The organism is Pedobacter alpinus, assembly GCF_042684645.1.
Taxonomy (GTDB): domain Bacteria; phylum Bacteroidota; class Bacteroidia; order Sphingobacteriales; family Sphingobacteriaceae; genus Pseudopedobacter; species Pseudopedobacter alpinus.
The window spans coordinates 56,417-102,702 of the sequence record NZ_JBHULV010000050.1; the positions used below are offsets into that span (position 1 = coordinate 56,417).

Annotated in this window: 32 protein-coding genes and 1 pseudogene (1 of these 33 cut by a window edge); 16 read left to right on the top strand and 17 right to left on the bottom strand. The window is 33.2% G+C overall.

Features of this window, described 5'->3' with window-relative positions; genetic code table 11:
* The 3 genes from dcd to ACFSSE_RS14790 all read left to right on the top strand — a co-directional run.
* Positions 1 to 369, top strand: the 3' portion of a protein-coding gene (gene dcd, locus ACFSSE_RS14780) for a dCTP deaminase (RefSeq protein WP_379048027.1). 168 nt of this gene lie to the left of the window's left edge; only the last 369 of its 537 coding nucleotides appear in the window; its start codon lies beyond the left edge, outside the window; it ends in the stop codon at positions 367 to 369.
* 73 nt (positions 370 to 442) lie between these two features.
* Positions 443 to 3,142: a carboxypeptidase-like regulatory domain-containing protein gene (locus ACFSSE_RS14785; RefSeq protein ID WP_379048030.1), complete on the top strand. Its 2,700-nt coding sequence runs from the start codon at positions 443 to 445 to the stop codon at positions 3,140 to 3,142.
* A 10-nt stretch (positions 3,143 to 3,152) separates the two neighbouring features.
* Positions 3,153 to 3,923 (top strand): enoyl-CoA hydratase/isomerase family protein, encoded by a 771-nt coding sequence (locus tag ACFSSE_RS14790; RefSeq protein WP_379048033.1) that lies wholly within the window; start codon positions 3,153 to 3,155, stop codon positions 3,921 to 3,923.
* Between the two features lie 156 nt (positions 3,924 to 4,079).
* Here the strand turns inward: ACFSSE_RS14790 and ACFSSE_RS14795 are convergent, their stop codons facing one another.
* The 4 genes from ACFSSE_RS14795 to ACFSSE_RS14810 all read right to left on the bottom strand — a co-directional run bounded on the left by ACFSSE_RS14795 (position 4,080) and on the right by ACFSSE_RS14810 (position 13,625).
* Positions 4,080 to 6,188 carry a site-specific DNA-methyltransferase gene (locus ACFSSE_RS14795; protein ID WP_379048035.1) on the bottom strand — a complete coding sequence of 703 codons (2,109 nt, stop codon included), beginning with the start codon at positions 6,186 to 6,188 and terminating at the stop codon, positions 4,080 to 4,082.
* A gap of 291 nt (positions 6,189 to 6,479) precedes the next feature.
* Entirely contained in the window at positions 6,480 to 7,943 is a 1,464-nt protein-coding gene (locus ACFSSE_RS14800) for an ATP-binding protein (protein WP_379048037.1), read from the bottom strand.
* Entirely contained in the window at positions 7,940 to 10,600 is a 2,661-nt protein-coding gene (locus tag ACFSSE_RS14805) for a DEAD/DEAH box helicase (RefSeq protein ID WP_379048040.1), read from the bottom strand. Before ACFSSE_RS14805 ends, ACFSSE_RS14800 begins: the two co-directional genes overlap by 4 nt.
* Positions 10,601 to 10,730: 130 nt before the next feature.
* On the bottom strand, positions 10,731 to 13,625 hold the full coding sequence (locus ACFSSE_RS14810; protein ID WP_379048043.1) for a DEAD/DEAH box helicase: 2,895 nt from the start codon (positions 13,623 to 13,625) through the stop codon (positions 10,731 to 10,733).
* 268 nt (positions 13,626 to 13,893) lie between these two features.
* On the opposite strand from ACFSSE_RS14810, the gene ACFSSE_RS14815 reads away from it, so the two are divergent.
* Positions 13,894 to 16,452, top strand: coding sequence for a M14 metallopeptidase family protein (locus ACFSSE_RS14815; protein WP_379048046.1), 2,559 nt, complete (start codon positions 13,894 to 13,896; stop codon positions 16,450 to 16,452).
* A gap of 35 nt (positions 16,453 to 16,487) precedes the next feature.
* Here the strand turns inward: ACFSSE_RS14815 and ACFSSE_RS14820 are convergent, their stop codons facing one another.
* The 3 genes from ACFSSE_RS14820 to ACFSSE_RS14830 form a co-directional block, all read right to left on the bottom strand.
* Positions 16,488 to 17,063, bottom strand: coding sequence for an HPP family protein (locus ACFSSE_RS14820; protein WP_379048048.1), 576 nt, complete (start codon positions 17,061 to 17,063; stop codon positions 16,488 to 16,490).
* Entirely contained in the window at positions 17,047 to 18,753 is a 1,707-nt protein-coding gene (locus tag ACFSSE_RS14825) for a sodium:solute symporter (protein ID WP_379048051.1), read from the bottom strand. The genes ACFSSE_RS14820 and ACFSSE_RS14825 overlap by 17 nt, the downstream gene beginning before the upstream one ends.
* Before the next feature lie 108 nt (positions 18,754 to 18,861).
* Complete coding sequence (locus tag ACFSSE_RS14830; RefSeq protein WP_379048054.1) at positions 18,862 to 19,041, bottom strand: hypothetical protein; 180 nt, start codon at positions 19,039 to 19,041, stop codon at positions 18,862 to 18,864.
* A gap of 214 nt (positions 19,042 to 19,255) precedes the next feature.
* Between ACFSSE_RS14830 and ACFSSE_RS14835 the strand changes: the two genes are divergently transcribed.
* Together ACFSSE_RS14835 and ACFSSE_RS14840 are read left to right on the top strand one after the other, a co-directional pair.
* Positions 19,256 to 20,317 carry a hypothetical protein gene (locus tag ACFSSE_RS14835; protein ID WP_379048057.1) on the top strand — a complete coding sequence of 354 codons (1,062 nt, stop codon included), beginning with the start codon at positions 19,256 to 19,258 and terminating at the stop codon, positions 20,315 to 20,317.
* 326 nt (positions 20,318 to 20,643) lie between these two features.
* The gene (locus tag ACFSSE_RS14840) at positions 20,644 to 21,753 is read left to right on the top strand and encodes a DUF4407 domain-containing protein (RefSeq protein ID WP_379048060.1); all 1,110 of its coding nucleotides are present in this window, start codon (positions 20,644 to 20,646) and stop codon (positions 21,751 to 21,753) included.
* Between the two features lie 210 nt (positions 21,754 to 21,963).
* Here the strand turns inward: ACFSSE_RS14840 and rnc are convergent, their stop codons facing one another.
* Genes rnc through ACFSSE_RS14855 form a run of 3 tightly spaced genes read right to left on the bottom strand, consistent with a single transcriptional unit; the run spans position 21,964 to position 24,259 of the window.
* Entirely contained in the window at positions 21,964 to 22,692 is a 729-nt protein-coding gene (gene rnc / locus ACFSSE_RS14845; protein WP_379048063.1) for a ribonuclease III, read from the bottom strand.
* 57 nt (positions 22,693 to 22,749) lie between these two features.
* Positions 22,750 to 24,003, bottom strand: coding sequence for a beta-ketoacyl-ACP synthase II (fabF, locus tag ACFSSE_RS14850; protein ID WP_379048066.1), 1,254 nt, complete (start codon positions 24,001 to 24,003; stop codon positions 22,750 to 22,752).
* A gap of 19 nt (positions 24,004 to 24,022) precedes the next feature.
* The gene (locus ACFSSE_RS14855) at positions 24,023 to 24,259 is read right to left on the bottom strand and encodes an acyl carrier protein (protein WP_379048069.1); all 237 of its coding nucleotides are present in this window, start codon (positions 24,257 to 24,259) and stop codon (positions 24,023 to 24,025) included.
* A gap of 144 nt (positions 24,260 to 24,403) precedes the next feature.
* On the opposite strand from ACFSSE_RS14855, the gene ACFSSE_RS14860 reads away from it, so the two are divergent.
* Positions 24,404 to 24,820 (top strand): IPExxxVDY family protein, encoded by a 417-nt coding sequence (locus tag ACFSSE_RS14860; protein ID WP_379048072.1) that lies wholly within the window; start codon positions 24,404 to 24,406, stop codon positions 24,818 to 24,820.
* A gap of 94 nt (positions 24,821 to 24,914) precedes the next feature.
* Entirely contained in the window at positions 24,915 to 26,345 is a 1,431-nt protein-coding gene (gene pyk, locus ACFSSE_RS14865; RefSeq protein WP_379048075.1) for a pyruvate kinase, read from the top strand.
* Positions 26,346 to 26,445: 100 nt separating this feature from the next.
* Here the strand turns inward: pyk and ACFSSE_RS14870 are convergent, their stop codons facing one another.
* Together ACFSSE_RS14870 and nadA are read right to left on the bottom strand one after the other, a co-directional pair.
* Entirely contained in the window at positions 26,446 to 27,513 is a 1,068-nt protein-coding gene (locus ACFSSE_RS14870) for a branched-chain amino acid aminotransferase (protein ID WP_379048077.1), read from the bottom strand.
* Between the two features lie 239 nt (positions 27,514 to 27,752).
* Positions 27,753 to 28,745, bottom strand: a complete 993-nt coding sequence (gene nadA / locus ACFSSE_RS14875) for a quinolinate synthase NadA (RefSeq protein WP_379048080.1) — start codon at positions 28,743 to 28,745, stop codon at positions 27,753 to 27,755.
* A gap of 446 nt (positions 28,746 to 29,191) precedes the next feature.
* Here nadA and nadB point away from each other — a divergent pair, with 446 nt between their 5' ends.
* From nadB to ACFSSE_RS14890, 3 genes and pseudogenes are all read left to right on the top strand, one after another.
* Positions 29,192 to 30,781, top strand: a complete 1,590-nt coding sequence (gene nadB, locus ACFSSE_RS14880) for an L-aspartate oxidase (RefSeq protein WP_379048083.1) — start codon at positions 29,192 to 29,194, stop codon at positions 30,779 to 30,781.
* 1 nt (position 30,782) lies between these two features.
* Positions 30,783 to 31,292: a gamma carbonic anhydrase family protein gene (locus ACFSSE_RS14885; RefSeq protein WP_379048086.1), complete on the top strand. Its 510-nt coding sequence runs from the start codon at positions 30,783 to 30,785 to the stop codon at positions 31,290 to 31,292.
* Positions 31,293 to 31,497: 205 nt separating this feature from the next.
* Positions 31,498 to 32,613 (top strand): annotated as a pseudogene (locus ACFSSE_RS14890) (DUF389 domain-containing protein).
* Between the two features lie 23 nt (positions 32,614 to 32,636).
* Here ACFSSE_RS14890 and ACFSSE_RS14895 read toward each other — a convergent pair.
* The 5 genes from ACFSSE_RS14895 to ACFSSE_RS14915 all read right to left on the bottom strand — a co-directional run bounded on the left by ACFSSE_RS14895 (position 32,637) and on the right by ACFSSE_RS14915 (position 39,038).
* Positions 32,637 to 34,244 (bottom strand): Ig-like domain-containing domain, encoded by a 1,608-nt coding sequence (locus ACFSSE_RS14895; RefSeq protein WP_379048089.1) that lies wholly within the window; start codon positions 34,242 to 34,244, stop codon positions 32,637 to 32,639.
* Positions 34,245 to 34,374: 130 nt separating this feature from the next.
* Complete coding sequence (gene mnmG, locus ACFSSE_RS14900) at positions 34,375 to 36,237, bottom strand: tRNA uridine-5-carboxymethylaminomethyl(34) synthesis enzyme MnmG (protein WP_379048092.1); 1,863 nt, start codon at positions 36,235 to 36,237, stop codon at positions 34,375 to 34,377.
* Positions 36,238 to 36,280: 43 nt separating this feature from the next.
* On the bottom strand, positions 36,281 to 36,529 hold the full coding sequence (locus ACFSSE_RS14905) for a CBU_0592 family membrane protein (RefSeq protein ID WP_379048095.1): 249 nt from the start codon (positions 36,527 to 36,529) through the stop codon (positions 36,281 to 36,283).
* Positions 36,529 to 38,385: an ABC-F family ATP-binding cassette domain-containing protein gene (locus tag ACFSSE_RS14910; RefSeq protein WP_379048098.1), complete on the bottom strand. Its 1,857-nt coding sequence runs from the start codon at positions 38,383 to 38,385 to the stop codon at positions 36,529 to 36,531. Before ACFSSE_RS14910 ends, ACFSSE_RS14905 begins: the two co-directional genes overlap by 1 nt.
* Positions 38,382 to 39,038, bottom strand: a complete 657-nt coding sequence (locus ACFSSE_RS14915) for a nucleoside-diphosphate sugar epimerase (protein ID WP_379048101.1) — start codon at positions 39,036 to 39,038, stop codon at positions 38,382 to 38,384. The genes ACFSSE_RS14910 and ACFSSE_RS14915 overlap by 4 nt, the downstream gene beginning before the upstream one ends.
* Before the next feature lie 91 nt (positions 39,039 to 39,129).
* Here ACFSSE_RS14915 and ACFSSE_RS14920 point away from each other — a divergent pair, with 91 nt between their 5' ends.
* The 5 genes from ACFSSE_RS14920 to ACFSSE_RS14940 all read left to right on the top strand — a co-directional run bounded on the left by ACFSSE_RS14920 (position 39,130) and on the right by ACFSSE_RS14940 (position 45,754).
* Positions 39,130 to 39,840 carry a pirin family protein gene (locus tag ACFSSE_RS14920; RefSeq protein ID WP_379048104.1) on the top strand — a complete coding sequence of 237 codons (711 nt, stop codon included), beginning with the start codon at positions 39,130 to 39,132 and terminating at the stop codon, positions 39,838 to 39,840.
* Between the two features lie 176 nt (positions 39,841 to 40,016).
* Positions 40,017 to 40,892 carry an SDR family oxidoreductase gene (locus tag ACFSSE_RS14925; RefSeq protein ID WP_379048107.1) on the top strand — a complete coding sequence of 292 codons (876 nt, stop codon included), beginning with the start codon at positions 40,017 to 40,019 and terminating at the stop codon, positions 40,890 to 40,892.
* Between the two features lie 795 nt (positions 40,893 to 41,687).
* A complete protein-coding gene (locus ACFSSE_RS14930) occupies positions 41,688 to 44,783 on the top strand; it encodes a PAS domain S-box protein (RefSeq protein WP_379048110.1) in 3,096 nt (1,031 codons plus the stop codon).
* A gap of 3 nt (positions 44,784 to 44,786) precedes the next feature.
* Entirely contained in the window at positions 44,787 to 45,182 is a 396-nt protein-coding gene (locus ACFSSE_RS14935; RefSeq protein ID WP_379048113.1) for a response regulator, read from the top strand.
* A gap of 176 nt (positions 45,183 to 45,358) precedes the next feature.
* On the top strand, positions 45,359 to 45,754 hold the full coding sequence (locus tag ACFSSE_RS14940) for a hypothetical protein (RefSeq protein WP_379048116.1): 396 nt from the start codon (positions 45,359 to 45,361) through the stop codon (positions 45,752 to 45,754).
* Positions 45,755 to 46,286 lie beyond the last annotated feature (532 nt).

Here is a 46,286-nt window from a genome sequence, read left to right on the forward strand (position 1 = left end):
GAACATTTTGAAATTCCGAAAGACGGTTTTGTACTGCAACCCAATACTTTATACCTAGGTGTAACGTTAGAATACACAGAAACCCATAAACATGTTCCTTTTTTAGAAGGAAAATCTAGCACTGGGCGTTTAGGTATTGATATACATGCCACTGCCGGCAAAGGTGATGTTGGTTTTTGTAACACTTGGACTTTAGAAATATCGGCCACACAGCCTGTAAGAATTTATGCAGGTATGCCAATTGGGCAGCTCATTTATTTTGTTGTTGAAGGAGAAATAGAAACTATGTACAACACAAAAAACAATGCCAAGTACAACAACAAAACCACTAAACCTGTTGAAAGTATGATGTGGAAAAATCAGTTTTAAAATATTTAATGAAGCCTCAAATTAACGAGGCTTTATTTTTTAAACCTTTCTTGTGAAAAACAATCAAAACAAAATGAAATCAAAAATCTACCTTATTCTTGCATTATCACTATCAACTTTTGGCTTATTTAGTTTTACAGCTGATGATGATTCTTTAAAAAGTTTTTTAGAAAAAATACAGACTTACTTTAGGGCAAACGTTCAAGAAAAAGTTTATTTACACACGGATAAGCCTTTTTACGCTGTTGGAGATGACATTTGGTTTAAAGCTTATGTAGTAAATGCAGAAAATTTAACGCCTACGCCGAACAGTAATATTTTATATGTTGATTTAATAGATGGTAAAAATGCTATTAAAAAAACCATAAGATTACCCTTGGTTGCAGGTTTTGGTTGGGGTAATTTTGAATTGAAAGATTCTTTACAAGAAGGAAATTATAGGTTAAGAGCTTACACCACATGGATGCGTAATTTTGATCAAGACTTTTTTTACGATAAAACATTTAAAATTGGAAACGCTTGGACAAACCAACTGATAACAAAAGCAAATTATAGCTTTACTACTGATGGTGCTAAGGAAAATGTGAGTAGCACCATTAACTTTAGTAATATGGATGCTTTCCCGTATGCTAATAAAAATGTTAATTACAGTGTTATTTTAAATGATAAAGTAATTGAAAAAGGGAAAACTAAAACTAACGTAAAAGGCGACATTACTTTTGGCTTTAGCAATGACAAAGCTTTTTTAGGGCAAGACGGGATAATTGAAGCTAATATTGAAGTTACGGAAGGCACCATCATTACAAAAACAATTCCTATTAAAAGTACCTCTAATAATGTTGATGTTCAGTTTTTTCCAGAAAGTGGCAACTTAGTTAGCGAAGTAAGAACTAAAATAGCTTTTAAAGCTGTTGGCGCCGATGGTTTAGGTAAAAAAATTGAAGGTTATGTAAAAGATAATGAAGGACTTAAAGTAGCAATTATAACTACCAAACATTTAGGGATGGGTTTTTTTAACTTAATGTGTTCTCCAAATAAAACTTACGAAGCTGTTGTAAAATTTGAAGATGGTTCCGAAAAAACTTTTAAACTCCCAACTGCTCAAACAGAAGGTATAAATTTGTCTGTTTATAACATTAGTAATGATAGCTTATCACTTAAGGTTGCTAACAACAAATCCTTTTTAGATAAAAATGCGGATAAAGAATACACCGTAATTGCACAAAACCACGGAACGGTGTTTTACACAGCTAAATCAAAAATCAAAAGTTTAGCCTTTGCTGCAAAATTAGATAAATCGAGGTTTTTACCTGGTATAAACCAAATCACTTTGTTTAATGAAAACATGTTGCCGGTTGCGGAAAGACTGGTATTTATTGCCCCTAAAGATACTTTAGCTGTAAACATTAAGTCGGATAAAAGCACTTACACTACTAGGGGAAAAGTTAATTTAAACATTAACGCATTAGCGCCAAACGGTAAACCTGTAATTGGCTCTTTTTCTATTGCTGTTACAGATAATGATAAGGTAAAAATAGATAGTGATGAGGAAGAAAACATTTACACCAACCTATTGCTCACTTCTGATATTAAAGGTTTTGTAGAAAACCCCAACTATTACCTTACTAATATTAATGAAGAAAAAGAAATTGCTGCAGATGTGTTGATGCTTACCCAAGCTTGGCGCAGATTTAATTGGAAAAACTTAAGTACTCCTACAAATTATGTATTTAAACCAGAAAGAACTTTATCAATTAGCGGCCGCATAACCCAAGGAAAAGACAAACCAATTGAAGGAGGAACGGTAACCATATTTTCATCTGGCGGCAAATCTTTTTTATTACAAGCAAAAACAGATGCTCTGGGCGAGTTTAAAGTGGATAGTTTGTACTTTCCGGATAGCACAAAATTTGTAATACAAGCCAGAGGAAGCAATGGTAAAAAAAATGTGGAAATTGAAGTTTATAACAGCACTTTTCCATTGGTTACCAAAAACATCAATCAACCTAATTTAACGGTAAACATAAATGAGTCTATGATGGCTTATTTAAAAAACAGTAAAAGCCAATATGAAGAGTGGCTAAGAAGTGGTGCCGTAAATCGTTCTATTTTATTAGGCGAAGTTGTTGTTGTAGAAAAAAAGGCTGTGATAGAAAGTTCATCTAACCTTAACGGAGCCGGAAATGCTGATAGGGTTTTAACAGAAAAAGATTTAGAAAATTCTTTTTCTATTGAGCAAGCATTGCAAGGTAGGGTGGCTGGTTTAACTGTTATTAATGGGATTGCAACTATCAGAAATCAGCAGGCTCAAATTATTATGGATGGTATTTTTGTTGAACCTGATTTTCTAAATAGCATTCCAATTCAAGATGTGGAAAGTATTGAGATATTAAAAAACATAGGTTATACTGCAATTTACGGCAGCAGAGGGGGGGGCGGTGTTATCATTATTAACACAAAAAGAGGTAAGCCAGGTTATGTAAGTAATACTTGGGCACCTGGTATTTTAACTCATAACCCTTTAGGAATATTTAATCCAAAAGAATTTTATGTGCCAAACTATGAAGACCCTAAAATTAATACCTCTACTGCAGATTTAAGAACCACCATTTACTGGAACCCTAATATTATTACAGATTCTTTAGGCAACGCAAACGTAAGTTTCTTTAATGCTGATAATGTAGGAAATTATAAAGTTACGCTTGAAGGAATGGATTTAAATGGGCATATTGCTAAAAAAGTAATCAACTATAAAGTTACACCCCGTAATTAAAACTTAATATATGAACACCATCAAAGTAACCATACAAGATAAAATTGCAATTATTGCATTAGACAGAGGAAAATCTAATGCAATGAATGAAGTGATGATAGATGAGTTAAAAAAAATGTTTTCTAGTATAGCTCAGGATGATAACATTGGTGGTGTTGTACTTACAGGTAAAGAAGGTTTTTTTACTGCCGGTTTAGATTTAATTGAGCTTTACGATTATGACGAAAGTCAAATGAAAATATTTTGGACTAAGTTTTTAGACCTTGTTAAAACTATTACCAGTTTTAAAAAACCTTTAGTTGCTGCAATAAGCGGGCATAGCCCTGCTGGTGGTTGTGTTTTAGCAATTTGTGCAGATTATAGAATAATGGCCGAAGGCAAATTTATTATAGGCTTAAATGAAGTACCCGTTGGCATAATTGTACCAGACAGTATTTTTGAGCTTTATGCTTTCTGGATTGGCAAAGCTAACGCTTACCGTAATTTATTAGAAGGAAAGTTAATGGGTACAGAAGAAGCAAAAACCATTGGGTTAATTGATGCAACAGCCCCAATAGAATCTTTAATGACTGCTGCACTTAAACGAGTAAACTTATACATGCAGTTTGAACAAAATACTTGGCAACAAAGTAAACTTAACTTAAGAAAAGCCTTAATAGCAAAAGTTAGTGAAGACCAAACAGCTACTTTAGATACCATGTTAAAACAATGGTGGTCGCCAAGTACACGCTCTATTTTAAAAACTATTATAGAGAATTTGCAGGGGAAAAAGGTTTCCTAAATCTTAATTGTATTTTTATTCTTGTTTATTTTTTTTAGATAAATTTAAAGTAGCAATATTAATTAAATTGGAAAAAGAGATTTTGTCCCCTACGGGAAACGAAAACTAAAGTTTGAACAAGCAGATATTAATTAACATCCCAATACTAAGTTTCAACTATTCAATATTTACTTCTATTATTTTACTGGTATCAATACCTAAAATATCAACCACTTTAACCATCACTTTATATTTTCCTGCTGCTTTATATTGGTGAGCTACGCTTGTAAAATCAATTGATGGATTTTTTTTGGTGCGGAAACTTTGCCACTCGTTTTCAAACAGATAATTTCCTGTCCATTTTTCCTCTACAGAACCATCTTCGTTCTTAGTTTTAATAATTTCTTTACGGCTCAGGTAATCAAAATCAATTGCCCAATAATCTACCCAGTCAAACCAGTCTTTTGTAAGCACAGTGCGGGTGATGATTCCGTTTTTGTCTTTCTCTAATTTAAAAATTTGACCGTCTTCTATTACTACTTTACTGCCAGCCCTCATGCTTTGTTGTAATTCTTCAATATCGTCTTGGGTGTAATGCGTAACAAAGTCGGTAAGTTCAATAGTAATAGATTTGTCTTTTATCTTTTCGCGAGTATTTAAATAAGCAACGTCAAAAAATTTCACTTGTCCTTTTTCTACTGCTCGTTTATCAAAAACATCTTTAGGAATGTACTTTAAAGCAACAGAAACGCCTTTTTCTTTTAGTTCTTGAATAAACTGGGGTGTTAAACCCATTTCAAATTCAAAGCCTAATACATCAACTTGTGTATAAAGTTTGGTGCGGCATTCTTCAAAAATATCCATTAAAAGGCTTTGCGTTACGGGCACATCTAATGGGCCAACATTTACAAAACGCCCTGCTTTGCTACCGTGTAAAGTAGCATGATTGTCAATTCGCTTTGCCTTATAGGCTTCTAAAATTAAATCAACATATAAATCTTCTTTGGCTTTACGTTTTCCGTTTGTAAGGTCGTCCATAAAGAACTGTCGTTCGTATTTCCCGAGGTTGAGTAATTCAAATGCCCTAAAATCTTTTCCGCTTTCTTGTAACTCTCTTTGCACTCCAATTAAACGCTTTCTCGCTGTGTGAACAGAAAACCTTCCCAAATCTGTGGTTATCCATTTACGAGATAACTTTTCAGCAGCTGCTGCTGTAGTTCCACTTCCACAAAAAAAGTCAGCAATTAAATCCCCTTTATTGCTACTTGCTTTTATAATTCTTTCTAATAATTCTTCAGGCTTTTGTGTTTCATAGCCGACCCTTTCTGGGTGGTTACCTCTTAAAAATTGAATATCATCCCAAACATCATTCAAAGCACCGCCTTTATCAACGTATTCGTCTAGGTATTTTTTATAGGGTTCTATTCCATTTGCTTGACCTCTTGTCTCCCAAAACCACTCTTTACCATATTCATCTTTGTGTATTTTTCTACGAAGCATCTTAACTCTCTCTTCCTTATCCCATTTCTTAGTTACTGCGTTAAGTTTGGATTTAGATGATTTACCGAAATAATAAATTGTATCGTGTTTCGATTGAAACTTATTTTCAGAAATTCTTTCTCGACCAGGATAGAACCATATTATCTCGTTTCTGAAATTGTCTATACCAAAAATATCGTCTAACATCAATCTTAGGTAGTAGCTTACTCTCCAATCGCAATGAACATAAATGCTGCCATCTTCTGCTAAAAGTTTGTGCATTAGTTTTAATCGTTCATACATCATTGTTAAGTATGATGAAATCCCCTTTCCCCAAGTATCACGATATGCAATTTCTTCAATAATACTCTGCCTTTTTTCTGCTGTTTCACCTCCAATTTCAATTTCAAAGCCAAAATCAGAGCCCACTGCAAAGGGTGGGTCAATATAAATCAATTTAAGACCACCCTCTTTTTCAATTTCCTCTCTCATTGGGCCGTTTGCCAAAGATGAAAGAATGAGTTTATTATCGCCCCAGATGAGTTTGTTTGTCCAACCTTTTAATTGCCGGCCTCTAAAGTCGGTTTCAAACATACTGGTTTGTGCTTTGTCTTTTTCTTTACGCGGCTCATCAATATGTTCTATGCTATGGAAGGGCAAAGCAATATTGGTTATATCTTCTTTTCTGCCGTTCCAAAAAAGAAATACATCTTCTTCATCTGCAAAAAGTTTATAGATATATTCTTTGGGCAGTTTTTCGCCTGCTTTTATTAATTCAATAATTCTGTTTTTATCGGTATCGTTCATTTGTTTCTTTGTTAATTTCAATTTCCGAAAGCCAATCAAGCAAAAAACAACTGATTATCAGTATTTTATGTGTTTTTTCCGAAACTCAGTCAAGCAAAAATTCTAGTTTTTAAGTGGTGCTAACATTTGCCTCAAATTTATTAAATTGTTGGAATTTTTAATGCTTGTTAAAAACACCTATATCATTTTCCGAAAGCCAGTCAAGCAAAAAACAACTGATTATCAGTGTTTTATGTGTTTTTTCCGAAACTCAGTCAAGCAAGATTAAATTCTATTTTCGGTATTTCTAGCTTAAGCCCAATAAGGTACGTATTCATTAAACTTTGTTGATGTATTATCGGGGTCTTTATACTTAATGCGTCCAAAATCTAAAGCCTGTTTAATCAACCTTGATATTTGAGAGCTTTGCTTGTCATGCATTCCAAATCTTTGCCTTAAAGATGCGTTGGTTAAGCCCGTACTGCCAAAATATTGGATAACAGAATGTTGATAGGCGGCTTCTAATCTTTCTTTCTCAGTCATATCGGCAAAAGACCGAGGCGCATACATGGTTACTTTAAAAGAACTTTCTGTTTCTTGAAACCTAAGCGGCGGCAAGCCATAAAGTTCTATGGCGGTTAATGCTTTTTCAAAGCCCGAGCCTCGTTCTTCACAAATATTATATCTTCTAAAAGAGGCCGCTAAAAGTTCGTTTCTAGATTCGGGAGTGGTTCTTACCAGTCTATCTATATTTTTATTGGGTAATAGTTTACCTGGGTTAGAAATTTCTATTCTATCGCTAAATATTTCTATCATTGGGCCAGAACCTCGAATAGTAAAATCTTGATGAACAAGGGCGTTGGCTACCAATTCGCGTAAAGCAATTTCTGGATAAATAACAGTTTCTCTACGTAGGGCGTTTTTTATTACTTCGCTTCCTGGTAAAATACTTTTTATAAACTGTATCAACCCTTCAAAGCCAATACCATAACCTTTGGTGCCAGGAAATTCTTTACTCGCACCTACTTTGGTATTACCTTCGTATTTTATTAATCTAATTGCTTTACGGGCCAAACCATCAAAATCATTCAAATTATTTGCCGCAGCCAAAGCACCTAAATTGGTAACATAAAAACCGTCGTCTTCTATTTGCACTACCATTTTTTCTTCTTGCAGCCATTGGGTAATTTCGGTAATTTGCGTGGGCACAGGTTTATTTAACAATTTATAAATGGTGGCGTAATCTAAAGTGGTAATTAACTCTAAAGTAGTTTTTAATTTAGAGGCATGTAATTCTTCAAAAACGGGAGTCTTACTGTTTAGCATTAAACCACCAATTTCTTGCCTAGAGGCCTTACGTGTAGAACAGCCACTTCTTAGGTAACTTTCTTCTATAGTTTTACCAGCAATATAAACGGGTTTAACAGCACTTTCTTTGATATGAATAAGTAACAAATTTTTATCTTGAAAAAGCACAGTAGTATGGTCTATAATTACAACTGGTTCTACATTGTTTCTGGCAAGGTTTGCTAACTTTTCAATAATTTTAGAAACATCTGTTGCGTTAATTCCTAAAGGTTTACCTGTTTTATCATCAACGCCAAAAACCAAATAGCCACCGCCCGGTTGGTTTGCAAATGCACTTAAATGCCTTATAATTTTATCGTTATTAGGTGATAAAGATTCTTTCCAATCTAACTCGTTTAACTCTTGCGGGATATGCCCACCAAGGCTATGTTCTAAATATTGTTTTGCTTTATTAATCCAAGGCTTCATTTTACTTCAAATATAGCACATACATCAATAAATGATTTTATATCTTTTTTCACATCATCCCATTTTTCTTGTTTAATATACACTGGTTTGTAAGTGTATTCTTTTTGTACAGTGTTTATGTCTTTGCACCAAGTAGCAAGGCGTTGTATTTTGCGTATATCGTCTAAATCTTCACGCCCTTTTGTTTCTATAATAAAAAATGTGTTAGATGATGTTTTAACAAAAAAATCAGGAAAAAACGAAGCTATATTTCCATTTTCTTTTTGATATTCAATGCTAAAGTTTACGCCACCTTCGCCAAAGGTGTTTTTAGCAAATGAAACTACATCATTAAACCTGCTTTCGCAAAAACCGGCAAATTCCAATTCAAAAGGATTATCGCCAATAATTATATTGAAAACAGATTTTTTTGGAACAAGGTAAGATTGGTTTTCTGCCACCTTTGGTTTGGTAAGTTTCAATGAAGTAAAGTTTTTCATTTCGGCAGTTCCTTTGTCGGAAATGGTTAATTCATCAATGGCTTTTTTGAAAGTTGTTTTCAGAATTTCTTTTAGATTAATTTCTGAAAGATTTCTCATTGTTTGTGGGTCGCTTAGTTCCACTTCCCCAGTAAAGAGTTGGTATTTGATAAAGCTTTCCACTTTTGGGTAAAGGATATTGAAGCCACTTACCAAACGGCTATCTTTTAAAATGGCAGATGTAAAAAAGCCAATAACATTTCTGTAATCTGGTTTTGTGTCTTTGAAAACTGTTTTGTGCGAAAAATCTCCGTCAATGTTATTAAAAACAATTTCCTTCAATTCATCGCTGTTGAACTTTTTCTGTATTACTTTTTCGTTTTTGAATGTGCTAACATCAATTAACTCCAAGTTTTTAAACTCTCTGTAAATTCTTGGGCTCATTTGCGGTATTGGAATATCTAAAGCATCTAAATCTTTGTTTGGATTTTCTTTATCTACTTCTACAATTACCGGCGATTTGCCTTTAGAACCTTTACCCATTGGGCTGTATTGAAATTCTACTCCCTCTGTTTTAAGGCTTTCTACAAATTCTAAAAATGCTGGAGTACCAACCACAACCAATTTTTCGGGCATATCTAGTGAAAACATTTTTCGTAAACCTCTACCGATGGTTTGTTCTGGAAGTATTTTAGAATCAGCACCAAATGGACGTAACCCAACTATGGTGGTTACATTTCTAACATCCCACCCTTCTCGCAACATTAAAACCGAAACAACTGCTTTATATGGCGAATGGTCTTTGTCTATTTCATCTGCTGCTTTTCTTAATAGCTCCAATGCTTCTTTATCCTTTTTGCTTGATGTTGCTTCTTTTATTTCGCCCGAATTGTTGGTGTGAATGGTTAGCACTGAATTTTTCATTGAAGGATAATTGCTTTCCAAAAACGCAGCCGCTTGGTCTGCTTCTTTGGTGCTCATTGTCATAATAAATAGAATAGGTGTTTTATGATTTTTAAGTTCTTCATATTGCTGTTCCCATTCTAAATAGCCCAAATGGATGTAATCTCGGTAGCGTTCTACAAAGTCAGAAGAATCTTTTTCTTGAATTTTTTGTCTTGATGCTTCGTCTGGCAATACTGGCGACTTTACAACATTTTGCTTGATAGCTTCAACCAAAGGATAATCGCAAATTGTTTGAACGAAAATAGCACCGTTGTTATGTTTAGGCGTAGCGGAATAGTCTGCTTGCAGACTTATTCCGTTACCGTTTTTCAATTTTAATTTGTTGCTAATGTCCTCAATGTTTTTAAACCAAGCCAAAGAACTATCGTGTATATGATGAGCCTCGTCGTTCAATATAACTAAATCTTTAATCTTGTCGCTTCGCATTACTTTACCAACGTCTAATCCTTTTGAAGTGTCTGCATTGGGTTTGGGTTTAACACCTAAAAATGTTGTCTCAAAATTTTGCTCAGGCTCTTCATTAAAAAAAACACGGTGTATGTTAGTTAAGAAAATATTTCCAGATTCTGTTATTGGTTTTAAGTCGTCTTGAATATGAAGTGTTAATTGAAAATCGTTTTTCCAGTCTCTGTCGTCATAGCCATTGTCAGGAAAAAATGGTTCATCAAAAAACATTTTCAGCCCGTCAAAATCCTTGCGCAAACGGTTTAATACAATGATGTTAGGAGCAATTACTAAAAAGTCTTTCGAAAGTGTACTGTCTGCCTCGTAGAGTTTATGAAAGTAAGACCAAACCAAAGTTAAACCCATTACTTTAGTTTTACCCGCACCAGTCGCCATTTTAATTACATAACGAGTCCAGTTTTCGTAAAACATACCAGTGCTTACCCGTTGCGAAGAGTCAAACCGCATCAATTCATATTTGTCTTTTGCCTTTGCTACTTCATACAAGTAAATAATTGATTCAATGGCTTCACGTTGCGAAAAAAAAAAGCTGAACTTTGCTTGCCCGATAAGGTGTTCCTGATTAAACCAAAAATTCAATAATGATGTTGAAGTTTCAGAAGCACCTTGATAGTCTTCGTCTCTCCATTTGGCAACAGCAAGCCTAATTTTATAAACCAAAGGTGGCAACAACTTGTCATAAGCATTTTGAAATGCGTCCATTTGACTTTGTGACGGTGCCCACCTTTCATTTGGTGATAATATTTTAAACGGGTCTGAAAAGTTCATTTAATTATTTTCTTTCGATTCAAAATTAAAATTTATGTAGTTGCATTATAATATATACCCCAGTACAGTCTGTTCTGCAATGATCAAAACAATCTATTTTATATCTAATATCAGTTAATAATTGAGCTTATTAAGCCAAAATCTCTTTAATATCAGCTTCAGACAAAGATTTTATAAAACTATCTTCCGTAGTAATTAAGCTTTTGGCTACACGCATTTTTTTGTTTTGTAATGCTAAAATTTTCTCTTCAACACTGTCTTTTGTGATAAACTTATAGATAAAAACATTTTTAGTTTGCCCAATACGGTGGGTTCTATCAATGGCTTGTTGCTCTACTGCGGGATTCCACCAGGGGTCTAAAATAAAAACATAGTCAGCTTCGGTAAGGTTTAAACCAACACCACCGGCTTTTAAAGAGATCAAGAAAATTTGAATATGGTCTTCGCTTTTAAACTCTTCAACAACCTGTCCGCGGTTTTGGGTGCTGCCGTCTAAGTAAGAATAGTTAATGTTGTTTTTATCAAAATGCTTCCGGTAAATATCTAATTGTTTTACAAACTGAGAAAAAATTAAAACCTTATGCCCAGCCTCAACCACGCTATTTAATTTGTGAATTACATCTTCAAATTTGCCAGAATCACCAGTATAATCTGTATCAACCATATAAGGATGGTTGGCAATTTGTCTTAATTTGGTTAAACCTTGCAACATCTGTATCGGCGATTTACGGTAATCTCCCGTTTCAATAGATTTTAGCAGTTCGTTACGATATTCGGATTTTGTTTTTTCGTAAATATCTAACTGCTCCTCGCTCATTTCGCAATAAACCAAGTTTTCTGTTTTTGGCGGAAGTTCTGTTGCTACTTGTTCTTTGGTTCGGCGCATTACAAATGGCTTAATTAAAACCTGCAATTTGTGCGCTATGTCTTCGTCCTTTTTCTTTTCTATGGGTTGTACAAAATCTTTTTGAAAAAAAGTTTGACTGCCCAATAAACCAGGATTTATGAAAGACATTTGCGTCCATAAATCGTTAACTGTGTTTTCTACAGGTGTACCAGAAAGTATTAATTTGTGCTTAGATTTTAAGGCTTTAACCGCTTTAAAAGATTTTGAAGATGGGTTTTTAATGTTTTGACTTTCATCTAAAATAATATAATGAAAAAACATTTGGCTCATTAAGTCAGTATCAACACGGGTGATGCCGTAAGTTGTAATTACTACATCGTACTTACTAAAAATTGCAATATTCTTATCTCTAAAAGTACCGGTATGTGTATAAATTTTTAGTTTTGGTGTAAACTTTTTTGCCTCATTAATCCAATTATAAATCAAAGAAGTAGGCATTACAATTAAAGAAGTAGTGTGTATGCCTTGTTCTTCCTGCTCTTCTTTGCATTTTTGTAATAATGCCAATGTTTGTATGGTTTTGCCCAAACCCATATCATCTGCCAAACAACCGCCAAAACTGTATTTCTGTAAAAAGTGAAACCAATCATAACCAGCTTTTTGGTAAGGGCGTAAAAGTCCTTTAAAATGAATAGGAGCAGCAACTTCATCAATATGTGCAAAGTCCGAAAGTTTTTGCAGCTTTCTATCCATAGTAATGGTTGCCAAATCGCTATTTGCAAAATCGTAAACTAATCCAACATGCAGCTTTTTAAGCCTTAATTGGTCATCACCTTCAGAAAAACTGAGCAAATTGCCGTATTGCGAAAACCATTTTTCGGGAATAATTGCAATCTCACCGTTAGGCAAAGTAAACTCTCTTTTTTTATTTAGGATATGATTTTTAAGCTGTATAAAAGGAATTTTGAATTGCCCAAATTGTACAATGGCTTCAATATCAAACCAGTCGTTTTTTTCGTTAATTTCTAAATCTATTTTGCTACTACCAATCACATATTTTTTTGCACTACTGTCAGATTCAAAAACAAAACCTTTTTCAATCAACTCATCGTGATGTTCACTAATAAAATCAAATACAGATAAAGATCTATCTGTATCATCTGGTAAATGAGCAACTTCTAAGTGCACAAACAAATTGCTTTGGGTGTGTAAACCCATTTCAATTAATTCTTCTAATTTCTTTTTCTCCCAATTTAAAGAACGTTTTATACGGTGGAAGATATAATTATCATCCTCTTTTTCCATACGTACGGTAACTGCCAAATCATTTCCGCCAGCAAAAGAATAATTACCGTATTTAAAGAAAAGCTGAATTTCTGAAATACCACCGCTTACATAAACCACTTTTAAAATAGGTTGCGCCTCATGCTTTTCGGTATTTATGGTAAAACCTTCGGCATAAACATGGTATTTTTCTATTAATGGCGCAACAAATTTTGTAAAGTAAGTATGTTCAGATGATTTCGGGATAGATATAAAACGCTTATTTAAAAAGGGTTGTAGCTTTTTGCCTTCTAAATCTTGTTCAAAATTATACAGTGTTTCATCTAATAATAAATAGGCAGGTTGGTTAATAATAACTTGCGCATCTTTAAACATAAACTCAATCCTGTTATTAAGATATTTTATGGTAGGGAAATACCTGGTTTCTGTTTCGTTACGTCTAAAATGGAACAAAACAGTGGCGGGTTCTTCAGCAAAATAAATGCGTTTTTCTACCGGCCAACCTTCTTTACTCATTACATAAAGCTCTTTGTTTTTTAGCAATTTCAAAACTTCGGATAGTTTTTTCTCTATTTTAGGTCTAATAAAATCGTAAGATTTATCATCCCAAATTTTTGCAAAAAACTCTGTTGCCCTAACTGTTTTTTTAAACTGTTTTTTAATAACATAATCTTGCTCAACCTCTTCGCAAAGCTTAATTAATTTATTGTCAGCAGCATCAAACCAAGCACTAAACTCACAAGCGGTACTGGTAAACAAACGTTGGTGAGTGAGAGAAAAATCCCCATCTAAATTTAACTGAACAATATGAGGTTCAATTAAAAAGCCAAAATATTCATGCTTAGCCAATGAATAAACCAGTTTACATGGTTTATCTGCTTCAACTCTTAACATCTTTAGAAAAAAATTTAACGAAGGTATTGATAGAAAAAATTTAAAAATAAGTATTGATATTGGAATTATGAAGTAAAAAGTGAAATAAAATATGTAGCGTTTTAAATTACCTTAATAGCGTTTTTTTATAAAAAGTTAGGTTACATAAATTTATTTGAAGGAGTTAAACAATCAACACTGTAACAATTTTATAAATTAACCAACTACAAAAGCATCAATAAACAACCAAGCTAATATTTTTCTAAATTGGATTCATAAATTATTTAGGATGAAAAAACTTTACGTATTAATTTTCTCTGTTTTGATAACATTTGGGGTAAAAGCGCAAACTCCTTTATCGTATTATTTGCCTCAAAACCTTTCTTACAACCCAAATATTCCAAAACCAGAAGATGTAATTGGGTTTAACATTGGCGACCAGCATGTAAGTCATGACCAAGTGGTAATGTATATGAAAGAGTTGGCTCGCCTGTCTGATAGGATTACTTTGGTAGAATATGCAAAATCTTACGAAAACCGTAAATTATTATTGCTAACCATTACCAGTCCAGATAATCAAAAAAATATTGAACAAATAAAAGCACAACACGTTGCCTTATCAGACCCTAATCAATCTGCAAATTTAACTACGGCAAATATGCCAATTGTGGTATGGCAAGGTTTTTCTGTACACGGTAACGAGCCAAGTGGCGTAAACGCAGCAATGGTTGTTGCTTATTATTTAGCAGCGGCACAAGGGGCAGAAATTGATGCTTTATTAAAAAACACTGTGATACTTTTTGACCCTGCAATTAACCCAGATGGTATTCAGCGTTTTTCTACTTGGGTAAATGCCAACAAAAGCACAACTTTGGTAACTGATGCCAACTCCAGAGAATTTAGCGAACCATGGCCAAATAGCCGTACAAACCATTACTGGTTTGATTTAAATAGAGACTGGTTGCCGCTACAGCACAATGAATCTAAAGGAAGATTAGCAGCTTTTCATACTTGGAAACCTAATATTTTAACAGACCACCATGAACAGGGAACCAATGCAACATTCTTTTTTCAGCCTGGCGTACCTTCACGTACCAATGTTTTAACTCCAAAAATAAACCAAGAATTAACTGCTAAAATTGGAGAATATCATGCGAAAGCATTGGATGAAATAGCTTCTTTATACTTTACCAAAGAAAACTACGACGACTTTTACTATGGAAAAGGAAGCACTTATCCAGATATTAATGGTGCAATTGGTATTTTATTTGAACAAGCAAGTTCTCGTGGGCATGCACAAGAAAGTATAAATGGTGTATTAAAATTCCCTTTTACTGTAAAAAATCAAGTTACAACTGCGTTTTCTACCTTAAAGGCGGCACAGGGTATGCGTGTAGAATTACTTGATTTTCAAAAAAGTTTTTATAAAAACGCAACCAATTTAGCTAAAGCGGATGCTGTTAAAGGATATATTTTTGGATCTGCAGATAATAAATCTGTTAGCTATCATTTATTAGATATTTTAAAAAGACACCAAATAAAGGTTTACCAATTAGCTAAAAACGCAAATGTAGCTGGTAAAACCTTTGAAGATAAAACAGCTTATGTAGTACCTGCAGACCAAGCACAATACAGTACTATAAAAGCCATTTTTGCTAAACAAACTCAGTTTCAAGACAGCTTATTTTATGATATATCTGCATGGACTTTCCCTTTAGCTTTTAATATCAAATATGCCGAATTAAGCAGTACAACAGGTTTGTTAGGTGCTGAGTTAGGTGAAGTAAAATTTCCAGAAGGACAATTGTTAGGTGCAAAAAGTAACTATGCTTATATTTTTGAATGGAACGAGTTTTATGCTCCAAAGATTTTGAATGAGCTTTTAAAACAAGGGTTATACGCAAAGGTAGCTTCAAAACCATTTAGTATCCCGGTTAATGGAAAAATAAAACAATTTGAAGACGGTACCATTATGATTCCCGTAGGTGGACAACCTTTGTTGGCTGATGAACTTTTTACCTTAATAACCTCCTTAGCTAAAGAAACCGGAATAGATGTTTTGCCAGTAAACACAGGTATTACAGAGGGTATTAACTTAGGTAGTGGTAATTTTAAAAACATTAAACAACCTAAAACTTTATTGGTTACAGGTGCAGGCGTTAATGCTAACGATGCCGGTGAGGTTTGGCATTTATTAGACCAACGTTTTAATATGCCACCAGTTTTGGTAGAACAAGCTGATATTAACAGCATCAGCTTAGATAAATACAATGTGATTGTGATGAGTGACGGCCGTTACAACACCATTAACCAAAGCGGAATTGACGAGATTAAAAGATTTTTGAGAAACGGAGGAACTTTAATTGCAATGGGCGATGCCAATAGATGGACATCCGCAAATGGTTTAACCAACATAAAGTACAAAACTGTGAAAAGTAAAGATTCTACTGCTTTTAGAAATTATGATACGCAACAAGAAGTAGCGAGGGCACAATACATTCCGGGTGCTATTTTTAACTGCCGAGTAGATAAAACACACCCAATTGCTTACGGAATTAGCACTACCGAAATTCCGGTTTTTAGAGAAGGGACAGGAATGTTTGAAAAACCAAGCAACCCTTTTGCTGCTCCTTTAACTTATACCAATAAACCATTATTAGCAGGTTATATTTCGCCAGCAAATGAAAATGTTTTGAAAGGCTCTGCAGCTATTATTTGTTCAAGTTATGGCAGGGGGCAAGTAGTTTCTTTTTCTGACAACCCAAATTTTAGAGCCTTTTGGTTTGGTACAAGCAAACTTTTTATGAATGCAATTTTCTTTGGACAAACTATTAGTGGTGGTAATTAAGATTTAGAAAAGCAAATAGAAAGTGTATATAACGCTTAACTTCTTTTAAAATACCGTGAAAATCTACTTCCGTTTGGGTATTTTCTGTTTGGGGTTATATTGTTAAACACCAATGCAGTAATTAACAATATAAGTGAACCAGTTAATACCGGAGATAGAACATATAAGTAGCCTAATAGCTTAATTTTTTCTGAACCGATGACGGCAATTAAAGCCGTTGCACCACCTGGTGGATGCAATGTTTTGGTATATTGCATTAGCACAATAGAAAAAGCAACAGCCAAAGGCGCAGTTAGGTAAATAATATCTGGAATAAAGTATGCAACGGTAACGCCAACCAAAGCAGAAACTAAATGCCCGCCCACTAAATTACGAGGCTGTGCTAACGGACTTTCAATATTACCGTAAATTAAAACGCTGGATGCCCCAAAAGAGCCTATTAAAAATATATTTTCTTCTTTTGTTAAAAACAGGGTTTGAAGGTAAGCAATTAAACCTATGCCAATAAATGCACCTATAAAAGACCAAAACTTTTCCCTATAATCAACCATGGTCTCTTTATAGATAATGTATTTTGATACTCTGAAAGTTCTTTTAATCTTGTTTTTCAATTTTAATATTTTCTGTTGGTTTAAAAATAGCTTGTAATAAAAATCCAATTACAATTACTAAAACACAGCCAAATAGGTTAAGCCATAAGTACGCCATCCAATCATATTTATAAGCTATAAAAACTAATATTTCTGTAGCTATAGCAGCATAAAATACAGCTTTAGCGCCAATGGCTTTAAAGTAAAATGCTACTAAAAATATGCCTAAAATGGTTCCGTAAAATAATGAACCCAAGATATTAACGGCTTCTAATAAATTACCCAATTTACTGGCAAATAATGCCATGCCCACACTAATTACACCCCAAAACAAAGTAGTTAACTTGCTAATATTTAGGTATTTTAAATCTGTACCCGTTTTGTTAATTAAGCGTTTGTAAATATCTACAGATGTTGTTGACGCCAAAGAATTTAATGCGCTAGCTGTAGAGCCCATTGATGCCATACAGACAATAGCAATTAACAACCCTATTAAGCCTTTTGGTAAGTATTTGGTAACAAAACTTAAAAAGATATAATTGGTGTCATCCAAATCGGCATCTTTATCATTTTTCTTCATTACAGCCAAAGCATCCGCTCTTTTTTGCTTTAGGTTTTCATTCGCATTTTTAACAGCTGTACTTGCTTCGGTAATTCCTTGTTCATTGTTTAATGCGTTTTCAAGAGCAATTACTTTTAAATTCTTATCGGCGAAAGCCAAATCAAAATCTTGCGCTCTATCTTTAAATTCGGCAGCGTAACTGGAGTTTTCTATTTTGTTAAGCTCATAAGTATTAAAAAAAACAGGTGGTTTTTGGTATTGATAAAATGTAAAAACTAAAACACCAATTAGTAAAATTAAAAACTGCATTGGTATTTTAAGCATGGCATTCATCAATAAACCCATACGGCTTTGCCCTACAGAACTTCCCGTTAAATAGCGCCCAACCTGTGATTGATCTGTACCAAAATAAGAAAGTTGAAGAAATAAACCACCAATAATCCCTGTCCAAACGGTGTAACGGTTATTTAAATCAAACTTCCAATCTATCACATTCATTTTATCCATTTTACCAGCAATGGCTAATGCTTTGGTAAAGCCAACGCTATCTGGCAAAAGTTTCACCACCATAAATCCAGCTAAAAACATCCCACAAAAAATAATGCTCATTTGTAGCATTTGGGTATAAGAAACTGCTTTTGTGCCACCATATACAGTGTAAAGTATCACTACACTGCCAATAAAAAGTGTTGTATAAGTGCTATTAATATCTAAAATGGTTGATAATATTATGGAGGGAGCATAAATGGTAATGCCAGTAGATAAGCCTCGTTGTATTAAAAATAAAAAGGCGGTAAATGCCCTGGTTTTCAAATCAAAACGTTGTTCTAAAAACTCGTAAGCGGTATAAACTCTGAGTTTATGATATATGGGCACAAAGGTAACGCACAAAATAATCATGGCTAAGGGCAAGCCAAAGTAAAACTGTACAAAGCGCATTCCGTCTGAATATGCCAGGCCAGGGGCAGATAAAAAGGTGATTGCACTGGCTTGGGTAGCCATTACAGATAGCCCAACATGGTACCAAGGTAAAGATCTGTCTCCTAAAAGATAAGAATCTATGTTTTTGCTTCCTCTACTTTTGTAAATTCCGTAAACTACGATAAACAATATGGTGCAGGTTAATACAACCCAGTCTATCCAACTCATGAAAAATAATTTGTAATGAGGTTAAATATAAAAACAAGAAAAACCAGCCAACATACCACAAGTATGTAAAACTGGTTCCAGTTTTTTATAAAAGGAGGAAGCTCTTGCTTAGGCTTGATGCTCACGGCTTTTGTTAATCAAGAACTGAAACAGCCCGCCAGTTAACACACCTAAAATTGCACCAGTAATGATATGCCCTTCAACAGCCCAACCGCTTAAAACACCACAAACTAAGCCTATAACATAGTATAGCCAGTTGTACTTTTGATAGTCAAATTTTTCTTCCATCGTTTTAATTGTTTATTTCCAAATTTAAGAGATTATGTTTTAAGATGAAAGTTAATTCAGATAAGAAATCAAATTTGTAGGTAAAGCTTGATTAAGCCTATTTGTGTTGCAAGTTTTTTGATAAACTATTTTAAAAATCAGTAAAAATGGGTATTTGTAAGCTGTTATTAGGTTTTATTTTTACAGTATACCACAATCAAAAAAAACGCGAATTATGAAAATTAGAAAATTAATAATGATTGCAATTGCAACTGCCTTTGTTTCATCAATTCAAGCTCAGAGTTTGAGCGAGTTCAAACCTAATGATATGTCATTTGGTGTAAAAAAAGCAAAGAATGCCAAGAAAATCTATATCTCTGATTTCTCTGTTAACTATCAAATTTACAACGAAAAGCAAAAGTTTAAGCAAGGAGGATCTACCTTAGGTGGCGGAATGAGAGGTGATGCAATGGCAGAAGCTTCTGTAGGTTTAGAAGGTTTAACAGAAAAAGATGTGCAACAAATAACAGATAAATTGTATAATGATTACGTTTCGAAAATTAAAGCATCTGGATTACAAATATTAACAGCAGAAGATGCTGCAAAAACAGAAACATATAGTGAATATGAAATAATTGATGGCGGTAAAGTAAGTTTAGCGCAGCTACCGGGTACAATGGCTACCGCTCCAACTGGTTATAAATATTTTGTAAAAAAAGTAGCTAAATCTGGGAAAGAAAAATCTGGAGGATTTATGGGGAATAGCCAATTTTTATTCCCTAAACTGTCTAAAGAGTTAGATGATGCAATAATTTCTAAAGTAGATATTACCGTATTATTTGTAGAAGATAAAAATGCATTTCAAGGGAATGGAGTTAATATTAAAATTAAAACTAACTTACGTTTGGCTGCAAATGAAGGAATTATTATGACTGATGACAGCAAATCATTAGTGAAATTTAAAGGTCAGAATACAGTTGATATTGTAAATAGCGAAGTTAGTTTTTACCATGGTAAAATGGGTTTATCATCAACAACTAGTTATGTAGGTAGTTTAAGTAAACCGCTTTATATACAAGGTGTGATAGCTGATGAAAAGATACAAAGTTTTGCTACAGGAGGACTTTCGCAAGGTGTATCAACCATGTATGGCACTTACTTTTCCGTAAGAGACAACAAATCTACTACAACCAAAGTGATTCCGGTTGAACCTAAAAAGTTTAATGATGGAGTTTATATGGCAGCAAGTAAATTCATTGATTTTCACATGTCTGCTTTCTTAAATGATCTGAAATAGAATTTCAAAATCACTTAATAAAAAGCCGAATCCTAGCAGATTCGGTTTTTTTATTGCATAAAAAAGCGGCTGCAACCAAAGTTGCAACCGCACCACAAACAATTGCATTTACAGCAATAATCTTTTATTTCTTGGCCTAAAAATATAGCTTAATTCCCAAAGTTATATACCCAAAACCACGTAGATTTTTATAAACATCAAAATTGATTACAGTAGATATGAACTTGAAATAAATTACGTTCTTTGTTGATAGAATACAATTGCTCTAATTAAGTGCTTAATTAAAAATTAGAACTTGTATTTACAATAATTACCATAAATATAATATGAAAAAAATAACCGATTTTTTTTGGTTTTGCTCTGGCGCACACATAACAACTTTAAAAAACCACCCTACAGAACATAATAAATATGTAGGTATTGGTGCAACCATATTTTTCACTGCATTATTTGCATGTTTATCTGGCGGGTATGCCATGTACTTTGTTTTTTCTGGTAGCACAGCCGCGGGTTTTTTCGCCATCTTTTTTGGATTAATTTGGGGTTTAGCCATTTTTAATATGGATAGGTACATTGTTGCCAGCATCAAAAAAACGGGTAGCACCAACCACCAAGTATTACAAGCTTTGCCACGTATTTTGCTAGCCATTATGATAGGTATTGTAATCTCAAGACCATTAGAGCTCAAAATTTTTGATAAGGAGATAAGGCAAAAATTAAAAACAAGCTACCTAAACGGACAACGTTCAAAAATTGATACCTTAAATAAAGCTTTTACCAATAAGTATAACTTAGAACTAGCAAAGTCTTTAGATTTAAAGACAGAGAAAGATTCTTTAGAAAAAGACATCAACCGTTCTCGCTATATTTTAAATCAAGAAGTTTTTGGTGATAAAACCAACCAAACCAGCGGAGTTACTGGCTACGGCACTTACGCTAAACAAAAGGAAGCTGTGGTAACACAAAAACAACAGCGTTTAGAGCAAGTACGTTCAGAACTTTCTCAGATAGAGAAAATAATTAATACCCGTAAAGAAATTGAAGGTTTAAATAGTACCAAATTATTTAACGAAAAACAATTGGATAGCCTATCTAATATAGCCGGTTTTGCCGATAGAAATTATGCTTTGGGTCAGCTATCTTTTAACCCAGATGGCACCCGTGATGTAGATACTTATTTAGCAATTTCTTTTATCTCTTTTCTGTTTATCCTATTAGAGTGCCTACCTGTTTTTGTGAAGCTGATGAGTGATAGAGGCCCCTACGATGTTGCATTGCAACACACCGAAGAAGTTGCGGTTTATAAAAGTGAAAAAGAAAAAGAACACTTGTTTAGCGTTACAGACAATGTACATGATACCCGCAACCAGGAAGAAAGTGAAAAAGGCAAAATACTTGTGAAAAGAAAGGTGAAAAAAGACTTAGAAGAAAGTTAGTTTTTGAAAAATAAGGTTAGCTTTTCATAGGTTAATGCAGTCTGGTTTTCCGCTATAGTTTTTGCGCAATTCGCTCAAATTCCTACGCAACCAAAAAGCTGCCGCTGCCCCCCAGTTTAGGTATTTTGGCAGCTGCAAAGCACTTTGGTTTTTAACCTTAACTGTCCTGCAATTAATTTAAACCGAAGCAATTAAATAATTAGATCTATACTATATGCCCAATTGCTCGCAGGTTTTCTCTGCTGCAAATTTTTCTGCATTCTTTTTACTGTAATCTGTACCACTTGCCATTGCCTCACCGTCAATAGTAACTTGTACTGTAAAAAGCTTAGCGCTATCGCCATCAGGGTTGGCCATAGGTTCAAAAGAAATATCTTTTGAATGGCGTTGGCACCATTCAATTAATTTACTTTTAAAATTTGTTTCTGTGAGTTCTAATGTGTGAATATCAATGTGGGGTTTAATAATTCTTTCTGCTAAAAAATCTTTGGTAAAGTTATAGCCTTTATCAAGGTAAATTGCGCCAATTAAAGCTTCAAAAGCATCGCCTAATAAAGAACTTTGCTTTGAACTTACGTTAACCGTTTTAGCATCAAACTCAACTAGTTCTTGAAAACCTAACTTTCTACCTAATTGATTAAGGTTTGCCCTACGCACTATTTTAGAGCGCATTTCTGTTAAAAAGCCTTCTTCTTTGTAAGGGTATAATTTAAAAAGAACTTCTGCAACTACAGAACCTAATACTGCATCTCCTAAAAACTCTAACCTTTCGTTACTACTTTTAGCACCATTCTTTAAAACCAACGCCATAGACCTATGCCTAAAAGCCATTTTGTATAAAGATAAATTACCAGGCACAAAGCCCAATAAATTTTTTAGTGCCTTTACGTACTTACGATCTGGTGAAAGATGAAGCTTATAAATTCTTGATAGAGGCATTCAAATAATTAATCGCTATGGTACAAATTTGAATGTAAGACAAGCAAAATGCAGCTATTACTCTTCAAACTTTTTAAATATTACAGAAGCATTATGTCCGCCAAAACCAAAAGTATTTGAAAGGGCGTATTTAATTTCTCTTTTTTGAGCCTTATTAAACGTTAAGTTCAATTTAGGATCAATTGCAGGGTCGTCTGTAAAGTGATTAATAGTTGGTGGAATTATTCCATTTTGTAAAGCTAAAATACAAGCAATAGACTCAATTGCACCAGCAGCACCTAATAAATGGCCTGTCATAGATTTTGTTGAGCTTATGTTTACTTTATAAGCATGTTCGCCAAATAAATTAACAATTGCTGTTGTCTCGCTAATGTCTCCTAATGGGGTAGAAGTACCATGAACATTAATGTAGTCAATGTCGGTAGTTTTTAAACCTGCATCTTCTAATGCAGATTGCATTACTAATTTAGCACCCAAACCTTCTGGGTGTGGCGCAGTAATATGGTTAGCATCGGCACTCATGCCTCCACCTACTATTTCTGCATAAATTTTTGCTCCACGAGCTTTTGCGTGTTCTAATTCTTCTAAAATAATTGTTCCGGCACCTTCACCAGCTACAAAGCCATCTCTGTCTTTGTCAAATGGGCGTGATGCAGTTTGTGGATCATCATTTCTTGTAGATAGCGCATGCATTGCGTTAAAGCCGCCAATTCCGGCTTCATTTAAAATAGCCTCAGAACCACCAGATACAATCATATCTGCTCTACCTAATCTAATGTAAGTAAAAGCATCAATTAATGCATTTGTTGATGAAGCACAAGCAGATACACAAGAAAAATTAGGTCCTCGTAAACCATACTTCATAGAAATATGACCTGGCGCAATGTCAATTATCATTTTAGGAATAAAAAATGGGTTTAACCTAGGCGTTCCATCGCCTTTGGCAAACTCCATAATTTCATCTAAAAATGTTTTCAATCCGCCAATACCAGAACCCCAAATCACACCAATTCTATTGGTGTTTAATTTTTCAAAGTCTAAGCCTGCATCTTTTACTGCTTCCGCAGTAGCAACTAAAGCATATTGAACAAATGGGTCTATTTTTCGAGCTTCTTTTTTCTCTAAATAATCCTCAGCAACAAAGTTTTTCACTTCACATGCAAACTTCGTTTTGAATTTTTCAGTATCAAAACGGGTCATAAGAGCAGCACCGCTTACTCCATTTACTAATCCATCCCAGTATTCTGGAACGGTTTTACCAATGGGAGTAAGCGCCCCTAATCCTGTAACAACAACTCTTTTAAGCTCCATTTATTCAATTAAGCAATAATTACTTTACATTTTTTTCCAAGTAAGCGATAGCTTGACCAACAGTGCTGATGTTTTCTGCTTGATCATCTGGGATAGCCACGTTAAATTCTTTCTCAAATTCCATGATCAATTCAACGGTGTCTAATGAGTCAGCACCTAAATCGTTAGTGAAAGAAGCCTCTGGTGTTACTTCACCTTCGTCTACACCTAGTTTTTCAACGATAATTGCTTTTACTCTTGAAGCGATATCAGACATAATACTTATAATTAAGGGTTAAAAATTCTGTGCAAAGAAAAATAAATTCTTTCAAATATCAAACCTTTTTGTTTTTGCTTTAAATTTGCGGCTCAATATTTTACTTAAACTGGTTTATAAACACCGAAATTAACCTTTATTATTTTGAATAAAAAATTATTAGAGTTAGAATTCGATTTTGACTTCAAATTGATTGCAATAACGTCTCCATTGAAGGATTACAGGCTATGTTTTGTGATTAATAAATTTACAGAAACCGACTTTAGAAAAGATGAAGACCTAGAAATTGAACTTAAAAACAAGCCTAAAAATTATTTTTCAAGATATTTATATTTTCCTGAAAATACCGAGTGTGAATTCAATTTTATAGCTAATAAAGGTTTAGATGGATATTTAATACCCGAAATGAAGGAGGTTGATTTTTTTATCATAATAAAAGAATTTATTGATGAAGAAGACTTTGATCTTTTTATATCACAATTAAAGAAAATTAAAGAAATACAGGCTGTTGTAGAAATAAATCCTAAAATCATAAAATCTAAAGATAATTTACTTTTTTAATTGCAATTTGAGTTAGTGTGAAAAATACACTACTTTTGGTAGTTAATGAATTAGAAATATCCAATATCTCTAGAACTAAAGAATTAAAAAATATATGAAAATTGTTCAAAAAAAAACCAAGATTGTTGCAACTCTTGGTCCTGCATCATCAAACAAAGACGTTTTATTATCAATGATTAAGGCTGGTGTAGATGTTTGCCGTTTAAATTTTTCTCATGGTAAAGCAGAAGATCATCAAGAAGCAATTAATACCATTAGAGAAATTAATAGAAAATATAAAACCAACGTTGGTATTCTTGCCGATTTACAAGGCCCTAAAATTAGAATTGGCTTGGTAAAAGACGGTGGTGTTAATTTAATTAATGGCGCACAAGTTAAAATAACTACAAAAGAATGTATTGGTGACGATAACCAAATTTACATTACTTACGAAACTTTTCCACAAGATGTTAAAGCTGGTGAGGTAATTTTATTAGATGATGGAAAATTGCAGTTAAAAGTAATTGAAACCAACAGAAAAGATACTGTAATTTGTGAGGTTGTACATGGTGGAGTTTTAACTAGCCGTAAAGGTGTAAATTTACCAAATACAAAGGTTTCTATCCCATCTTTAACAGAAGAAGACTTAATTAATTTAGATTTTGCTTTAGCAAATGATATTGAATGGATTGGTTTATCTTTTGTGCGTACTGCCGAAGATATTATTGATTTAAAGCGTATCATTAGTCGTAGCGGAAAAACTTCTAGAGTTATTGCTAAAATTGAAAAACCAGAAGCAATTGATAATATTGATGCAATTATTGAGGTTACAGATGGCGTAATGGTTGCCCGTGGAGATTTAGGTGTTGAAATGCCTTTAGAAGAAGTACCAGTTTTACAGAAAATGATTGCTCATAAATGTAATAAGGCTTCTAAACCTGTAATTGTTGCTACTCAAATGTTAGAGAGTATGATTACCACTCCACGCCCAACTAGAGCAGAGGTTAATGATGTTGCAAACTCAGTTTTAGATGGTGCGGATGCTGTAATGTTAAGTGGCGAAACTTCTGTTGGTGAGTTTCCGTTAATAGTAATTGAAACCATGAGCAAAATTGTACGCCATGTTGAAGATACTTCTTACCCTTACTATAAAGCGAAAGAATTTGATGAAACTTCTGCAACTTATATGACGGATGCTGTATGTAGTTCTGCAGTGTTTCTAGCAGAAAAAACTAACGCAGCAGGTATTGTAGCTATGACGTCTTCTGGTTACACAGCTTTCCAAATTTGTGCTCACAGACCAAAAGCCGGAACTTTCATTTTTACATCTAATAATAATTTATTAAACACTTTGAGTTTATTGTGGGGTGTAAAAGGCTTTTACTACGATAAATTTGAAAGTACTGACCAAACTATTAGCGAGGTAAATAAAATTTTGAAAGCTGAAAAAATTATCGAATCTGGCGATATTATTATCAATACAGCAGCTATTCCTATTGAGAAAAAAGGAAAAACTAACATGATTAAAGTAAGTATTGTTGAGTAATTTTTGAAGCTTAAAACAAAAAATAATCCTTAAAAAAAAGGTCTCGAAATTTAATTTCGAGACCTTTTTTTGTGTTGTAAATAATTATAAATGGACTATTTTAAATCATCAGATTCCAACCTTTAACATCCTCCACTCTTCCGTATTTAATATCATCTAATGTTTTACGCATCGTGTTTGCAAAAACACTTTCAGCAGGATTTGGTAAGGTATAGGTTTTTCCTTCGTGTACAAGCTCTGAAACTTGAGCTATAGTAGCAGCAGTGCCAGCGCCAAATATATCGGTACAAGTACCATTATCTACTGCGGTTACAATTTCTGAAACAGAAACTCTACGTTCTTCCACTTCAATACCTGCATCTTTTGCTAATTGCAAAATACTTCCTCTGGTTACACCGTTTAAAATAGTGTCTCTAGTTAACGGAGTAATTAATTTTCCATTAATTACAAACATTACGTTTGCAGCACCCATTTCTTCTACATATTCGTGGGTTTTGGCATCTGTCCAAATTAATTGATCAAAACCTTGTTCTGCTGCTTTTTTAGCAGGCAATAAAGAACCTGCATAATTACCAGCAGCTTTTGCATAACCAAAACCACCTTCAGCAGCTCTTGTATATTCGGTTTCTATTTTTACTCTTAAATTTTTAGAAAAATATGGACCGGTTGGCCCTAACAACACCATAAACTTATAAGTTGTTGATGGTGCTACACCCAAATAAGGATCGGTAGCAAACATAAATGGGCGAATGTATAAGGTGTAATCTTTTTTACTGGGTACCCAAGCCCTGTCAACATCAACCAGTGCTGCAATGCTTTGTATAAAAAGTTCTGTAGGTAGCTCTGGCATACATAAACGCTCCGCAGATTTATTAAACCTTTTTGCGTTTTGATCTGGCCGGAAAACAGAAATTTTACTATCGTCATGCTTATAAGCTTTTAAGCCTTCAAAAAAAGCTTGTCCGTAATGTAAAGCAGATATAGCCGGACTTAAACCAATTTCTCCGAAAGGTAAAATTTCAAAATCTTTCCACTCGCCATCTGCATAAGTTGCGGTAAGCATGTGGTCAGAAAATGTTTTTCCGAAAGGAAGATTATCAAAATCTACAGTTGATAGTTTTGATGTGGTGGCTTTTGTTACCTTGATAGCTAATGTATCCGTTGTCATTTTGTTTTTTATAGCACAGCTAAAAATTTTGCTGTATGTTTAATTAATTTATTGTTTATAAATAAACCTTTATTAAAGCTTATTTCATTTATGTTAGCTACAAATTTGATAATAAAAAATGCCTTTTTATAAATTAAAAAGGCATTTTTTATTATCATTATTAAATCAAGTTTATTACTGAATTGGTTTTAAGTTCAATTAATAATTCTGTGTGTATTAAAGGTTGTTTATTGAGAAATTTACAACCCCAACCTAGCAGATATTTCTAACATCCTTTCAATAGGTTTTCTTGCTCTATCAATAATTTCACGTGAAACATCAACTTCTGGTAATTCATTTTTTAAGCACAAATACAATTTTTCTAAAGTATTACGCTTCATGTGCGGGCAGTCATTACATGCACAAGCATTATTTGGTGGGGCAGGGATAAAAGTTTTATCAGGACTGCTCTTTTCCATTTGGTGAATAATACCTGACTCTGTAGCAACTATAAAAGATGTAGCAGGGTTGTTCTTTGTATAATTTAACAAACCTGTGGTAGAACCTATATAATCTGCTATTTCTAAAATTGCTTCTTCACATTCGGGATGTGCTATAAACTTAGCTTCTGGATGACGTTGCCTTAATTTGCTAATTTTTTCACGAGCAAATATCTCGTGAACCATACATGCACCATTCCACAAAACCATATCACGCCCAGTTTTCTTTATCACATAAGCACCTAAATTTTTATCAGGTCCAAATATAATTTTTTGGTCTTTTGGTAAGCTGTTTACAATTTGAACCGCATTGCTAGATGTACAAACAATATCACTCATAGCTTTTAGCTCTGCAGTGCAGTTCACATAAGTAATTACCAAATGATCTGGATATTTTTCTTTAAACTTTTTAAATAAATGTGGAGGACAGCTGTCAGATAATGAACATCCTGCTTTACTATCAGGTAATAAAACTTTTTTATCTGGCGATAAAATCTTTGCTGTTTCGGCCATAAAATGCACACCTGCAAAAACTATCATACTGGCATCAGTTTTAGCAGCTTCTTGTGATAAGCCTAAACTATCACCAATATAATCTGCAATATCTTGTATATCAGATTCTTGATAGTAATGCGCTAATATAACTGCATTCTTTTCTTTCTTTAGTTTATCTATTTCTACAAATAGATCTAAGGTTGGGTCAATGTATTCATCAACAAAACCTTTTAAATTTATTTCTTCTGCTGTATTCATTTCGTTCCTCAAATGTATAAAATCAAAATTTAGCTTTTTCCACTTTTCTAATAACAAACAATTTTTATATAAATAAGGTACTATTATTTATTAAGGTGTTAGTATAGTGTATAAGTTATGTCTTTTTTCTTTTGATATATTAGTATTTACTAAATGCTAACAAGTTGTTAACAATAGATTTATATTAAGATATTGATTATCAGCGACCTTTATATTAGCAATTTAAATATTTAATTTTTATACCGTTAATGGTTTAAAATTTAAAAACGTTAGTTACTTCTATTTTTTGTGTGATGTTTTAGCTCACAAATAAATTGTATTTTAGTAAAACAATAGGTTGTTAACAAAAATTAAAACTTTTCATTATTTGTTTACACAAAATTAACACCTTTATGTAGTTTATAAACATTTAATAAAGGTTAATTAAAGAATATTATTTTATACACATGAAGAATGTTGATTACTTAGTTATTGGATCTGGTATTGCGGGATTAAGTTTTGCCCTTAAGGCAGCAAAACATGGTAAAGTTCTGATAGTTACAAAATCAAACGAAGATGAATCCAACACTAAGTATGCCCAAGGCGGCGTTGCTGTAGTTGTTGATAAAGAGGAAGATTCTTTTGAAAAACATATTTCTGATACTTTAATTGCTGGCGATGGCTTGTGTAATAGAGAAATTGTAGAAATTGTTGTTAAGGAAGGACCAGATAGAATTAATGAAATTATTGCTTACGGAACTCAATTTGATAAAACAAAAGGAGGTGTTTACGATTTAGCTAAAGAGGGCGGACATTCAGAGCATCGTGTTTTACATTATAAAGATATTACTGGTTTTGAGATTGAGAGAGCCTTATTACAAGAAATTCATGAAAACCCAAATATCGAGTTATTGTCTCATTTTTTTGTTGTCGATTTAATTACGCAGCATCATTTAGGAGAACATGTAACTCGCCAATCTGATGATATAAAATGTTTTGGTGCTTATGCTTTGGATAGCAATACAGGTAAAATAGAAAAATTTTTAGCTAAAATAACTCTATTAGCTGCTGGTGGTGCTGGGCATATTTATAGCAGTACTACCAACCCAACTATCGCAACTGGTGATGGTATTGCAATGGCTTATCGAGCGAAAGCGAAAGTAAGAAATATGGAATTTATTCAATTTCATCCTACAGCTTTATATAATCCAGGAGAATATCCATCCTTTTTAATTTCTGAGGCTGTTAGAGGTTTTGGAGGTGTTCTAAGAAGAAAAGATGGTGTGGAATTTATGTATGAGTATGATGAAAGAGGATCACTTGCACCAAGAGATATAGTTGCCAGAGCAATTGATAATGAAATGAAGAAATCAGGTGATGATTTTGTTTATTTAGATATTACTCATCGTAAAAAAGCAGATATTTTAACGCATTTTCCAAATATTTACGCAAAATGTTTATCTATTGGTTTAGATATGACAAAGGATAAGATACCCGTTACTCCAGCTTGCCATTATATGTGTGGTGGAGTTTTGGTTGATGCTAATGGACAATCATCTTTACAAGGTTTATATGCATGTGGTGAAGTTACTTCTACCGGTTTACACGGCGCTAATAGGTTAGCTTCTAACTCTTTATTAGAAGCTCTGGTTTTTGCACATCGTATTTATTTAGATTCTAAAGATAGATTAAGTGAGTTTTCTGTACCTGATGGTATTCCTGATTGGAACGATAAGGACACTCAACTTTCTAACGAAGATATTTTAGTGATTCATAATGTGAGAGAAATGCAAAAGATGATGAGCGATTATGTAGGTATTGTTCGTTCAGATTTTAGATTAGATAGAGCGATGAGACGCTTACGTTTGTTATACGATGAAACCGAGGATTTCTATAAAAAAACAAAATTATCTGTAAAATTATGTGAGTTGCGTAACTTAATCCAAGTTTCATATATCGTTATAAAATCTGCTACAGAACGTAAAGAAAGTAGGGGATTACATTATACAACAGATTACCCAAAACATACTGAAGTTTTAAAAGATACCATTTTATAATATGCCATTAATTCTCCCCGTTAAAGATAAAGCTCCCGTTTGGGGCGATGATTGTTTTATTGCAGAAAACGCTTCCATTGTTGGTGATGTAATAATGGGTAAAAATTGTTCTGTATGGTTTAATACGGTCATCCGTGGAGATGTAAATACCATTACCATAGGTGATTATACCAATATACAAGATGGGACTGTAATTCATGCAACTTATTTAAAAGCTGCAACTACTATAGGTTCTTATGTTTCTATTGGACATAATGCTTTGGTGCATGGTTGTACTTTAAAAAATAATGTTTTAGTGGGTATGGGTGCAATAGTAATGGATAATGCTATAGTAGAGGAGTTTGTAATTGTTGCCGCAGGAGCTATTGTTTTAGAAAATACCATTTGCGAAAGTGGATATCTGTATGCAGGTATTCCTGCAAAAAAAATTAAACCTATTACTGAGGAGCAAAGAGAATTATTAAAAAAACTACCTCATAATTATGTGATGTATGCTGGTTGGTTTAAGTAATTGTTACCATAAATAAAGTATGAATTTTTTTAAAGTATTTGATTTTATTAATCTTCATAATGGTGAGGATGTAAGAGAGAAGGTTTTATTAAATGTAAAGTCTAATATTTCTTTTAGAGGTGCTAATTTATGGATACTAGCATGTGCTATTGTTATTGCTTGTGTAGGCTTAAATGTAAACTCTACTGCTGTAATTATCGGTGCAATGCTTATTTCGCCGCTTATGGGGCCTATAGTAGGTGCAGGTTTTGCTTTAGCTATTTATGATTTTGAATTATTAAAGAAGTCAGGAAAGAATTTACTAATTGCAACATTGGTAAGTTTGAGTGTGGCTTTTATTTATTTTTTAGTGAGTCCATTTTAGGAGTCTCAATCAGAAATATTAGCTCGAACCTCTCCTAATATTTATGATGTTCTAATTGCTTTTTTTGGTGGTTTGGTAGGTGTAATAGCAATCACAAGGGTTGAAAAAGGAAATCCAATTCCAGGCGTTGCCATAGCTACTGCTTTAATGCCACCACTCTGTACAGCTGGTTATGGTTTAGCGATAGGAAATTTTTCTTTTTTTTTAGGTGCATTTTATTTGTATTCTATAAATTGTTTTTTTATCTGTTTTTCTACTTTTTTAATCATCAAATTTTTAAAATACCAACCGGTATCAGGCTTAAATCCTAAGTATGAAAAGCGTATTAAATTAGGAATTACCTGTTTAATATTAGTAATGACCATTCCAAGTTTTTATCTAGCATATAGACTTTTAAATCAAAAAAAATACAATCATAAAGTAGAAGAATTTATAAATAACGAATTTACAAGTAACGGTTATATTGTTATTTATAAAAATGTAATGTACGACACTAATCCAAAAAGAGTTGAGTTAGCACTTTTGACAAAGCAATTTAATGTTAGCGAGATTATAAAACTTCAGAAAAGACTATCTCAGTATGGGATTTTGGAAACAAAACTGGTGATTAGACAAGATGAAAATGATATAAAAAGCGAAATATTGTCAGAAATAGGGAATCAGAATAAAAATATATCAGAAAAAGATATAGTAATCAATAAATTGCAAAGGGAGCTTGGGGAGTACAAAATTGACAACTCTGAGGCACTGAAAGAAATTTCTATTTTATTTCCGGAACTTAAGAACGTATCAATTGGTAGACATTTAAAAAACGAAAATACAGACAGTTCGAAAGTTGTAACTGTGGTACTTTATCAACGAAGTAAACCAAAGGATATAGTTGATATAAAGAGGATTGAAAAATGGTTGAATCTGAAATTTAAATCAAATAATACCATATTAATTAGGCAAGAATAAGTATGTTTAGGACTTATAAAATTTTAAAAGACCTTGGGTATTTCAATAGCTTCTTCTCTATCCCAGTTTGCTCTTGTTAGTATTTCTTTATCAAAAACATAAATTTTTTCTGGCTGCAATTTTAACCTTAGGTTTCCGGTATCGTATATGCCGTTATTATTCATATCCTCAATAACTTTTATAAAATACTTACCAGTGGGTATATAATTAAATTCTAAAGTCGTGTTTTGGGTAATTCTTCTTTCTTTATAAATATCCCCTTTTTCTGTAGTTAGTTGAATAATGTAGTTTTTTGAACTGTCAGCTTTGCTAACTTTTAAACTTAATGTTCCGTAATCTTCCACATCATCTAATTCAAAAGCTAATTTTAAACTTTTGTTTGTATTACCATAAATATCTGTTACGGCACCATCCTCCAAAACCAAGTTGTAAGCTTTTTTTAACTGCCAATTGTATTGTAGTTGGTATTTTCTTTCTGAAGGAGGTAATTTTTTTATCTGTAATCCATTTAGTTTAGTAGAATCAACATATAATGATATTTTACTTTCGTCTATTTTTGCAATTGGTAAATTGAAGGTAAGTGTTAGTGGGTTTAAAGGGGCAATTTTACCATCTGATAGGTTGTTGTTGAATAGTATGGTTCTTTTGTATTCATCTTTACTGCCTCTTCTAAAAGTAATGGTATCTAAAGGTGTTTTATCACTATTTATAACCACTTTTAAAGAGTCAAAAGTAATTTCTCTTAACCATAAACCAACGGTATCACCTTTGCTGCTAAAGTCAATTATTGGGTTCTTAATTTCATTATTTCCTAAAAAAGTTAAGCTTGGTTTGCTTATAGGTTTATTGAATATCAAGCTTATTTTCCCATCATTCTCTAGTTTTTGTTCCGTTGTTCTAAATACTTCTGGAATTTCTTTAAATAGTTTTAAAACTATCTCAGATGTATCTTTATTTAAATTGATAGAATCTTTTAAAAATGCTATTTCTTCGTTTGGAGAATTATAAATTCTATCAGATCCGGTTTCTTGAAGTGCATAAATTCTATAAGTATCTTCTCTTAAGTTTTTTAAACTAAAATTACCTGCACTATCTGTTATTGTATAAATTGATGGTTTCTTTTTCCCAAAAATAGAATCTCTGCTAATAGGCAAAATAAAAACAGTTACGTCCTTTACTTCTTTATTATCTAAAGCACTTATTACCTTTCCTTTTATTTGTAATGAGTCTAATTCAGGTCCTGTTGCAAAAACATAACTATAGTTTTTTAGTGTGTTTGATTCATTAACGTCTTGTATGGCTTTTCCAAAATTTATGGTGTAAGTTGTATTTGTTTCTAATGAATCCTTAAAATCAATAATTAAGCTTTTTTGTTTTATTTTGAATAGGGGAGGAATCTCTTGAGCCGGCGAAATTGATATTTCTGTAAATTCACTGTTTAATTTAAAATATTCATCAAAAGTTATTTGAATATTATCTTCTTTAAAATTTGTTGTTAAGTTTCTAGGCTTTTCTTGCAAAACTTCTGGAGCCGTGGTATCCCTTGGTCCACCTTCAGGAGTTTGCAAACTTGCGCAAGCTGCAAGTAGTAAAATTGAAAATAATAGGGTTATATTATATGTGTTTTTCACTAATTTCTTTTTAAGCTTAATTTTATTTGATTTAAAGAGTTTTTTAGTTTTTATGAATATTATGATTAAAAATATTTTTTCTTTCTTTAAATCTAAAATTTACAAACAATTGATTATCAAATAATTATATTTATCTGCTAATATGAACCATTAAAACTGAGATATCTGATGGTGTAACTCCAGAAATTCTAGATGCCTGACCTAAAGTTCTTGGTTTTATTTTCATTAGCTTTTCCCGAGCTTCTTTTGATAATGATTGTAAGGAATGATAGTTAAATTCTGAATTGATTTCTTTATCCTCCATCTTTTTCATTTTATCAATAATCTCTAATTCTTTCTCAAAATAGCTATCATACTTTATTTTTATTTCTGCTTGTTCAATGGTTTCTCTATCAAACTGATTTAAGTATTCGTCAAATTTTGCAGACATTTTTCTAATGTCGTCTGTGGTAATTTGTGGTCTTCCCAATAAATTATGAACTCTCGCATTTTGAGTAATAGTGCTAGTTCCTAACTGCTCTAATAACGGGTTTGCAATGTCCTTATCAACAGAAACATCTTTTGCGTGTTGAATGATAGCTAACGAGTTTGCTATTTTTTGATTTACTTTCTCTAATCTTTCATTATTAACTAAGCCTAATTTATGAGCAATAGGCGTTAATCGTTCATCTGCATTGTCCTGTCTTAATAGTAAACGGTGCTCTGCTCTAGACGTGAACATTCTATAAGGCTCTTCTGTTCCTTTAGTTACTAAATCATCAATTAAAACACCAATATAAGATTCAGACCTTTTTAGAATTAAGTCCTCTTTACCATTTATTTTTTGATGTGCATTAATACCAGCAACAAAACCTTGTGCAGCGGCTTCTTCATAACCTGTAGTTCCGTTTATTTGGCCGGCAAAGTATAAGTTATTAATAAGTTTAGTTTCTAAACTTAAGTTTAATTGAGTAGGAGGGAAGAAATCATATTCGATGGCATAACCAGGTCTAAACATTTTTGCATTTTCAAATCCAGGAATTTGCCTCAATGCTTTTTGTTGTACGTCTTCTGGTAAAGATGTTGAGAATCCGTTTACGTAGATCTCTACTGTATTCCATCCTTCTGGTTCTACAAATATTTGATGTCTTTCCCTTTCCGCAAATCTGTTTATTTTATCTTCTATAGAAGGGCAATATCTCGGTCCTAGTCCTTTAATTCTGCCAGTAAACATTGGAGATTTTTCAAAACCTTCTTTCAAAGTCTCATGTACTTCAGAATTAGTATAGGTAATCCAGCAGCACCTTTGTTCTTTAGATATTGTTGTATCTGTATAAGAGAATTTCCCAGCATCACTATCGCCCCATTGTTCTTCCATTTTAGAATAATCTAATGATCTTCCATCAACTCTTGGCGGCGTACCAGTTTTCATCCTACCAGATTCAAAACCTAATTCAACCAGTTGCTCTGTAATTCCTGTCGCTGCTCTTTCTGCAGTTCTTCCTCCGCCCATCTTTTTTTCACCGATATGAATAATTCCATTTAAGAATGTTCCGTTTGTTAAAACAACAGCATCAGCTTCAATTTCTATTCCTAATGACGTAATCACTCCGCAAGCTTTCCCTTCCTTAACAATAAGTGCTGACACCATGTCTTGCCAAAAATCTACATTTGGTGTTTGTTCTAAAGTTAAACGCCATTCTTCTGCGAAACGCATTCTATCAATTTGCGCTCTTGGAGACCACATTGCAGGCCCTTTGGATCTGTTTAGCATTCTAAACTGTATAGTGGTTTTGTCTGATATAATCCCAGACTGACCACCCATAGCATCAATTTCTCTAACAATTTGTCCTTTTGCTACACCACCCATAGCAGGGTTGCAACTCATTTGTGCTATGGTACCCATGTTCATAGTGACCAATAAGACAGAAGAGCCTAGATTCGCCGCTCCAGCTGCCGCCTCGCATCCGGCATGACCTGCACCTACAACTATTACATTATATTTTTTAAACATTTTAATCTTGTTTCACGTGAAACATAATTTTCACGTTTTAAATTTATTTTGTTTCACGTGGAACATTGCTTTTAAACAAAGCTAGTGTTGCCGTGAAAGACCATATTAGATTTAATATCACAAAGGGGTAAAAGTCAACCATCCACGACGCGTAGCCACTCAATAAACCTCCAATTGCGTTAAATAGTGCGTAAGATTTGCTTTTATTATCTAACCTTCCTGATATGTTTAAAAAGAAGGCGATCAATAATATACCTACACCAATTGATGCAATCCAGTTTGCGGCACTCATTATTCGCTTAAAGTTAACCACCTAAAAGACTTGTCTTCTAAGTTTTTATTAGCTACTTCTATAAGTTTTGCTATCGCTGAAAGCTCTTCATGAGATTTTCCTTCTTTATTCAAATCTTCTGTTAAAGATTTAATTTGAATTTCAATGTGAGAAATTTCAGCTTCTAATTGTTCTAGTTCTAATTGCTCTTTATAAGTTAGTTTAGTTTTAACTGTTTCTTTTTTTTGTTGAACAGGAACAGGTGCAGCTTTGTTTTCTTTGGCTTGCGCTTTTGCAATTTCTAAATCTTCTCTGTAAGAAGAGTAGTTTCCGTTGTAAATTCTAAGATTACCGTCTCCTTCTAAAACAAATAATTGGTCTGTTAATTTATCAACTAAGTATCTATCGTGGGAAACCAATAATAAAACACCGGGGTAATTTTCTAAAAACTCCTCTAATACATTTAAAGTGTCGATATCTAAATCGTTGGTAGGCTCATCTAAAATTAAAAAGTTTGGGTTTTTAATTAACACCTTCATTAGGTGTAAGCGTTTTTTCTCGCCTCCACTTAGTAAACTTACAAAACCATGTTGTTTTTTAGGTGGAAACAAAAAATGTGTTAATAGCTGCGATGCAGAAATGGTTTTACCATCTGACATGGTAATAAACTCTGCTATATTTTTAACGACATCGATTACACGCTCACTTTCATCAAAACTTAAACCAGATTGATGGTAATACCCAAAAACAGTTGTTTCGCCTGTAACTACCTTTCCTTTATCTGGCTTAATTTCATTGGTGATGATATTTAATAAAGTAGATTTTCCTGTTCCGTTTTTCCCAGTTAAACCAATTTTATCACCTTTTTTAAATACATAACTAAAATCACCGATAATATTTTTTTCCTGAAACTCTTTACCAATATGGTGTAATTCTAAAATTTGCTTGCCTTGTCGGCTAACTTTCATATCAAGAGTTACACTATCTTTGTTAAACTGCCCTTTAGTTTTGTCTTCTAAATCATAAAAAGCATCAATTCTTGCTTTTGATTTTGTACCCCTAGCTTGAGGCATTCTTCGCATCCACTCTAGTTCTTTTTTAAGCAAATTCTTGTTTTTTGCTAAAACTGTACTGTTAATTGCGTCTTGTTCTGCCTTTTTTTCTAAATAGTAGGCGTATTTTCCTTTATAGGTATAAACTTGTCCGTTTTCAAGTTCTATAATTTCATTACAAACATTGTCTAAGAAATACCTATCGTGGGTAACCATTAAAATGGTTTTTCCTCCGGTTGTCAAATAGCTTTCTAACCACTCAATAGTATCAATATCTAAATGGTTGGTAGGTTCGTCAATTACATAAACATCAGGTTCGTCAATTAAAAGCTTAGCTAGGCTTAATCTTTTACGCTGCCCACCAGATAAAGTGTCTATCTGCTGGTCTAGATGATGAATATCTAAACGGCCTAAAATGGTTTTAATTTCATGCTCATATTCCCAAGCCTCCAAATTGCTTAGTTCCTCTGTAAGCCTATTTATTTCATCAATATCCGGATTCTCTTTTTCCAACAGCTCTTCGTATTCTCTAATAATTTGTTGCTGTCTGTTGTCTAAACTAAATATAAAATCACTAATGCTTTGTCCGGCTTCAAATTTTGGATCTTGTTCTAAATATCCAAATCTAATGTCCTTCGCTTTTACTACCTTTCCTTCGGTAGGTTTTATTTTTTCTGCTAATAATTTTAATAAGGTTGATTTTCCTGCTCCATTTACGCCAACTAAAGCAACTCTTTGCCCTTGTTGTAGCCCAAAAGTTAAATTTTTAAATAGCCAATAATCATTAAATGCATGGCTCAATTGTTCTGCTGATACTATACTCACACTAATTTTTTAATTTGTTCTGAATTGTGCACAAAGATGCCTCTTTTATTTTTAATTGATTCATTAAACATTGCTTTAGCTACATCTTCAGCCTCAATGCTTTTATATTTTTGTAACGGACCAACCAATACTAAATCAACTAAACTCATTATTGGTAACATTAGTTTTTCTAAAGGTCTGTTTTCTTCTCTTTCGCCTCTTAAAAATGATGGTTGGTAAATATTTATTTCTTCAATAGGTAACGCTTTAATAGCATTTTCTATTTCACCTTTAAGTTTTGTATAAAAGTTGTTCGATTTTGAATTTGCACCTAATGAGCTTACTAAATGATATCTTTTTAAACCACTGACAATACCTTGCTTGGCAAAATGTAAAGGAATATCATAGTCCACTTTTCTGTAATCTTTTGTATTTGGAGTTTTACTTTTTGTAGAACCCAAGCAACAAAATATTTGAGAAGCAGTAATATCTTTATCTAATTGATTAAGATTATTAAAATCTGTCAAAGTTTGCTTTAGTTTAGGATGAGACATCTCTAGCCTTTTCCTAACAAATACATTCACTTCCTCAAAAGCATCACTGTTTAACAGTAAGGGCAACAAGTAACTGCCAATTAGTCCGCTTGCACCTAATAATATTACTTTTTCTTTCATAATTAGCTAAGATATCAGCCACAAAAATACACATTTAACAATTGGAATAAAATTTGTATGTTTAAACATGTATTATTAAATTTTTGAAATCATGAAAACTATATTTCATCCATCAACAGAAAGAGGCTTTAATAGCTTTGGTTGGTTAAAAAGCTATCATTCATTTAGTTTTGGAGCATTTAACGACCCCGAAAAAATGAATTTCGGTTTACTTAGGGTATTGAATGATGACCACGTAGAGCAATCTATGGGTTTTGGCACACACGGACATGCAAATATGGAAATAGTAAGTATTCCATTATCTGGAGCGCTAAAACATAATGACAGTACGGGTAGAGAGGAAATTATTAAATCTGGAGATGTGCAAATTATGTCTGCTGGCTCTGGTATTAAGCACTCAGAATATAATGCCTCAAAAACAGAACCTGTAGATTTTCTTCAAATTTGGGTTTTCCCTAAAGTTGAGGATATTGAGCCAAGGTACGAGCAAGTATCTTTTAACGAAGCAGACAAAACGAATAAGTTTTTAACAGTTGTATCTCCAGATGAAAATGACGGATCAATTACAATAAAACAAGACGCTTGGTTTTCTCTAGGTAATTTAGATGCTGATTTGAGCTTAGATTATAAATTAAATAATCCCGAAAATGGTGTTTATATATTTCTTTTAGAAGGGAATATAGTGGTTGAAGATAAAAATTTGAATAAAAGAGATGCTATTGGTATTTATGAAATTGAAAAGGTTAGTATCCATGCTAAAACTGCTTCAAAGGTGTTAATCATAGAAGTTCCAATGAAATAGAAGTTTTTTAAATGTTTTGATGATAAAAGGTTTTTTTGAGAGGAAAAAATCTTTTTTTGCTTTAGCGCATATTTTAGATATATTTATTATTGTGGCATTTTTAAACCAATAAAATGTAATTAAACAAGCCTTAAAGTAAAATTCTTTAGGTTTTAAACCAATTTAAATAAAGCGAAATGTATAACGAACCAATGTTAAGAGACAATGCACTAAAAAATAAAACCTATGTAGTAACAGGTGGTGGTACTGGCTTGGGTAAAGCTATGAGTACTTATTTACTTCAATTAGGCGCAAATGTGGTCATCACATCGAGAAAGCTTGATGTTTTACAAAAAACTGCTGAGGAGTTAGAAGAGAAAACTGGCGGTAAGGTTTTAGCAGTTGCTTGCGATGTGAGAGAAGCAGAACAGGTAGAAAATGTTTTAAATGCAACTTTGGATCGCTTTAAAACTGTTGATGGTTTATTAAACAATGCTGCCGGAAATTTTATCTCACCAACAGAAAGACTATCAGCAAATGCTTTTAGTACCATTATAGATATTGTTTTAAAAGGAACAGTAAATTGTACTTTGGCTTTTGGTAAACATTGGATTAAAGAAAAACAACCTGCTAGTATTTTAAATATCGTAACCACTTATGCTTTTACAGGCTCTGGTTATGTAGTGCCATCTGCTTGTGCAAAAGGTGGTGTTTTAGCAATGACAAGGTCTTTAGCTGCCGAATGGGGCCATTATCAAATTAGGTGTAATGCAATTGCTCCAGGACCGTTTCCTACAAAAGGTGCTTGGGATAGGTTATTACCAGGAGATATGGCTAAAAAGTTTGATTTTAAAAACAGAGTGCCTTTAAAAAGAGTGGGAGAGCACCAAGAATTAGCAAATTTAGCAGCTTATTTATTATCAGATTTTTCTGGATATATAAATGGCGAGGTTATTACTATAGATGGAGGTGAGTGGTTACAAGGTGCCGGGCAAATGAATGGTTTAGAAATAGTAACTGATGAAATGTGGGATGGTTTAGAGCAAATGATTAGAGGTACCAAAGGCAGTTAAATCAATATTCGCTCTAATAAATTTTATCAATATTCTTAAAACTTCACAAAGCAAAAGACGATTGATCAAGGCGGATTTTGTCTCTTGATTTCCTGTGCTTTTTATTTTTACTACCAAACACTAGAACCTTCCTTATCAAGAAAAGCCATTTTTTGGCTATAATATTTAAAGAACATCAGCCACTCAGCTTTTAGAGCTGCTATAAACCGGAAACAGGTAAGCGGATTCTTTTGTTTGTGAAAAATATTCTCATGACTTTTTAAAGTCATGAGGTTTCTTTTAGCGTCTCCATGATTTATTCTTAACAAAAAATAAATAAAAACATAAATTATAAGGAGATATCAGGGTAGTGAAACCTGTAATCTCCCTGTTAAGTCCCTTTAGTTTGTGGAAATTTTAACCTCTTTTTGAAAAATATTTTGGAGGAACCTAAATTTTATTGAAGTGAAGAAATTATAACTTAACGATTAGGTTTATAATAAATCTCTGTACTAATTTTAGCTGTAAGCCTAAAGCCTGTATAAATACACCATAATAATCTTCTAATCGTAGGATAAACGTAATATTAACGTAGGATAAGTATTTGCTAACCGTGGTTTAAGTATTAGGATAAGCGGTTAAATGACAAAAAACTTCTTTGGTAAGTGTAAATAATTGAGATTTATAGTTATTTAATTAAAAGTGAAATAGGAAGTTTGTATTTTTAAATAAATGTTAAATTGCATTACATATTTGAAAAACATGCGCTACAGAGTAGCGTATATTTACTAGTTAGCAAACATTTAATAAAACCCAATGAAAGTTAATATATCCCATATAGACAAAGATTATTACCTAAAAGAAGAGTTATATAATTTATTAAAAAAAGACGACAAAATATTTGATTTTATTCAAAACGTTTGTCTAGATGGTTTATGGTTTTGGGATTTAGAAAAACCAGAAAACGAATGGATGAACCCCGTGTTTTGGAAAACACTAGGCTACAATCCAGATGAAATGCCTCATAACCCCAGTGCTTGGCAAGATATCATAAACAAAGACGATTTAAAGCTAGCCATAGATAATTTTAATAAACACCTGTCTGATGAAAATCATCCTTACGATCAGATTGTACGCTACAGACACAAAGATGGACATATTGTTTGGATAAGGTGTAAAGGAAATGCCATACGAAATGAAAATGGGAAGCCCGTTCGCATGCTTGGCATTCATAACGAAATTACATCATTCAAAAACAATGAGTTAAGGTATAAATCATTGATTGAGGGTACAAACGTAGGGACTTGGGAATGGAATGTACAAACAGGAGCAACAGTATTTAATGAGAGATGGGCAGAAATTGTAGGCTACACCCTTGAGGAGCTGGCACCAATAAGTATAGAAACATGGATGAAACTGGCACATTCTGATGACTTGGAAGAATCCGGCAAAAGACTAACTGCTTGTTTTGAGAAGAAATCTGAATTCTATGAGTTTGAAGCCCGGATGAAACATAAAAATGGACATTGGGTTTGGGTCTATGACCGTGGAAAAGTATTTGAATGGACAGAAGACGGAAAACCTTTGTGGATGTATGGCACCCATCAAGATATAAGCATAAGAAAAGAAGCAGAACAACTAAAAAATGAAGTGCTTGAAAGGTTTGAGTTAATAGGTCATCATATTCCAGGAGCTATTTATCAATTTCAACTCAACCCAGATGGCTCTTCTTGTTTTCCCTATACTAGCCCTGGAATAGAAAGTATATATGGCGTAACATCAGAACAGGTTAGTAATGATGCATCTTCTGCCTTTAAAGTCATTCACCCAGATGATCTAGAGAAAGTAAGTAAAACCATTCAGGAGTCGGCAAATAACTTAACACCATGGACAGACATATATAGGGTGATATTGCCCTCGGGCGATACTAAATGGCTCCAAGGCAATGCTACACCTCAAAGAAAGCCCGACGGAAGCATTTTATGGCATGGCTATATTCAAGATATCACTGACAGAAAACTAAAAGAAGAAACTCTAAGGATTAGTGAAGAAGCCTTCAGGGGAAATTTTGAAAACGCTGCTGTGGGTATGGCTATAATTAGCCCAAAAGGTCAATGGCTTAAAGTGAATCAAAAGGTTTGTGAAATTGTAGGATACCCCGAAAAAGAATTGTTAAATCTAACTTTTCAGGATATCACCCACCCACATGACTTACATACTGACCAAGCTTTGCTCAATGAAGTGATTGAAGGAAAGAGAAGCCATTATCAAATGGAAAAAAGATATTTTCATAAGAAAGGGTATCTTGTCCATATCATACTTGCTGTATCGGTTGTAAAAGATACAGAGGGTGAAATTCTTTATTTTATTTCTCAAATCATTGACATTTCTAAAAGAAAAAAACAGGAAGAGGAATTAAACTACCAAAAAAATCTGCTTTCATCGTTTTACAATCTTTCACCTATCGGAATAGCATTAAATGATTATGATACAGGGCGATTTATTGATGTAAATGACAAACTTATTGAGCCAACAGGGTATACAAAAAAGGAGTTTTTATCACTTAGTTATTGGGATGTAACTCCAAAAGAGTACGAAAACCTTGAAGCCATTGCTCTTCAACAAATGGAAGATAAAGGCAAATACGAAATGTTTGAAAAAGAGTATATCCGTAAAGACGGTTCAAGATATCCTGTATCACTGCAAGGTGTTGTGGTAAAAGATACAGAGGGTAAAAAGCTAATATGGTCATTGGTAAGAGACATTAGCCAGGAAAAAGAAGCCGAAAGAAAATTGAGGGAAGCTATTTCAAACTTACAGGCTGTATTAGATGCCAGTAAGCAGGTTTCTATTATTGCCATGGATACGGAAGGACAAATTACACTTTTCAACTCAGGAGCAGAAAAAATGCTTGGTTATAAAGCAGAAGAATTAGTGGGGAAACATACACCAGCTATTATTCATCTGCCTGAAGAAGTTGAAAATGAAAGCAAAGCACTTTCTGAAAAGTATGAAAAGGAAATACGTGGTTTTGAAACCTTTGTTTATGAAGCTAAAATTGGTCAGCCAAACACAAAAGAATGGAGCTATAAAAGCAAAAATGAGCACATAATTCCTGTTTTGCTTTCAATAAATAAAATTGAGACTGAAAATACTATTATAGGCTATTTAGGAGTAGCTACTGATATTACAGAGCTTAAAAAAATAGAAAATGAAATCAGATCCCTACTAAGTATAACCGAAAAGCAGAATGACCGATTGAAGAACTTTGCCCATATAGTATCTCATAATTTGAGATCGCATAGCGGTGGTATTTCTGGTTTAATAGAATTGTTACAGTTAGAATATCCTGATTTAGCAAGCAACGAGCTATTGATATTACTAAACATGGGTGCCGAAAACCTAAAACAAACAGTAGATGACCTAACAGAAATTGTAAAAGTAAATCTTACTACCGATGAGCTTCAGCACATTCAACTATCAAAGGTTATTGAAAAAAATATCAAAAGCTTATCAATTCAGATAAGTAGAGCAAGAATTAAAATACTTAACGAGATTCCTGATACAGTTAAAATCCAAGGAATTGCGGCCTATGTTGATAGCATTGTTTTAAATATGATAACTAATGCGATTAAGTACAAAAGTGAGGATAGAGAATCATTTTTGAGAATTTATTGTGAAGAAGATAAAACAACCCTAACCTTGTATTTTCAAGATAATGGTCTTGGCATTGACTTAAAGAGACATGGAGATAAACTCTTTGGCATGTATAAGACTTTTCATCGTCATGATGATTCGAGAGGCGTGGGATTGTTCATTACCAAAAACCAATTAGAAAGTATGGGCGGTAAAATATCCGTAGAAAGCGAAATAAACATAGGTACAACTTTTAAAATAACATTAAAAAAATAGATTATGAAAAAAATAGATTTAGTATGCATAGTGGATGATGACCCAATGCATGTATTTATTACAAAAAAATATATTGAGCTATCGGGTCATGTTGAAAAAATAATCGTTTGCAATAATGGAAAAGATGCGTTTCACACGCTACAGGAACTAATAACTAACAAAGAGACACTTCCAAAAATAATCTTCTTGGATTTAAATATGCCCGTTTGGGATGGATGGCAGTTTTTAGATGAGTTTACGAAAATACCAACTGAAGATACTATTACGATTTATATACTTACCAGCTCAAATAGTGATGCTGACATTGAAAAAGCAAAACAATATAGTTTGACAAGTAATTATTTAATAAAACCTATTAGTCAAAGCCAATTAAAAGAAATAATAGCAGACCACTTATAGATGGAAAACGTTTGCTAACAACACCTACCCAAAAGGCGGGGTTTCGTGTTCCAAAGACAGTTTTGTGGTTAATCAAACATTAGTTTTTCAAATCAAGTTTTGTGGTAAAAGTCCCGCCCTTCGGGTAGCTGCAAAACGTTATTAATCAAAATTCCAGACAACAAACATCTTCAATTATGTTCAGTAACCTTGATGTAGATAGAAGTAAAGTTGAAAACAAAGCTGTTTTTCAAATTAGTTTGACCTATAGAATTTTTCAAATCTTGGTTAATTCATATTTTATTTTTATTGTTCCGGCCCTAACTCTTTCTTATACAATTCAGCATTCAATGTTGAAGAAAGACCTTTTTGGTGAAGTCATGTCTAATTTGGTTGCTTTAGCATTTGCAGTTTTCTTTTTCTTCTATTTCAAGAATCCGTATAGGCTTATTAAAATAAATGGTGGAAACGTATATAAAAATAGGGAAATCAGTAAACAAGTTCTTGAAAAAATGGAGTGGGAAATCATTGTAGAAAGGAACGATCATATTATTGCTAGTCCGCCCAGTATCTACGAAAGACAAATAAATTAATATTTGATCAAAACAATATACTTTTAAGTTCAGTAAGGTTTGGTAGGGAAAAATTTGTTGTGAGCCTCCATCAAGACAATGCCGACAAGTTCCAAGAAGAATTCAAAAACTTACAGAATTGAAAATACTGCTATTGCTAAAGTCTTTGGAGGATTTAGGGATTTTAGTTTCTAAAACTAAGGGAAAAGATGTCATCTATATCAATTTGAAGCTTTATAAGCTGCTCAAAAAAGAGGAATTAAACGTGGGTAAAAAGTTCCCACGTTCCAAAAACATGGGTAATAAAACCAAAAAAACGGACACGTTCCAAAAACGTGGGACATTTTGGGACATGAAATTTTTGATTATAGAGAATTCACTTCGGTTTTGAATCTTATTTGTGTTTTAGAATCAGGTTCTGGATTGATTATTACAAAATTAACTCAGTGTTTCTCTGTGTAAAAACTCCGCGAACTTTGTGTTTAAATAAACCCAAATTACGCAATAGGATTTTAAGATCTGTTAAAAAGGTTATTTTTTCTAATGCGTAGCA

Coding starts and splice junctions, on each gene's coding strand:
- ACFSSE_RS14785 (WP_379048030.1), top strand. CDS start 443: ATGAAATCAAAAATCTACCTTATTCTTGCATTATCACTATCAACTTTT.
- ACFSSE_RS14790 (WP_379048033.1), top strand. CDS start 3,153: ATGAACACCATCAAAGTAACCATACAAGATAAAATTGCAATTATTGCA.
- ACFSSE_RS14795 (WP_379048035.1), bottom strand. CDS start 6,188: ATGAACGATACCGATAAAAACAGAATTATTGAATTAATAAAAGCAGGC.
- ACFSSE_RS14800 (WP_379048037.1), bottom strand. CDS start 7,943: ATGAAGCCTTGGATTAATAAAGCAAAACAATATTTAGAACATAGCCTT.
- ACFSSE_RS14805 (WP_379048040.1), bottom strand. CDS start 10,600: ATGAACTTTTCAGACCCGTTTAAAATATTATCACCAAATGAAAGGTGG.
- ACFSSE_RS14810 (WP_379048043.1), bottom strand. CDS start 13,625: ATGTTAAGAGTTGAAGCAGATAAACCATGTAAACTGGTTTATTCATTG.
- ACFSSE_RS14815 (WP_379048046.1), top strand. CDS start 13,894: ATGAAAAAACTTTACGTATTAATTTTCTCTGTTTTGATAACATTTGGG.
- ACFSSE_RS14825 (WP_379048051.1), bottom strand. CDS start 18,753: ATGAGTTGGATAGACTGGGTTGTATTAACCTGCACCATATTGTTTATC.
- ACFSSE_RS14830 (WP_379048054.1), bottom strand. CDS start 19,041: ATGGAAGAAAAATTTGACTATCAAAAGTACAACTGGCTATACTATGTT.
- ACFSSE_RS14835 (WP_379048057.1), top strand. CDS start 19,256: ATGAAAATTAGAAAATTAATAATGATTGCAATTGCAACTGCCTTTGTT.
- ACFSSE_RS14840 (WP_379048060.1), top strand. CDS start 20,644: ATGAAAAAAATAACCGATTTTTTTTGGTTTTGCTCTGGCGCACACATA.
- rnc (WP_379048063.1), bottom strand. CDS start 22,692: ATGCCTCTATCAAGAATTTATAAGCTTCATCTTTCACCAGATCGTAAG.
- fabF (WP_379048066.1), bottom strand. CDS start 24,003: ATGGAGCTTAAAAGAGTTGTTGTTACAGGATTAGGGGCGCTTACTCCC.
- ACFSSE_RS14855 (WP_379048069.1), bottom strand. CDS start 24,259: ATGTCTGATATCGCTTCAAGAGTAAAAGCAATTATCGTTGAAAAACTA.
- pyk (WP_379048075.1), top strand. CDS start 24,915: ATGAAAATTGTTCAAAAAAAAACCAAGATTGTTGCAACTCTTGGTCCT.
- ACFSSE_RS14870 (WP_379048077.1), bottom strand. CDS start 27,513: ATGACAACGGATACATTAGCTATCAAGGTAACAAAAGCCACCACATCA.
- nadA (WP_379048080.1), bottom strand. CDS start 28,745: ATGAATACAGCAGAAGAAATAAATTTAAAAGGTTTTGTTGATGAATAC.
- nadB (WP_379048083.1), top strand. CDS start 29,192: ATGAAGAATGTTGATTACTTAGTTATTGGATCTGGTATTGCGGGATTA.
- ACFSSE_RS14885 (WP_379048086.1), top strand. CDS start 30,783: ATGCCATTAATTCTCCCCGTTAAAGATAAAGCTCCCGTTTGGGGCGAT.
- mnmG (WP_379048092.1), bottom strand. CDS start 36,237: ATGTTTAAAAAATATAATGTAATAGTTGTAGGTGCAGGTCATGCCGGA.
- ACFSSE_RS14905 (WP_379048095.1), bottom strand. CDS start 36,529: ATGAGTGCCGCAAACTGGATTGCATCAATTGGTGTAGGTATATTATTG.
- ACFSSE_RS14915 (WP_379048101.1), bottom strand. CDS start 39,038: ATGAAAGAAAAAGTAATATTATTAGGTGCAAGCGGACTAATTGGCAGT.
- ACFSSE_RS14920 (WP_379048104.1), top strand. CDS start 39,130: ATGAAAACTATATTTCATCCATCAACAGAAAGAGGCTTTAATAGCTTT.
- ACFSSE_RS14925 (WP_379048107.1), top strand. CDS start 40,017: ATGTATAACGAACCAATGTTAAGAGACAATGCACTAAAAAATAAAACC.
- ACFSSE_RS14930 (WP_379048110.1), top strand. CDS start 41,688: ATGAAAGTTAATATATCCCATATAGACAAAGATTATTACCTAAAAGAA.
- ACFSSE_RS14935 (WP_379048113.1), top strand. CDS start 44,787: ATGAAAAAAATAGATTTAGTATGCATAGTGGATGATGACCCAATGCAT.
- ACFSSE_RS14940 (WP_379048116.1), top strand. CDS start 45,359: ATGTTCAGTAACCTTGATGTAGATAGAAGTAAAGTTGAAAACAAAGCT.